The sequence below is a fragment of the Clostridium intestinale DSM 6191 genome (assembly GCF_900130055.1).
GTDB lineage: Bacteria > Bacillota > Clostridia > Clostridiales > Clostridiaceae > Clostridium_T > Clostridium_T intestinale.
Window position 1 is genome coordinate 1 of the sequence record NZ_FQXU01000011.1, and the last position, 57,217, is coordinate 57,217.

The 57,217-nt window shown below is 31.3% G+C and carries 70 protein-coding genes (1 of these 70 cut by a window edge); 61 read left to right on the forward strand and 9 right to left on the reverse strand.

From position 1 onward, the window contains the following. The 40 genes from BUA92_RS16270 to cwlD form a co-directional block, all read left to right on the forward strand. The coding region (locus BUA92_RS16270; RefSeq protein WP_242950185.1) for an EF-Tu C-terminal domain-related protein at positions 1-598 on the forward strand (598 nt) is incomplete at its 5' end. A 397-nt stretch (positions 599-995) separates the two neighbouring features. After that, complete coding sequence (gene rpsJ, locus BUA92_RS16275) at positions 996-1,304, forward strand: 30S ribosomal protein S10 (protein WP_021800153.1); 309 nt, start codon at positions 996-998, stop codon at positions 1,302-1,304. Positions 1,305-1,391: 87 nt separating this feature from the next. Continuing rightward, a complete protein-coding gene (gene rplC / locus BUA92_RS16280; protein WP_021800154.1) occupies positions 1,392-2,021 on the forward strand; it encodes a 50S ribosomal protein L3 in 630 nt (209 codons plus the stop codon). A gap of 23 nt (positions 2,022-2,044) precedes the next feature. Then, positions 2,045-2,665, forward strand: coding sequence for a 50S ribosomal protein L4 (rplD, locus tag BUA92_RS16285; protein WP_021800155.1), 621 nt, complete (start codon positions 2,045-2,047; stop codon positions 2,663-2,665). Next, on the forward strand, positions 2,665-2,964 hold the full coding sequence (rplW, locus tag BUA92_RS16290) for a 50S ribosomal protein L23 (RefSeq protein ID WP_073021322.1): 300 nt from the start codon (positions 2,665-2,667) through the stop codon (positions 2,962-2,964). Before rplD ends, rplW begins: the two co-directional genes overlap by 1 nt. A 56-nt stretch (positions 2,965-3,020) precedes the next feature. Continuing rightward, the gene (rplB, locus tag BUA92_RS16295; RefSeq protein ID WP_021800157.1) at positions 3,021-3,854 is read left to right on the forward strand and encodes a 50S ribosomal protein L2; all 834 of its coding nucleotides are present in this window, start codon (positions 3,021-3,023) and stop codon (positions 3,852-3,854) included. A gap of 67 nt (positions 3,855-3,921) precedes the next feature. Further along, the gene (gene rpsS, locus BUA92_RS16300; protein ID WP_021800158.1) at positions 3,922-4,203 is read left to right on the forward strand and encodes a 30S ribosomal protein S19; all 282 of its coding nucleotides are present in this window, start codon (positions 3,922-3,924) and stop codon (positions 4,201-4,203) included. A 23-nt stretch (positions 4,204-4,226) separates the two neighbouring features. Then, entirely contained in the window at positions 4,227-4,562 is a 336-nt protein-coding gene (gene rplV / locus BUA92_RS16305; protein ID WP_021800159.1) for a 50S ribosomal protein L22, read from the forward strand. A gap of 18 nt (positions 4,563-4,580) precedes the next feature. Continuing rightward, entirely contained in the window at positions 4,581-5,246 is a 666-nt protein-coding gene (gene rpsC / locus BUA92_RS16310; protein WP_073021324.1) for a 30S ribosomal protein S3, read from the forward strand. Positions 5,247-5,267: 21 nt separating this feature from the next. Continuing rightward, positions 5,268-5,702 carry a 50S ribosomal protein L16 gene (rplP, locus tag BUA92_RS16315; protein ID WP_021800161.1) on the forward strand — a complete coding sequence of 145 codons (435 nt, stop codon included), beginning with the start codon at positions 5,268-5,270 and terminating at the stop codon, positions 5,700-5,702. After that, a complete protein-coding gene (gene rpmC / locus BUA92_RS16320; protein WP_021800162.1) occupies positions 5,702-5,914 on the forward strand; it encodes a 50S ribosomal protein L29 in 213 nt (70 codons plus the stop codon). Before rplP ends, rpmC begins: the two co-directional genes overlap by 1 nt. A gap of 30 nt (positions 5,915-5,944) precedes the next feature. Continuing rightward, positions 5,945-6,199: a 30S ribosomal protein S17 gene (gene rpsQ, locus BUA92_RS16325; protein ID WP_021800163.1), complete on the forward strand. Its 255-nt coding sequence runs from the start codon at positions 5,945-5,947 to the stop codon at positions 6,197-6,199. 31 nt (positions 6,200-6,230) lie between these two features. Beyond that, entirely contained in the window at positions 6,231-6,599 is a 369-nt protein-coding gene (gene rplN / locus BUA92_RS16330) for a 50S ribosomal protein L14 (protein ID WP_021800164.1), read from the forward strand. Positions 6,600-6,619: 20 nt separating this feature from the next. Then, positions 6,620-6,934, forward strand: coding sequence for a 50S ribosomal protein L24 (rplX, locus tag BUA92_RS16335; RefSeq protein WP_021800165.1), 315 nt, complete (start codon positions 6,620-6,622; stop codon positions 6,932-6,934). 22 nt (positions 6,935-6,956) lie between these two features. After that, positions 6,957-7,499, forward strand: a complete 543-nt coding sequence (gene rplE / locus BUA92_RS16340) for a 50S ribosomal protein L5 (protein ID WP_073021327.1) — start codon at positions 6,957-6,959, stop codon at positions 7,497-7,499. 15 nt (positions 7,500-7,514) lie between these two features. Further along, positions 7,515-7,700: a type Z 30S ribosomal protein S14 gene (locus BUA92_RS16345; protein WP_021800167.1), complete on the forward strand. Its 186-nt coding sequence runs from the start codon at positions 7,515-7,517 to the stop codon at positions 7,698-7,700. A gap of 31 nt (positions 7,701-7,731) precedes the next feature. Further along, positions 7,732-8,130 (forward strand): 30S ribosomal protein S8, encoded by a 399-nt coding sequence (gene rpsH / locus BUA92_RS16350; protein WP_073021328.1) that lies wholly within the window; start codon positions 7,732-7,734, stop codon positions 8,128-8,130. Positions 8,131-8,202: 72 nt separating this feature from the next. Further along, positions 8,203-8,745, forward strand: a complete 543-nt coding sequence (gene rplF, locus BUA92_RS16355; RefSeq protein WP_021800169.1) for a 50S ribosomal protein L6 — start codon at positions 8,203-8,205, stop codon at positions 8,743-8,745. Between the two features lie 18 nt (positions 8,746-8,763). Continuing rightward, complete coding sequence (gene rplR, locus BUA92_RS16360) at positions 8,764-9,126, forward strand: 50S ribosomal protein L18 (RefSeq protein ID WP_021800170.1); 363 nt, start codon at positions 8,764-8,766, stop codon at positions 9,124-9,126. A gap of 19 nt (positions 9,127-9,145) precedes the next feature. Then, positions 9,146-9,643 (forward strand): 30S ribosomal protein S5, encoded by a 498-nt coding sequence (gene rpsE, locus BUA92_RS16365; RefSeq protein WP_021800171.1) that lies wholly within the window; start codon positions 9,146-9,148, stop codon positions 9,641-9,643. Between the two features lie 13 nt (positions 9,644-9,656). Next, complete coding sequence (rpmD, locus tag BUA92_RS16370; protein ID WP_021800172.1) at positions 9,657-9,836, forward strand: 50S ribosomal protein L30; 180 nt, start codon at positions 9,657-9,659, stop codon at positions 9,834-9,836. 20 nt (positions 9,837-9,856) lie between these two features. Continuing rightward, positions 9,857-10,297: a 50S ribosomal protein L15 gene (gene rplO / locus BUA92_RS16375; RefSeq protein ID WP_021800173.1), complete on the forward strand. Its 441-nt coding sequence runs from the start codon at positions 9,857-9,859 to the stop codon at positions 10,295-10,297. Position 10,298: 1 nt separating this feature from the next. Beyond that, complete coding sequence (gene secY, locus BUA92_RS16380) at positions 10,299-11,579, forward strand: preprotein translocase subunit SecY (protein ID WP_073021331.1); 1,281 nt, start codon at positions 10,299-10,301, stop codon at positions 11,577-11,579. A gap of 23 nt (positions 11,580-11,602) precedes the next feature. Then, positions 11,603-12,250: an adenylate kinase gene (locus BUA92_RS16385; protein WP_073021333.1), complete on the forward strand. Its 648-nt coding sequence runs from the start codon at positions 11,603-11,605 to the stop codon at positions 12,248-12,250. A gap of 2 nt (positions 12,251-12,252) precedes the next feature. Continuing rightward, a complete protein-coding gene (map, locus tag BUA92_RS16390) occupies positions 12,253-13,002 on the forward strand; it encodes a type I methionyl aminopeptidase (protein WP_073021336.1) in 750 nt (249 codons plus the stop codon). A gap of 85 nt (positions 13,003-13,087) precedes the next feature. Further along, positions 13,088-13,369: an RNA-binding protein gene (locus BUA92_RS16395; RefSeq protein WP_073021338.1), complete on the forward strand. Its 282-nt coding sequence runs from the start codon at positions 13,088-13,090 to the stop codon at positions 13,367-13,369. A 7-nt stretch (positions 13,370-13,376) separates the two neighbouring features. Continuing rightward, positions 13,377-13,595 (forward strand): translation initiation factor IF-1, encoded by a 219-nt coding sequence (infA, locus tag BUA92_RS16400; protein WP_021800178.1) that lies wholly within the window; start codon positions 13,377-13,379, stop codon positions 13,593-13,595. Positions 13,596-13,666: 71 nt separating this feature from the next. Beyond that, on the forward strand, positions 13,667-13,780 hold the full coding sequence (gene rpmJ / locus BUA92_RS16405; protein WP_003448032.1) for a 50S ribosomal protein L36: 114 nt from the start codon (positions 13,667-13,669) through the stop codon (positions 13,778-13,780). 209 nt (positions 13,781-13,989) lie between these two features. Beyond that, positions 13,990-14,358 (forward strand): 30S ribosomal protein S13, encoded by a 369-nt coding sequence (rpsM, locus tag BUA92_RS16410; protein WP_021800179.1) that lies wholly within the window; start codon positions 13,990-13,992, stop codon positions 14,356-14,358. Positions 14,359-14,373: 15 nt separating this feature from the next. Continuing rightward, the gene (gene rpsK, locus BUA92_RS16415) at positions 14,374-14,769 is read left to right on the forward strand and encodes a 30S ribosomal protein S11 (protein WP_021800180.1); all 396 of its coding nucleotides are present in this window, start codon (positions 14,374-14,376) and stop codon (positions 14,767-14,769) included. Positions 14,770-14,795: 26 nt separating this feature from the next. Then, complete coding sequence (gene rpsD / locus BUA92_RS16420; protein ID WP_073021340.1) at positions 14,796-15,416, forward strand: 30S ribosomal protein S4; 621 nt, start codon at positions 14,796-14,798, stop codon at positions 15,414-15,416. 100 nt (positions 15,417-15,516) lie between these two features. Next, positions 15,517-16,464 (forward strand): DNA-directed RNA polymerase subunit alpha, encoded by a 948-nt coding sequence (locus tag BUA92_RS16425; protein ID WP_021800182.1) that lies wholly within the window; start codon positions 15,517-15,519, stop codon positions 16,462-16,464. Positions 16,465-16,476: 12 nt separating this feature from the next. Next, on the forward strand, positions 16,477-16,818 hold the full coding sequence (gene rplQ, locus BUA92_RS16430) for a 50S ribosomal protein L17 (RefSeq protein ID WP_021800183.1): 342 nt from the start codon (positions 16,477-16,479) through the stop codon (positions 16,816-16,818). Between the two features lie 119 nt (positions 16,819-16,937). Continuing rightward, a complete protein-coding gene (locus BUA92_RS16435) occupies positions 16,938-17,783 on the forward strand; it encodes an energy-coupling factor transporter ATPase (protein ID WP_073021344.1) in 846 nt (281 codons plus the stop codon). Further along, on the forward strand, positions 17,768-18,622 hold the full coding sequence (locus BUA92_RS16440) for an energy-coupling factor transporter ATPase (protein ID WP_073021346.1): 855 nt from the start codon (positions 17,768-17,770) through the stop codon (positions 18,620-18,622). Before BUA92_RS16435 ends, BUA92_RS16440 begins: the two co-directional genes overlap by 16 nt. Before the next feature lie 15 nt (positions 18,623-18,637). Next, positions 18,638-19,447 (forward strand): energy-coupling factor transporter transmembrane component T family protein, encoded by an 810-nt coding sequence (locus tag BUA92_RS16445; protein ID WP_073021349.1) that lies wholly within the window; start codon positions 18,638-18,640, stop codon positions 19,445-19,447. 11 nt (positions 19,448-19,458) lie between these two features. After that, positions 19,459-20,193, forward strand: a complete 735-nt coding sequence (gene truA / locus BUA92_RS16450) for a tRNA pseudouridine(38-40) synthase TruA (RefSeq protein ID WP_073021352.1) — start codon at positions 19,459-19,461, stop codon at positions 20,191-20,193. Positions 20,194-20,354: 161 nt separating this feature from the next. Further along, positions 20,355-20,789: a 50S ribosomal protein L13 gene (gene rplM / locus BUA92_RS16455; RefSeq protein ID WP_021800188.1), complete on the forward strand. Its 435-nt coding sequence runs from the start codon at positions 20,355-20,357 to the stop codon at positions 20,787-20,789. A 25-nt stretch (positions 20,790-20,814) separates the two neighbouring features. After that, the gene (gene rpsI, locus BUA92_RS16460; protein WP_073021355.1) at positions 20,815-21,207 is read left to right on the forward strand and encodes a 30S ribosomal protein S9; all 393 of its coding nucleotides are present in this window, start codon (positions 20,815-20,817) and stop codon (positions 21,205-21,207) included. 179 nt (positions 21,208-21,386) lie between these two features. Then, entirely contained in the window at positions 21,387-22,055 is a 669-nt protein-coding gene (gene cwlD / locus BUA92_RS16465; RefSeq protein WP_073021357.1) for an N-acetylmuramoyl-L-alanine amidase CwlD, read from the forward strand. Between the two features lie 51 nt (positions 22,056-22,106). Here the strand turns inward: cwlD and BUA92_RS16470 are convergent, their stop codons facing one another. Then, complete coding sequence (locus BUA92_RS16470; protein WP_073021359.1) at positions 22,107-22,904, reverse strand: hypothetical protein; 798 nt, start codon at positions 22,902-22,904, stop codon at positions 22,107-22,109. 105 nt (positions 22,905-23,009) lie between these two features. Here BUA92_RS16470 and BUA92_RS16475 point away from each other — a divergent pair, with 105 nt between their 5' ends. Together BUA92_RS16475 and BUA92_RS16480 are read left to right on the forward strand one after the other, a co-directional pair. Continuing rightward, entirely contained in the window at positions 23,010-23,852 is an 843-nt protein-coding gene (locus BUA92_RS16475) for a fumarate hydratase (protein WP_073021362.1), read from the forward strand. 13 nt (positions 23,853-23,865) lie between these two features. After that, positions 23,866-24,423: a Fe-S-containing hydro-lyase gene (locus BUA92_RS16480; protein WP_073021364.1), complete on the forward strand. Its 558-nt coding sequence runs from the start codon at positions 23,866-23,868 to the stop codon at positions 24,421-24,423. Between the two features lie 48 nt (positions 24,424-24,471). On the opposite strand, the gene BUA92_RS16485 is transcribed toward BUA92_RS16480, so the two are convergent. Further along, on the reverse strand, positions 24,472-25,329 hold the full coding sequence (locus BUA92_RS16485; protein ID WP_073021367.1) for a YitT family protein: 858 nt from the start codon (positions 25,327-25,329) through the stop codon (positions 24,472-24,474). A gap of 229 nt (positions 25,330-25,558) precedes the next feature. Between BUA92_RS16485 and BUA92_RS16490 the strand changes: the two genes are divergently transcribed. The 4 genes from BUA92_RS16490 (at position 25,559) to BUA92_RS16505 (ending at position 31,640) form a co-directional block, all read left to right on the forward strand. Beyond that, positions 25,559-26,266, forward strand: a complete 708-nt coding sequence (locus tag BUA92_RS16490; RefSeq protein ID WP_021800195.1) for a response regulator transcription factor — start codon at positions 25,559-25,561, stop codon at positions 26,264-26,266. Next, positions 26,244-28,100 carry a sensor histidine kinase gene (locus tag BUA92_RS16495; RefSeq protein ID WP_073021369.1) on the forward strand — a complete coding sequence of 619 codons (1,857 nt, stop codon included), beginning with the start codon at positions 26,244-26,246 and terminating at the stop codon, positions 28,098-28,100. Before BUA92_RS16490 ends, BUA92_RS16495 begins: the two co-directional genes overlap by 23 nt. 264 nt (positions 28,101-28,364) lie before the next feature. Then, on the forward strand, positions 28,365-30,590 hold the full coding sequence (locus BUA92_RS16500) for a ribonucleoside-diphosphate reductase subunit alpha (RefSeq protein WP_073021372.1): 2,226 nt from the start codon (positions 28,365-28,367) through the stop codon (positions 30,588-30,590). A 9-nt stretch (positions 30,591-30,599) separates the two neighbouring features. Further along, positions 30,600-31,640: a ribonucleotide-diphosphate reductase subunit beta gene (locus tag BUA92_RS16505; RefSeq protein WP_021800198.1), complete on the forward strand. Its 1,041-nt coding sequence runs from the start codon at positions 30,600-30,602 to the stop codon at positions 31,638-31,640. A 19-nt stretch (positions 31,641-31,659) separates the two neighbouring features. Here BUA92_RS16505 and BUA92_RS16510 read toward each other — a convergent pair whose 3' ends face one another. The 3 genes from BUA92_RS16510 to trhA all read right to left on the reverse strand — a co-directional run bounded on the left by BUA92_RS16510 (position 31,660) and on the right by trhA (position 34,970). After that, on the reverse strand, positions 31,660-32,871 hold the full coding sequence (locus tag BUA92_RS16510) for an alanyl-tRNA editing protein (protein ID WP_073021374.1): 1,212 nt from the start codon (positions 32,869-32,871) through the stop codon (positions 31,660-31,662). A 29-nt stretch (positions 32,872-32,900) separates the two neighbouring features. Beyond that, positions 32,901-34,160 carry a hypothetical protein gene (locus BUA92_RS16515; protein ID WP_073021376.1) on the reverse strand — a complete coding sequence of 420 codons (1,260 nt, stop codon included), beginning with the start codon at positions 34,158-34,160 and terminating at the stop codon, positions 32,901-32,903. A gap of 162 nt (positions 34,161-34,322) precedes the next feature. After that, positions 34,323-34,970, reverse strand: a complete 648-nt coding sequence (gene trhA / locus BUA92_RS16520) for a PAQR family membrane homeostasis protein TrhA (RefSeq protein ID WP_073021378.1) — start codon at positions 34,968-34,970, stop codon at positions 34,323-34,325. 219 nt (positions 34,971-35,189) lie between these two features. On the opposite strand from trhA, the gene BUA92_RS16525 reads away from it, so the two are divergent. Next, positions 35,190-35,774 carry a DUF1836 domain-containing protein gene (locus tag BUA92_RS16525; protein ID WP_073021380.1) on the forward strand — a complete coding sequence of 195 codons (585 nt, stop codon included), beginning with the start codon at positions 35,190-35,192 and terminating at the stop codon, positions 35,772-35,774. A gap of 49 nt (positions 35,775-35,823) precedes the next feature. On the opposite strand, the gene BUA92_RS16530 is transcribed toward BUA92_RS16525, so the two are convergent. Further along, entirely contained in the window at positions 35,824-37,827 is a 2,004-nt protein-coding gene (locus tag BUA92_RS16530; protein WP_073021382.1) for a sigma 54-interacting transcriptional regulator, read from the reverse strand. Positions 37,828-38,195: 368 nt separating this feature from the next. Here BUA92_RS16530 and ptsP point away from each other — a divergent pair, with 368 nt between their 5' ends. The 6 genes from ptsP to BUA92_RS16560 all read left to right on the forward strand — a co-directional run bounded on the left by ptsP (position 38,196) and on the right by BUA92_RS16560 (position 45,229). Beyond that, the gene (gene ptsP / locus BUA92_RS16535) at positions 38,196-39,812 is read left to right on the forward strand and encodes a phosphoenolpyruvate--protein phosphotransferase (RefSeq protein WP_073021384.1); all 1,617 of its coding nucleotides are present in this window, start codon (positions 38,196-38,198) and stop codon (positions 39,810-39,812) included. Positions 39,813-40,077: 265 nt separating this feature from the next. Continuing rightward, positions 40,078-41,373: a homoserine dehydrogenase gene (locus BUA92_RS16540; protein ID WP_073021387.1), complete on the forward strand. Its 1,296-nt coding sequence runs from the start codon at positions 40,078-40,080 to the stop codon at positions 41,371-41,373. A 165-nt stretch (positions 41,374-41,538) separates the two neighbouring features. Further along, on the forward strand, positions 41,539-42,762 hold the full coding sequence (locus tag BUA92_RS16545) for a tetratricopeptide repeat protein (protein ID WP_073021389.1): 1,224 nt from the start codon (positions 41,539-41,541) through the stop codon (positions 42,760-42,762). Between the two features lie 17 nt (positions 42,763-42,779). Then, positions 42,780-43,958, forward strand: coding sequence for a beta-aspartyl-peptidase (iadA, locus tag BUA92_RS16550; protein ID WP_073021391.1), 1,179 nt, complete (start codon positions 42,780-42,782; stop codon positions 43,956-43,958). Positions 43,959-44,041: 83 nt separating this feature from the next. After that, positions 44,042-44,353 carry a thioredoxin gene (gene trxA, locus BUA92_RS16555; protein WP_073021393.1) on the forward strand — a complete coding sequence of 104 codons (312 nt, stop codon included), beginning with the start codon at positions 44,042-44,044 and terminating at the stop codon, positions 44,351-44,353. A gap of 18 nt (positions 44,354-44,371) precedes the next feature. Then, positions 44,372-45,229 carry an NAD(P)/FAD-dependent oxidoreductase gene (locus BUA92_RS16560; protein ID WP_073021395.1) on the forward strand — a complete coding sequence of 286 codons (858 nt, stop codon included), beginning with the start codon at positions 44,372-44,374 and terminating at the stop codon, positions 45,227-45,229. A 23-nt stretch (positions 45,230-45,252) separates the two neighbouring features. Here BUA92_RS16560 and BUA92_RS16565 read toward each other — a convergent pair whose 3' ends face one another. Together BUA92_RS16565 and BUA92_RS16570 are read right to left on the reverse strand one after the other, a co-directional pair. Beyond that, positions 45,253-45,864 (reverse strand): cell wall hydrolase, encoded by a 612-nt coding sequence (locus BUA92_RS16565; protein ID WP_021800209.1) that lies wholly within the window; start codon positions 45,862-45,864, stop codon positions 45,253-45,255. Between the two features lie 71 nt (positions 45,865-45,935). After that, positions 45,936-46,847 (reverse strand): hypothetical protein, encoded by a 912-nt coding sequence (locus tag BUA92_RS16570; RefSeq protein WP_073021398.1) that lies wholly within the window; start codon positions 46,845-46,847, stop codon positions 45,936-45,938. A gap of 158 nt (positions 46,848-47,005) precedes the next feature. Here BUA92_RS16570 and cdaA point away from each other — a divergent pair, with 158 nt between their 5' ends. From cdaA to buk, 5 genes are all read left to right on the forward strand, one after another. Continuing rightward, positions 47,006-47,863: a diadenylate cyclase CdaA gene (gene cdaA / locus BUA92_RS16575; RefSeq protein WP_073021400.1), complete on the forward strand. Its 858-nt coding sequence runs from the start codon at positions 47,006-47,008 to the stop codon at positions 47,861-47,863. Further along, a complete protein-coding gene (locus BUA92_RS16580) occupies positions 47,830-49,047 on the forward strand; it encodes a CdaR family protein (RefSeq protein WP_073021402.1) in 1,218 nt (405 codons plus the stop codon). Before cdaA ends, BUA92_RS16580 begins: the two co-directional genes overlap by 34 nt. A 16-nt stretch (positions 49,048-49,063) precedes the next feature. Continuing rightward, a complete protein-coding gene (locus BUA92_RS16585; protein WP_073021404.1) occupies positions 49,064-50,662 on the forward strand; it encodes an NAD(P)/FAD-dependent oxidoreductase in 1,599 nt (532 codons plus the stop codon). A gap of 228 nt (positions 50,663-50,890) precedes the next feature. Then, positions 50,891-51,796, forward strand: coding sequence for a phosphate butyryltransferase (gene ptb, locus BUA92_RS16590; RefSeq protein WP_073021406.1), 906 nt, complete (start codon positions 50,891-50,893; stop codon positions 51,794-51,796). Positions 51,797-51,815: 19 nt separating this feature from the next. Then, positions 51,816-52,886: a butyrate kinase gene (buk, locus tag BUA92_RS16595; protein WP_073021409.1), complete on the forward strand. Its 1,071-nt coding sequence runs from the start codon at positions 51,816-51,818 to the stop codon at positions 52,884-52,886. A 51-nt stretch (positions 52,887-52,937) separates the two neighbouring features. On the opposite strand, the gene BUA92_RS16600 is transcribed toward buk, so the two are convergent. Next, on the reverse strand, positions 52,938-53,291 hold the full coding sequence (locus BUA92_RS16600; RefSeq protein ID WP_073021595.1) for a YmaF family protein: 354 nt from the start codon (positions 53,289-53,291) through the stop codon (positions 52,938-52,940). 312 nt (positions 53,292-53,603) lie between these two features. Between BUA92_RS16600 and BUA92_RS16605 the strand changes: the two genes are divergently transcribed. The 3 genes from BUA92_RS16605 to BUA92_RS16615 all read left to right on the forward strand — a co-directional run. Then, entirely contained in the window at positions 53,604-54,515 is a 912-nt protein-coding gene (locus BUA92_RS16605; RefSeq protein ID WP_073021411.1) for an ABC transporter ATP-binding protein, read from the forward strand. Continuing rightward, positions 54,515-55,741: an ABC transporter permease subunit gene (locus tag BUA92_RS16610; protein ID WP_073021413.1), complete on the forward strand. Its 1,227-nt coding sequence runs from the start codon at positions 54,515-54,517 to the stop codon at positions 55,739-55,741. Before BUA92_RS16605 ends, BUA92_RS16610 begins: the two co-directional genes overlap by 1 nt. Before the next feature lie 84 nt (positions 55,742-55,825). Beyond that, positions 55,826-57,217, forward strand: partial view of a M3 family oligoendopeptidase gene (locus BUA92_RS16615; protein WP_073021415.1) — the 5' portion only. It continues 378 nt past the right edge of the window; only the first 1,392 of its 1,770 coding nucleotides appear in the window; the start codon lies at positions 55,826-55,828; the stop codon falls past the right edge of the window.

Sequence of the window (57,217 nt, forward strand, 5' to 3'; positions counted from 1 at the left end):
TAGCTATATCCCAACACCAGAAAGAGCAACAGATAAACCATTCTTAATGCCAGTAGAAGATGTATTCACAATTACTGGTAGAGGAACAGTTGCGACTGGAAGAGTAGAAAGAGGAATACTACACGTAGGAGACGAAGCAGAAATCGTTGGACTAAGTGAAGATAGAAGAAAAGTAGTAGTAACAGGAATAGAAATGTTCAGAAAGTTACTAGATGAAGCACAAGCAGGAGATAATATAGGAGCATTATTAAGAGGGGTACAAAGAACAGATATCGAAAGAGGTCAAGTGCTTTCAAAAACTGGATCAGTAAACCCACATAGTGCATTCGTAGGTCAAGTTTACGTATTAAAGAAAGAAGAAGGCGGAAGACATACACCATTCTTTGATGGATATAGACCACAATTCTATTTCAGAACAACAGACGTAACAGGATCAATCAAATTACCAGATGGAATGGAAATGGTAATGCCAGGAGACCACATAGATATGAATGTTGAATTAATAACAACAGTAGCTATGGATGAAGGATTAAGATTTGCTATAAGAGAAGGCGGAAGAACTGTAGGTTCTGGAGTTGTTACTACTATAGTTAAATAGTTTTAAAAAAAAGATATAAATAGCGCTAAAAAACAGTGATATCACAAAAAAAGGTAATAGGGGACGCCCTATTACTTTTTTTATAAAAAAGATTATTAACACTTATAAAATAATAGAATATGGGTTAGAATTTAAAAAGATAAATAGATAAAAATTAAGTTAAAAAAAACTTGCTAAGGAAATAGTTATATAGTATAATAAAGAAGTTGCAAAGCATACAGCGATGATTCAAGAGGTTGCCGGACTTCCGGGTAATTCTTGTTGAGCACGTTAGAATCTAGAATTCGACGACAGTTGTGTTTGTTTGTGTTTAAAGGTTGGATACACCTGGGACAGTTTACATTAATACGGCTGGTGTGCGTTAGAAGTAAAGCGTACATGAAAAGGAGGGAATAAGATGTCAAAACAAAAAATCAGAATAAGATTAAAAGCGTTTGATCACACAATATTAGATCAATCAGCTGAAAAAATTGTTGAAACTGCAAAAGCTACAGGAGCTAAGGTAGCAGGTCCAATACCACTACCAACTGAAAAAGATGTGATTACAGTATTAAGAGCCGTTCATAAGTACAAAGATTCTAGAGAACAGTTCGAAATAAGAACTCACAAGAGACTAATTGATATAGTTAATCCATCACCAAAAACTGTTGATGCATTAATGAGATTGAATCTTCCAGCTGGTGTTGATATAGAAATAAAACTATAGAAGATTTAATAAAAAATTAACAATTTAAATTAATAGACTATTATGATTGCAGATGCAATCCGCTAATATGTTTAGGAGGTGTAGTAAATGAAAAAAGCTATAATCGGAAAGAAAATAGGTATGACACAAATTTTCGATGCTAATGGCAAAGTAGTTCCAGTAACAGTTGTAGAAGCTGGTCCATGTGTAGTGGTACAAAAGAAAACAACTGAAAAAGATGGATATGAAGCTATTCAAGTTGGATTTGGTGATATAAGAGAAAAGTTAGTTAATAAACCTAGAAAAGGACATTTCGCAAAAGCCAATGTAGCTTTAAAGAGAACTTTAAAAGAGTTCAGATTAGAAGACATTAGCAGCTACGAAATAGGTCAAGAAATAAAGGTTGACATATTTGAAGCTGGAGATAAAGTGGATGTTTCTGGGGTTTCTAAAGGTAAGGGATTCCAAGGAACAATAAAAAGATGGAATGCAAGCAGAGGACCTATGTCACATGGATCTAAATTCCATAGAGCAGTAGGTTCAATGGGAGCGTCATCTGATCCATCAAGAACTTTCAAAAACAAAAGAATGCCAGGACATATGGGAGCAGAAAAAACTACTGTGTTAAATTTAGAAGTAGTTAAAATAATGCCTGAAAAGAACCTAATATTAATAAAGGGTGGTATCCCAGGTCCAAACAAAGCAACAGTAGTTATAAGAAACGCTGTTAAAGCTTAATTCACTAGAAAGGAGGAAGCAGGATGCCTACAGTAGGATTGTTCAATAAAGAAGGTCAAAAAGTTGGAGATTTTCAACTAAATGAAAATGTGTTCGGAGTTGAAATTAATGAAGCAGCACTTCATCAAGTAGTTGTTGCACTATTAGCTAACAAAAGACAAGGAACACAATCAGCTAAAACAAGAGCTGAAGTAAGAGGAGGCGGAATTAAGCCTTGGAGACAAAAAGGAACTGGTAGAGCAAGACAAGGTTCTATAAGAGCACCACAATGGATACATGGTGGAGTTGTATTTGCACCAAAACCAAGAGACTATAAAGTTTCAGTTCCAAAAACTATGAGAAGAGTTGCTATGAAATCAGCATTATCAAGTAAGGTAGCTGAAAATGAATTAATAGTTTTAGAAAGCTTAGAATTAGCAGCTCCAAAGACTAAAGATGTTGTTAATATTTTAAAAGCATTCGAAGCTAAGAAAACTTTAATAGTAACTGCTGAATCAAACGAAAATGTTTATAAATCAGCAAGAAACATTCAAGGTGTAGCTGTTTTACCAGTTAACAATATAAATGTTTATGACTTGTTAAAGTATGAAAAAGTATTAATTACTAAGGATGCTGTAACTAAGATTGAGGAGGTGTACGCATAATGAAATTAACTAGCCATGATATTATAAGAAAACCTGTTATAACTGAAAAAAGTATGGCAGAAATGGCAGATAGAAAATACACCTTCATAGTTCATACATCAGCAAATAAAGTTCAAATAAAAAGAGCTATTGAAGAAGTTTTTGGCGTAAAAGTTGAAGATGTCAATACTATGAATATTGAAGGAAAAACTAAAAGAGTTGGCGTTCACGTAGGAAAGAGAGCTAGCTATAAGAAGGCAACTATTAAGTTGGCAGAAGATAGCAAAGGAATAGAATTCTTCGAAGGAATGCTACAATAACAAAGCGTATTATTGGCTAAGAAGCCAGAGAAGCTACAGTAAGGAGGGAATTTTAAATGGCAGTTAAGAAGTTTAACCCTACTACCCCATCAAGAAGAGAGATGACTATGTCAACATTTGATGAAATAACAACAAATGTACCTGAGAAATCACTTCTTGTATCTTTAACTAAGACTGGTGGTAGAAATGCTCAAGGTAAAATAACTGTAAGACACCATGGTGGTGGCGCTAAGAGAAAATATAGAATAATAGATTTTAAAAGAAATAAGGATGGTATTCCTGCAAAAGTTGCAACTATAGAATACGATCCAAACAGAACAGCTTATATAGCATTAGTTGTATACGCTGATGGGGAGAAGAGATACATATTAGCTCCAGTTGGATTAAAAGTTGGAGATGTAGTAGTATCAGGACCTAACTCTGATATCAAGCCAGGTAACACACTTGCTCTAAAGGATATGCCAGTTGGTACAATTGTACACAATATAGAATTACAAGCAGGTAAAGGTGGTCAATTAGTTAGATCAGCAGGAGCTTCAGCTCAGTTAATGGCTAAAGAAGGAAACTATGCAACACTTAGATTACCTTCAGGTGAAATGAGATACGTTAGAATAGAGTGTAGAGCTACTATCGGTACAGTATCAAATACAACTAATAATATAGTTAATTTAGGAAAAGCTGGTAGAAAGAGACACATGGGATGGAGACCTACAGTAAGAGGATCTGTCATGAACCCTAATGACCATCCACACGGTGGTGGTGAAGGTAAATCACCAGTTGGTAGACCAAGTCCAGTTACTCCATGGGGTAAACCAGCACTTGGATACAAAACAAGAAAACACAAGAAGTACTCAGATAGATTCATCATCAAGAGAAGAAATAGCAAATAGTATGAAGAGAATATATATTTCTCTTCATAGTCTGCAAGCATAAAGGTTAATGAAGGGAGGATTTCAAGTGAGTAGATCAATTAAAAAGGGACCTTTTATAAAAGATAGTCTTTTAAAGAAAATAGAAGAAATGAATGCAAGTGGAGATAAGAAAGTAGTAAAGACATGGTCAAGAACTTCAACAATATTTCCACAAATGATTGGTCACACTATAGCTGTACATGATGGAAGAAAACATGTTCCAGTTTATGTATCAGAAGATATGGTTGGACACAAACTAGGAGAATTCGCTTTAACTAGAACTTATAAAGGTCACGTGAACACAGAAAAGTCATCAAAGAGAAAGTAGTAGCCTAGAAAGGAGGATCATCAATGGAAGCTAGAGCTATAGCTAAGTATATAAGAATGTCTCCTTTGAAAGTAGGAGTAGTTCTTAACTTAATAAGAGGAAAGAATGTTAATGAAGCTTTCGCAATATTACAATATACTCCAAAAGACGCTGCAGTTGTTATAAACAAAGTGTTGAAATCAGCTGTTGCTAATGCAGAGAATAATTTAAACTTAGATTTAAGTAAATTATATGTTGCAGAAGCTCACGTAGGTCAAGGTCCTACATTAAAGAGATTTAGACCACATGCTCAAGGTAGAGCGTTCAGAATTAATAAAAGAACTAGCCACATAACTGTAGTAGTTAAAGAAAGAGCATAGTAGAAGGAGGGAAATAGATTGGGTCAAAAAGTACATCCTCATGGACTTAGAGTTGGTGTAATCAAAGGTTGGGACGCAAAATGGTATGCTAATAAAAAGAATTTTGCAGATAACCTTGTTGAAGATAACCAAATAAGAGAATTTGTAAAGAAGAAACTATACTCAGCTGGTATATCAAAGATTGAAATTGAAAGATATACTAATAGAGTTAAGCTAAATATATCTACTGCTAAACCAGGTGTTGTTATTGGTAGAGGCGGATCAGGAATAGAAGCATTAAAAAGAGATTTAGAAAAATTCGTTACTGAAAAAAATATATTAATAAACATAGTAGAAATCAAAAACTCTGAAGTTGAAGCACAATTAATGGCTGAGAATGTAGCAGCTCAATTAGAAAAGAGAATATCTTTTAGAAGAGCTATGAAACAAACAATTCAAAGAGCTATGAGATCAAGTGTTAAGGGAGTTAAGATTGCATGTTCAGGTAGATTAGGCGGAGCTGAAATCGCAAGAACAGAGCACTATCATGAAGGAACTATACCACTACAAACTTTAAGAGCTGATATTGATTATGGATTTGCTGAAGCAGATACAACATATGGAAAAATTGGAGTTAAAGTGTGGGTATACAACGGAGAAATTCTTCCAACTAAGAAAGTGGAAAAGGAAGAAATTAACGCGTAATAAGGAAAGGAGGAATACGTCATGTTAATGCCTAAAAGAGTAAAACATCGTAAGGTACAACGTGGTAGAATGAAAGGGAAAGCTACTAGAGGTAATTTCCTTGCATATGGAGATTTCGGTATTCAAGCTACATCTTGCGGATGGATAACAAGCAATCAAATAGAGTCTGCCAGAATCGCAATTAATAGATACATTAGAAGAGGAGGAAAACTTTGGATAAAGATTTTCCCAGATAAGCCAGTTACTGAAAAACCAGCTGAAACAAGAATGGGTTCCGGTAAAGGATCACCAGAGTATTGGGTAGCGGTTGTTAAGCCAGGCAGAGTATTGTTCGAACTATCAGGAGTTCAAGAAGAAGTTGCTAGAGAAGCAATGAGACTTGCTCAGCATAAACTTCCTGTAAAGAGTAAGTTCGTTACAAGAAGAGATTTTGAGGAAATGGGTGGTGAAGAATAATGAAGGCTAATGATTTAAAAGAGTTAAGATCAAGCAATCCTCAAGATTTAAAGGTTAAGTTAGGTGACCTTAAGGCTGAATTATTCAACTTAAGATTCCAATTAGCTACAGGACAGTTAGAAAACCCAATGAGAATTAGAGAAGTTAAGAAATCAATTGCCCAAATTAAGACTATCATCAGAGAAGAAGAATTAAAGGCGATTGAGCAGTAATTTCGATAGGCTGAAAGGAGGTAAGTCCCAGTGGAAAGAGGATTAAGAAAAAAGAGAATTGGTAGAGTCGTTTCAGATAAAATGGATAAGACAATTGTAGTTGCTGTTGAGACTAAGGTTAGACACCCATTATACGGAAAAACTGTTAACAGAACTACTAAATTTAAAGCTCATGATGAAAATAATGAAGCTAAATTAAATGATAGAGTATTAATAATGGAAACTAGACCATTATCAAAAGATAAGAGATGGAGACTAGTTGAGATCATCGAGAGAGCGAAGTAGTCTTTCGTAAGATTGAAAGGAGGTTAATTATATGATACAACAACAAACCTTACTAAAAGTTGGAGACAATTCTGGTGCGAAAGAAATTATGTGTATCAGAGTTTTAGGTGGATCCAAGAGAAAGTACGGAAATATTGGAGATATAATCGTTGCTTCAGTTAAAAGTGCAACACCAGGTGGAGTTGTTAAAAAGGGTGACGTTGTAAAAGCAGTTATAGTAAGATCAGTAAGAGGATTAAGAAGAGCTGATGGGTCATATATAAAATTTGACGAGAATGCAGCTGTTATTATAAAAGATGATAAGCAACCAAGAGGAACTCGTATCTTCGGACCAGTTGCTAGGGAGCTAAGAGATAAAGAATTTAATAAAATATTATCATTAGCACCAGAAGTTCTATAATAGAGTAGGAGGTGGCTAAGGTGAAGGTACACGTAAGAAAGAACGACACAGTTATAGTTATATCAGGACAAGATTCAGGAAAAACTGGCGAAGTTTTAAAAGTAATACCTAAGAGCGGTAAAGTTATCGTTAAAGGCGTTAATATAGTAAGTAAGCACCAAAAACCAAACAAAGAAAATATGCAAGGTGGTATAATCAAAAAGGAAGCTGCAATATACAGCTCAAAAGTAATGTTATACTGTACTAAATGCAAAAATGCTACAAGAATAGCAAACAAAATCTTAGAAGATGGTTCTAAGGTAAGAGTATGTAAGAAGTGTGGAGAAACATTCTAGATCTGAAAGGAGGGTTCTTTAAATGGTACCTAGACTACATGAAAAATATGAAAAAGAAGTAGTTCAAGCGATGATCGAGAAGTTCGGATATAAGAACGTCATGGAAGTACCAAAGCTTGAAAAAATCGTAATAAATATGGGAGTTGGAGAGGCTAAAGAAAACCAAAAGGTTTTAGAATCAGCAGTTAATGATTTAACATTGATTTCAGGACAAAAGCCAATCTTAACTAGATCAAAGAAATCAGTTGCGAACTTTAAAATAAGAGAAAATATGCCTTTAGGTTGCAAAGTAACATTAAGAAGAGCAAAAATGTTTGAATTTGCAGATAGATTAATGTCTACAGCACTTCCTAGAGTTAGAGACTTTAGAGGAGTTTCTGCTAATTCTTTTGATGGCAGAGGAAACTACGCTTTAGGAATTAAAGAACAATTAATATTCCCAGAAATCGAGTATGACAAAATTGATAAAGTTAGAGGGATGGATATTATCTTCGTTACAAGTGCAAATACTGACGAAGAAGCAAGAGAATTGTTAAGATTTCTTGGTATGCCATTCGCTCAATAATAAGGAGGGGATATCGTGGCACGTAAAGCAATGATCGAAAAGTGGAAAAAAGAACCTAAATATTCAACAAGAGCGTACACTAGATGCAGAATATGTGGAAGACCACATGCGGTGCTAAAGAAATTTGGTATCTGCAGAATTTGCTTCAGAGAACTTGCTTATAAGGGTCAAATTCCTGGATGCAAAAAGGCAAGCTGGTAATATCTAATGTAGTGAAAGGAGGCACAATTCAATGGTTATGACAGATCCAATTGCAGATTTGCTAACACGTATAAGAAATGCAAATGCTGTAAGACACGAAACAGTAGAGATTCCTTCTTCAAATGTAAAGAAGGCTTTAGCTAATATATTACTACAAGAAGGTTATGTTAAAGAAATAGAAGAATATAACGACGGTGTAGTACCTATGTTAAGAATAGCGCTTAAATACGGTGCTAATAAGGAAAGAGTAATAACTGGTCTTAAGAGAATATCTAAACCAGGATTAAGAGTTTACTGTAAAAAAGATGAAGTACCTAAAGTACTTAATGGTTTAGGCGTTGCTGTTATATCAACTTCTAAAGGAGTTATAGTAGATAGAGAAGCTAGAAACCAAGGTTTAGGCGGAGAAGTTATCTGCTACGTATGGTAATTTTCAGATTGAAAAATATCTATAAAGTTTTAATATAGAAATGTTCTAAAATGGAATACAGGAGGTGCAATTATGTCAAGAGTAGGTAGATTACCAATAGCTATTCCTGCTGGAACTACTGTTACAGTAACACCAGAGAACGTTGTTACTGTAAAAGGAGCTAAAGGTGAGTTAGTAAAAACTATGCACAAAGACATAAAAATAGCAGTTGAAGACAATCAAGTTGTTGTAACAAGACCAAGCGACAACAAAGATCATAGAGCTCTTCACGGATTAACAAGAGCACTTATAAATAATATGGTTACTGGAGTTTCTCAAGGGTATGCAAAGACTCTTGAACTAGTAGGCGTAGGTTATAGAGCTCAAATTCAAGGAACAAAATTAGTTATGAATCTTGGATATTCTCATCCAGTAGAAATAGAACCAATTACAGGGGTTACTTTCAAAACTGATGGAACTACTAAGGTTATAGTTGAAGGTATAGACAAAGAAAAAGTTGGGGCTGCTGCTGCTGACATTAGATCATGGAGAGAGCCAGAGCCATATAAAGGCAAAGGTATTAAGTACTCTAATGAAGTTATTAGACGTAAAGAAGGTAAAACTGGTAAGAAATAATAGAAAGGAGTGAGACTTATGTTCAAAAAGGTAGACAGAAAACAATCAAGAGAGAAACGTCACCTAAGAGTTCGTAAGAAAATATTTGGGACTCCTGAAAGACCAAGATTATGTGTTTTCAGAAGTGATAAAAATATATATGCTCAAATCATAGATGATGTTAACGCTGTAACACTTGTTGCTGCTTCAAGTTTAGATAAAGACTTCGATGGAAAAGCAGGAAGCAACAAAGAAGCTGCTAGAATAGTTGGAACTGCAGTTGCAAAGAAAGCTATTGAAAAAGGAATTTCAGATGTGGTATTTGACAGAGGTGGATACATATACCATGGAAGAATTCAAGAGTTAGCTGAAGGTGCAAGAGAAGCAGGCCTTAAATTCTAAAAAACAAGGAGGGAAATAAATGAGAATCGATCCTAGCACACTAGACCTTAAAGAAAAGGTTGTTTTCATAAACAGAGTAACTAAGGTTGTTAAGGGTGGTAGAAACTTCAGATTCAGCGCTTTAGTCGTTGTAGGTGACGAAAACGGACACGTAGGCGTTGGAATGGGAAAATCAGTTGAAATACCTGAAGCAATCAGAAAAGGAATTGAAGACGCAAAGAAAAATTTAGTAGAAGTTGCTATGGTTGGAACAACTGTTCCACATCAAATATATGGAAAATTCGGTACTGGTAATGTTCTAATAATGCCAGCTACAGAAGGTACAGGAGTTATCGCTGGAGGTCCAGCTAGAGCTGTTCTTGAATTAGCAGGACTAAAAGATGTTAGAGCTAAGTCATTAGGTTCTAATAACCCAAGAAACATGGTTAACGCTACAATTAATGGATTAGCAAGCTTAAGAACTGCAGAAGATATTGCAAAATTAAGAGGCAAATCTGTTGAAGAAATACTAGGTTAGGAGGGGAATTGCTATGGCTAAACTAAAAGTAACATTAGTTAAGAGCTTAATCGGTAGAAAAAAAGATCATATCGCTACTGCAAATGCCCTTGGACTAAAGAAAATAGGTAAATCAGTAGAACATGAGGTTAATCCTCAAATCAACGGTATGATAAACAAAGTAAGCTACTTATTAAAAGTTGAAGAAGTTTAAAACGAGGAGGTGTAAGTAGCATGAAACTTCATGAGTTAAAACCAGCAGCAGGAAGCAAAAAAGCTCCTAAAAGAGTCGGTAGAGGTACTGGATCAGGATTAGGAAGAAATGCTGGTAAAGGTGAAAAGGGACAAAATTCTAGAACTGGTGGTGGAGTAAGACCTGGATTTGAAGGAGGTCAAATGCCACTATATAGAAGACTTCCCAAAAGAGGTTTTACTAATATATTTGCTAAAGAATACATTTCTATAAATGTTGATAGATTAAATATATTTGAAAATGGAACTGAAATCACTCCAGAAGTTTTACTTGAAACTAGAGTAATAAGTAAAATCAGAGACGGAGTTAAGATATTAGGAAATGGAAACTTAGAAAAGAGCCTAACTGTAAAAGGATGTAAATTCTCTAAGTCTGCAATAGAAAAGATAGAAGCAGCTGGAGGAAAAGTTGAGGTGATCTAATATGCTATCAACCCTACGTAATGCCTGGAAGGTTCCAGATTTAAGAAAAAAGTTATTATGGACAGTTTTATTTGTTGCAATTTACAGGATGGGAAGTCATATTCCTGTTCCTGGAATTGATACTGAGTATCTTAAAACTCTTACTGAATCTGGAAATAATTTATGGAGCTTCTATGATTTAATGTCTGGTGGTGCTTTAAGTAGATTTAGCATACTAGCATTAGGAGTTGTTCCATATATTAACTCATCAATAATAATGCAATTACTTACTATAGCTATTCCACCTTTAGAGCAATTATCTAAAGAAGGGGAAGAAGGACGTAAGAAGATTCAAAATATAACAAGATATGCATCGATTTTATTTGGTGTAATTACAGCCTACGGTACTTATGTATTAATGTATAATCAAGGTGGTATACGTGAATCAGGTTTTGCATTCATATATCTTATTATACTAACTTTAACTGTAGGATCAGCTTTCTGTATGTGGTTAGGTGATCAAATAACTGTAAAAGGAATAGGAAATGGTATATCATTGATAATATTTATTAACATAGTATCAAGAATACCAAATACTATAGCATCAATAGCAGCATTAAAGAATATGGATCAGGTAGATATAATTCAAATAGCTTTATTTGCAGTTTTTGTTGTTTTACTTTTAGCAGTAGTAATATATTTATCACTAGCAGAAAGAAGAGTAACTGTTCAGTATGCTAGTAAAGCTGTTGGTAATAGAGTAGCTAAAGGTCAATCAACCCATATTCCATTAAGTTTAATTGGTTCAGCGGTTATTGCAATAATATTTGCTATGTCAGTTATGCAATTTCCTAAGACTATTGCACAACTTTTCCCAGATAAAGACTGGGCAAAATGGATAACGGGAAGTACATACAGTGTATTTAATGAAAAAACTTGGATGTATCCAGTAATTTATGCTGTATTGACAATATTCTTTACTTGGTTTTATACTCAAATAACATTTAAGCCAGATGAAATGGCTGAAAATATGAATAAATCAGCAGGTTTTATACCTGGAATTAGACCAGGTAAACCAACTGAAAAGTATTTAGAAAATATTTTAACAAAAGTTTCAATCTTTGGTGGCATATTTGCTGCAATATTAGCGATCACTCCAATAATAATAGAAAATAACACTCAATTTAAGGGTATTTCATTTGGAGGAACTTCACTATTGATCTTAGTTGGTGTTGCATTAGATGTAATGCGAACTCTTGAGTCTCAATTAGTTGTGCGCCACTATCAAGGATTCCTTAAATAAAGTACAAAATGGAGATGGTGTCGGTGAAAGTTGTTTTATTTGGTCCGCCAGGGGCAGGAAAAGGAACACAAGCAAAATCAATTTGTAATAGATACTCCATACCTCATATATCAACTGGGGATATTTTTAGAAAGAACATTTCTGAAAATACACCATTGGGAATTGAGGCAAAGAAATATATTGACAATGGTCAATTAGTTCCGGATGAAGTAACTATTAATATGGTTAAAGATAGATTACAAGCAGAAGATTGTAGAATGGGTTATCTACTAGATGGATTTCCAAGAACAGTACATCAAGCTAATGCACTGGAGGAATTTTTAGATGATAGAAAAGAATCTTTGGATACTGCTCTATTAATTCAAGTTCCTAGTGAGTTCATACTAGAAAGAATGACTGGAAGAAGAGTATGCCCTTCATGTGGAGCAAGTTATCATGTTAAATTTAATCCAACAAAGATTGAATCAAAATGTGATGTTTGTGGATCCGACATCATTCAAAGAAAAGATGATTCGGAAGAAACAGTTAAAGAAAGATTAGCTGTATATGAAAGACAGACTCAACCACTTATAGAGTACTATAAGGAGAAAGATTTACTTTCAGTTGTTGATGGCACAAAAGCAATCAATGAGGTCTTTGAAAGTATCTGTAAGATATTAGGAAGTGAGTAAATGTGATTATATTAAAAAATGATAAAGAAATCGACCTAATGAGAAAAGCAGGTAGAACCTTGGCAGAGGCCCTACTTTTAGTAGAATCAAAAGTCAAACCTGGTATTACTACTGCAGAGTTAGATAGAATAGCAGAAGAATTTATAACTAAGCAGGGAGGAAAGCCCTCCTTTAAAGGATTATATGGTTTTCCAAGTGCACTTTGTATCTCTATAAATGAACAGGTTGTCCATGGATTTCCGAGTTCGTATAAATTACAAGATGGAGATATTGTAAGTATTGATTGTGGGGTCTTTCTAGATGGATTCCATAGTGATGCTGCAAGAACTTTTCCTGTAGGAGAGATATCAGAAATATCTAAAAAGCTTATAGATGTTACTGAAAAAAGTTTTTTTAAAGGTATAGAAAAAGCTGTTGAAGGTAATAGATTAACAGATATATCTTATGAAATCCAAAGTTATGTTGAACAAAATGGATTTTCAGTTGTAAGAGATTATGTGGGTCATGGAATAGGGAAAGCTGTTCATGAAGATCCGGAAGTACCTAATTTTGGTAGACCAGGTAGAGGTCCAAGATTATCATCAGGTATGGTACTCGCTATAGAACCAATGGTTAATATTGGAACGTGGAGAGTGAAAACATTAGATGATGATTGGACTGTTGTAACAGCGGATGGCATGAAGTCAGCTCATTATGAAAACACTGTTGCTATATTACAAAATGGTCCTGAGATTTTAACACTAATTAAGTAATTAAGTGTTGCTTAGTTATAAATTCACAATTACCATAGAGGGATTTGTAGATTTATTACTAGGGTAATCATTGAGGTGAAATAAGTTGAATAAAAGCAACTTAATTGGAAAGTTAGTATTTTCAAAAGCTGGTAGAGATAAAAACAATCCCTATTTAATAGTGAACGTAATAGCTGAAGACTATGTTTACTTAGCAAATGGAAGTACAAAAAAGATAGAAATGCCTAAAAAGAAGAAAATAAAGCACTTGAATTTTACGGAAATCATAGATGAAGAACTAAAGAACTCTATTTTAAATAATGAGTATAATCTAGATTTAAAAATTAAGAATTTTATAAAATTTGAAGGCATTGATAAGGAGGTTTGATTACCTTATGTCAAAAGATGATGTAATAGAAATGCAAGGAACAGTTTTAGAGTCACTACCTAATGCTATGTTCCAAGTTGAACTAGAAAGTGGTCATAAAATATTAGCTCATATTTCAGGTAAACTAAGAATGAATTTCATAAGAATTCTGCCAGGAGATAAGGTTACTGTTGAATTATCTCAATATGATCTTACTAGAGGAAGAATTACTTGGAGAGCAAAATAGTAATATAGAATACTAATTAATATCTTGCGAATATTTTTTCAAGATTATAAGTAATACAAGGAGGGTTAGCGATGAAAGTAAGACCATCAGTTAAGCCTATTTGCGAAAAGTGCAAAATCATTAGAAGAAAAGGTAGAGTAATGGTTATTTGCGAAAACCCAAAGCACAAGCAAAAACAAGGCTAAAATAAATAAAATCCATAAAAATTTGATAGAATGGAATACAAATTTTATTGACTTTTTTTCCATTCTAAAATATCATTAGATAGGCATTTAATTAAGCATAAATAAATTTTAGGGCGGCTGACAGTGGTATTTCCATTGACCTGAGATTTTATTTATATATATTTACCACATTGAAAAGGGAATTTAATTACCAGGAGGTGTAAGTTTTAATGGCTAGAATAGCTGGTATAGATCTACCAAAAGAAAAAAGAGTTGAGATAGGTCTAACTTATATATACGGAATCGGTTTATCAACCGTACACAAAATATTAGCAGAAACTGGAGTAAATCCAGACACAAGAGTTAGAGATTTAAACGAAGACGAAGTTAACGCTATAAGAAATTTCATCAACAAGAATTTAGTTGTTGAAGGTGATTTAAGAAGAGAAATAGCACTTAACATAAAAAGATTAGTAGAAATTGGTTGCTATAGAGGAATGAGACATAGAAGAGGTCTTCCAGTAAGAGGACAAAGAACAAAAACAAATGCAAGAACTAGAAAAGGTCCAAAGAAAACTATTGCTAATAAGAAAAAATAGTAAGGAGGGAAGACAATGGTAGCAGCAAAAGTTAAGAAAACTAGAAGAAGAAAAGAAAGAAAAAATGTTGAACATGGAGCAGCTCACATTAAGTCAACTTTCAATAACTCTATCGTAACTTTAACTGATGCAGTTGGTAATGCATTATCATGGTCATCAGCGGGTGCGTTAGGATTTAGAGGGTCAAGAAAGAGTACTCCTTTTGCGGCTCAAATGGCAGCTGAAACAGCGGCTAAAACAGCTATGGAACACGGATTAAAAAGTGTTGAAGTATATGTAAAAGGTCCAGGATCAGGTAGAGAAGCTGCTATAAGAAGTTTACAAGCAGCAGGATTAGAAGTAACTTTAATTAAAGATGTTACTCCAATTCCACATAACGGATGTAGACCACCAAAAAGAAGAAGAGTGTAGTAGAAACATCATAGGAGGTGTAATTAATGGCAAGATATACTGGAGCATCATGTAGATTGTGCAGAAGAGAAGGCGCTAAGCTATTTCTTAAAGGAGATAGATGCTATACAGATAAATGTGCTTTCGTGAGAAGAAGCTACGCACCAGGACAACATGGAGCTAGTAAAAAGAAGCTTTCTAACTACGGAATGCAGTTAAGAGAAAAGCAAAAAGCTAAAAGAATTTATGGAGTACTTGAAAAACAATTTTCTAAGTACTATGAAAAAGCAGATAAGATGAGAGGCATAACAGGTGAAAACCTACTTATGTTACTAGAAATGAGACTAGATAACGCAGTATTCAGATTAGGATACGGTGCATCTAGAACTGAGGCTAGACAATTAGTTAATCACGGACATTTCTTAGTTAACGGTAAAAAAGTTGATATTGCTTCATATAAAGTAAGTGTTAACGACGTTATCTCTGTATCTGAAAAAAGCAGAGGAACTGAAAAGTTCAAAGTATTTGCTGAAAATCCAAAAACATTACCAAAATGGATAATGTCAACACCTGAAAACTTTGAAGGTAAAATAATTGCTATGCCAGCAAGAGAAGACATTGATACTGCAATCAATGAAACTCTTATCGTTGAGTTATACAGCAAGTAATAATATGTTATTTGCGAGGGGGTTATACTCTCCTTTGCAAATATTGAATCAGTTGCCCTCATAATAAGGTTGCCACATTATAAAAAGGAGGGTTTTGCGCATGTTAGAAATAGAAAAACCAATAATTGAATGTATAGAACAAAGTGAAGATGGTACTTATGGGAAATTCGTAGTTGAACCATTAGAAAGAGGTTATGGAATTACTCTGGGAAATGCGTTAAGAAGAATACTTCTTTCATCATTACCTGGTGTAGCTACTACTTCTGTTAAAATTGATGGAGTACTACATGAGTTTTCTACTGTTACTGGTGTTAAGGAGGATGTTACTGAACTTATCCTTAATATAAAAGGGTTAGCTCTTAGAATGAATGGAGAAGGACCAAAGGTTATTTACATTGATTCTAAAGGACCTGGAGTAGTAACAGGTGCAGATATTAAAACAGATGGAGACGTTGAAGTAGTTAATAAAGATATGCATATAGCTACTTTAGACGAAAATGGAAGATTATATATGGAGCTTACTGTTAACAGAGGTAGAGGATATGTGACTCAAAATAAAAATAAGTCAGATTCATTACCATTAAGCGCTATAGCAGTAGATTCAATCTATACTCCTGTAAAAAGAGTAAACTTTACAGTTGAAAATACAAGAGTAGGTCAAATTACTGACTATGATAAGTTAGCATTAGAAATATGGACTAATGGAACAATCAAGATAGATGAAGCTATAAGTCTTTCAGCCAAAATTTTAATTGAACACTTCAAACTTTTCATGTCACTTACAGATAATACAAATGACATGGAGATAATGATTGAAAAAGAAGAAGATAAAAAAGAAAAAGTCCTTGAGATGACTATTGAAGAGCTTGATCTTTCAGTTAGATCATATAACTGTTTAAAGAGAGCAGGTATAAATACTGTTCAAGAGCTTGCATTGAGATCAATGGATGATATGATGAAAGTAAGAAACTTAGGTAAAAAATCTCTCGAAGAAGTTGAGAGAAAACTTAAGGAATTAGGCTTAGGTTTAAGACTAAGTGACGAGTAAGGAGGTAGAATCATGGCAGGATATCGTAAGTTAGGTCGTCCAACAGACCAAAGAAGAGCTATGCTAAGAAACCTTGTTACAAGCTTCTTAAAGCATGGTAAAATAGAAACTACAGATACAAGAGCAAAAGAAGCAAGAAGTCTTGCTGAAAAGATGATTACTTTAGCTAAAAGAGGAGATCTTCACGCTAGAAGACAAGTATTATCTTTTGTTACTGAAGAAGCTGTAGTTAAAAGATTATTTGAAGAAATTGCTCCTAAATATACTGAGAGAAATGGTGGATACACTAGAATGTTCAAAGTTGGTCCTAGAAGAGGAGACGGAGCAGAAGTAGTTATACTTGAGTTAGTATAATATAGAGGGGATTAAGTATATACTTAGTCCCCATTTTATCATACTTAGATATAATTATTATAAAGTATATATTCAATTATAGATTTTATAATAATTATATAACTAAGGGGGCGAATAGCATGGAAGACAAAATCATTAAATGTGAAGATATTAGTTTTAAATATTTTTCGCACGAAAATGGAGAAGAACATTACGCATTAAATGGTGTGAACCTAGAAGTTACAAGAGGAGAATTTTTAGTAGTACTTGGTCATAATGGATCAGGAAAATCTACTATTGCAAAACATATAAATGCTTTATTATTACCCACTGAGGGGGCAATATATGTTAAAGGTTTGAATACTAAAGATAAAGATAATTTATGGGAAGTTAGAAAAACCGCAGGAATGGTTTTTCAAAATCCAGATAATCAATTAGTTGCAACTATAGTTGAGGAAGATGTAGCATTTGGTCCTGAAAATTTAGGGGTCGAGTCTAAGGAAATAAGAGCTAGAGTAGATGAAGCGCTTAAAAAAGTTGGAATGTATGAATATAGAAGGCATGCACCTCACCTATTGTCAGGGGGACAAAAACAAAGAATCGCTATAGCTGGGATATTAGCTATGCAACCAGAGTGCATAATATTTGATGAGCCTACTGCTATGTTAGACCCATCAGGTAGAAAAGAAGTTATGAATACCATAAGAGAAATAAATAAAAACTTAGGAATTACCATAGTGCTTATAACACATTATATGGATGAGGCTGCTCAAGGAGATAGAGTTATAGTTATGGAACAAGGTAAAATTGTTCTAGAAGGAAATCCAAGAGAAGTGTTTTCAAAAGTTAAGACAATGAAGGAAATAGGACTTGATGTTCCTCAGGTTACGGAATTAGCTTATGAACTTCAAAAAGAAGGTATAAATATTAGTACCGAAATATTAAATGTAGATGAGATGGTGAATGCATTATGTCAATTAAAGTAAACAAATTAACTCATATATATATGCCTAAGACACCTTTTGAGAAAAAGGCACTAAATAATGTATCTGTTGATATAGAACAAGGTGAATTTGTGGCATTAATTGGTCATACAGGCTCAGGTAAGTCAACATTAATCCAACATCTAAATGGATTATTGGAAGCCAGTTCTGGGGAAATAATAGTAGATGGAACTAATATCACTGCGAAGGGCGCTAAGCTAAGTGAAATAAGAAAAAAAGTAGGGTTAGTGTTCCAATATCCTGAATATCAATTATTTGAAGAAACTATAGAAAAAGATATTGCATTTGGGCCTAGGAACTTAGCATTAAGTGAAGAAGAAATACATAAAAGAGTAATCAAGGCCATGAATATGGTTGGACTCGATTATGAGATTTATAAAGATAAATCTCCATTTGAGTTAAGTGGTGGACAAAAACGTAGAGTTGCTATAGCAGGTGTAGTTGCAATGGAACCTAAGGTTTTGATATTAGATGAACCTACAGCAGGATTAGACCCTAAGGGAAGAGATGAGATATTAGTACAGATTCAAAAGTTACACAAAGAATATGGAATGACTATAGTATTAGTATCTCATAGTATGGAGGACGTAGCCAAAGTTGCTAATAGAGTTATAGTAATGAATTCGGGTGAAATTATATTAGATGGAGAGCCTAAAGAAGTATTTAAGGAAAGTGAAGTACTAGAGAGTGTTGGATTAGCAGTTCCTCAGGTAACTTACTTAATAAAGGCATTGATAGAAAAAGGTTTTAAAGTAGATAAAGATATATTTACAATTGACCAAGCTAAGGAAGATCTTATTAAGATTTTAAGGAAGAACTAGGGGAGGGATTTTAAAATGATAAAAGATATAACTATTGGGCAATACGTTCCTGGAGATTCCTTCATACATAAATTGGATCCTAGGACAAAAATAATATCTGCAATATTATTTATTGTGTCGTTATTTATAATAAATGAATTTATTGGTTATATTTTTGTAGTGGCATTTATAGCATCTGCAATAATTAGTTCTAAAGTATCTCCTAGGTTCTACTTTAAGGGAATTAAACCTGTCATGACTTTAATAATAATAACTGCTATACTGAATATTTTTATGATAAAAGGAACAAGCGATACACTTTTATTTAGTTGGAAGTTTATAAAAGTATATGAAGAGGGAATTAATATAGCTATATTTATGACATTAAGACTATTATTCTTAATAATAGGAACATCTATATTAACCTTAACTACATCACCTATAGAGCTTACAGATGCTTTAGAAAGGCTGCTAAAACCTTTAGGGGTAATAGGGATTAGTTCACATGAAGTAGCTATGATGATGACTATTGCTTTAAGATTTATACCAACCTTAATAGATGAAACTGATAAGATTATGAAAGCACAAAAAGCAAGAGGCGCTGATTTTGATGGTGGAAATATATTTCAGAAAGCTAAGAGTCTTATACCATTATTAGTTCCTTTATTTATAAGTTCATTTAAGAGAGCTGATGAGTTAGCGATGGCAATGGAAGCTAGATGCTATAGAGGTGGAGATGGTAGAACTAGGATGAAACAACTCAAATATACATCTATAGATACATTAGCTTACTTCATAGTAGCTATGTTAATTGTTATAAGTATTGGTGTAAGAGTTTTATTATAAGGTGAAACTGAATGAGAAATATTAAGCTTAAGCTTGAATACGATGGTACTCATTTTTGTGGGTGGCAGAAGCAAACAAATGGAAGAACAGTAGAAGCGGTATTACAGTTTGCTGTAGAAACTATAGTTAAGGAAGATATAAAGCTAATAGGATGTAGTAGAACGGATTCTGGGGTGCATGCAAAAGAATATGTGGTAGCATTTAAAACCAATAGTAAAATACCAGCTGAAAAATTTAAAGATGCTATTAATACAAAGCTTCCTAAGGATATAGTAGTACTTTGTTCAGAAGAGGTTTCAGAAGAATTTCATCCGAGATATCATACTAAAGGTAAAACTTATTGCTATACTATATTAAATTCTGAATTACCTAGAGCTATAGGTAAAGATTATGTATATCACTTTAAGTGGAAGCTAGATGTGGATAAGATATCTGACGCATCTAAATATTTTATAGGTACTCATGATTTTAATGCATTTAGATCTCTAGGTGGTTCTGTAAAGACAACGGTAAGAACAATATGGGATATTAAAGTAAAAAAAGATGAAGAAGTTATAAAAATTTATGTATCAGGTGATGGTTTTCTCTATAATATGGTAAGAATAATAGTAGGTACTTTAATACAAGTGGGAAGAAGTAAAATAGAACCATCAGAAATAGAAGATATAATTAATAAAAAGGATAGAAAAAATGCTGGGAAGTGTGCTCCAGCTACAGGTTTATGTTTAGAAAAAGTTTTTTATTAAAAAGTTAAAATAAAAGTGTTAAATTTATTGACACGCCCGTAAGCGTGTATTATAATGTTACTTGTTGTTATGATAGTTTGTGTATAAGATTCATAGTATTGGAATCTAAACATAAAGTTAGGACATAAATGTTTAAAATAGTAGTTCAGGGAGGGAAAATGATGAAATCATACATCGCTAAACCACAAGAAGTTGAAAGAAAATGGTATGTAGTTGATGCTGCTGGTAAACCACTTGGTAGAGTTGCTAGCCAAATAGCTTCAATATTAAGAGGAAAAAATAAACCAACATTTACACCAAATGTTGATTGTGGAGATTTCGTAATAGTTATAAATGCTGAGAAAGTTGTTTTAACTGGTAAGAAATTAGACCAAAAATTCTTAAGAAAACATAGTTTATATCCAGGTGGATTAAAAGAAACTCCATATAGAGAAGTTTTAGAAAAAAAACCTGAGTTTGCTTTTGAAGAAGCTGTAAGAAGAATGCTTCCAAAGGGAGTATTAGGAAGACAAATGTTAAAGAAACTTAAGGTTTACAGAGGAGAAGAACATAATCACGCTGCTCAACAACCAGAAGTACTAGAATTAAAGTACTAATACAGACTCGGGAGGAGGAAGAAAAATGGCAAAAGTTCAATACATGGGAACTGGAAGAAGAAAGAAATCAGTTGCAAGAGTAAGACTTGTACCAGGTGAAGGTAAAGTTATAGTAAATAAGAGAGAAATAGAAAACTATTTCGGATTAGAAACTCTAAGAGTTGTAGTTAACCAACCATTAGTTTTAACATCAACTAAAGAAAAATTTGATGTATTAGTTAATGTTCATGGTGGTGGTTTAACAGGTCAAGCAGGAGCAATCAGACATGGAATAACTAGAGCTTTATTAAAAGCTGATGAAGCTTTAAAGCCAGAGTTAAAGAAAGCTGGATTCCTAACTAGAGACCCAAGAATGAAGGAAAGAAAGAAATATGGTTTAAAGAAGGCAAGAAGAGCTCCTCAATTCTCAAAGAGATAGTATCTGCCTTTTTACAAGAGAGGTTTTACCTCTCTTTTTTTATTTGGGCAAAAAACTTAATTGAAAAATATTTTTATTAAAAATATAATTGGAGATTTTATATAATACTTAAAAATAGTATATATTATATAAAAATGAGAAAGCTACATAGTAGATTATTAAAGATGGAGGATTATAAAATGTTTAAAAGATATGTTGCATCCTTTTTGCTAGTAGCAAGTTTAATATTAAATCCTACAATAGCTAAAGCGGAGGAGACTAAGGAAAGAATAATACTTATAGATCCTGGTCATGGAGGTATAGATGGTGGAGGTCATTCAAAAGATGGTACTTTAGAAAAAGAGATTAATTTAGCTATAAGCCTTAAATTAAAAAAGGCTCTAGAGGATGAAGGATTTAAAGTGTTTAGTACTAGAGAGGAAGACAAAGGATTATATGATGAGAGCTTAAAGGTAAAACAAAAAAAAGTTCAAGATTTAAAAAAGAGATGTGAAATGAAAAAAGAAACCAATTGTGATATTTTTATAAGTATACATCAAAATATGTATGTACAGAGTGCAATAAATGGAGCACAAGTTTGGTACGCTTCAAATGAAAAGAGTAAAAGATTAGCGGAATTACTACAAGCTTCGCTAAAAGAAACATTAGAACAAAACAATAATAGAGTAGCTAAAGATTCTAAAGATGATTATAGAATCTTAAGAGATGGATTTGAGGGAGCAAGTGTAATAGTTGAATGTGGATTTTTATCAAATCCGACAGAATCAGAGTTATTAAAAGATGAAAAATATCAGGACAAAATAGTTAGTGCATTAGTTAAAGGAATAAAATCATATTATAAAGAGTAAATAATAATTTCCTGGGAAATTTAAAAGACCTATGTAGAACTAGGTCTTTTTTTAGCTTTCAATATTAGCATTAGCAGTGATTATTTTTATCTTATCAGAACATTTTATCCATATAGTATTACCTCTTAATAGAGAGAGATTAATTTCTTTAGAATTATTTATCATTTTTATATTATTTCCTTCTATATTAAGACGTTGTAGTTTTCCACCAGAAAAAAGTAATCCTTGATTAATACTGTCATTAGATGAGGAAGTAAATTCTATAAGTATATTGGTAAAAGCTAACGGTGTGTTAGAAGTTTTATGAACGTCTTTTACATTTTTAGAAAAATGATAATATTGACCTTGTTGAAAAATAAAACTTGTACTTATAGAATCACTAAAGGGTATAAAAATTGTATCAATATTTTCATTAAATTCATGTGAATCTAAATCAGGAGGATCAATAAAATCAATATAAGGTAAAGTTTCTAACGATATAGTAGAAATATTCTCAATAGATTCTTGAATAGGTATATGTTTATTGTAGAATATACCGTCATAACTTAAAGCATTAGATACAGCGTTATATGTTTCTATAACAATATCTGCTTTATTAATTCCATATAGTTCTGTTATATTTGAACTATTATAGCAAACTTTTAATAAATTATACGATGTATTAACATCTTGAATAACTTCACCTGTTATGGGAGAAACATTTATAGAATTAGGTGGTTGAGTAGTTTGATCTTTTACATCTTTTTTTAATAGATTTATATATGAATTATAGCTTACAAAAATTATAAGGAAACCTATTAATATATAAACAATAAAAGCAAAAAGTTTATCACTATCATTTTTTTTCATACTTAATCCTTTCGAAATATCTTTCTTTAAATTATAATTAACATTATTAAGTAATATTCCATAATATAAATTAAATTTAGATAGAATTTATTTGGGGAGGAAAATATGAAAGAAATAAGTACAAATGAAATAATTAATGGAGTAAAAAAAATATGTATAGAATCTAATTATTATTTAAGTAAAGACATATCAAAAAAACTAAAAAAAAGTAGGGAGGAAGAAACGTTTCCTATAGCAAAGCAAATGCTGGATAAAATTATAATTAATTCGGATATAGCAAGTAAAGAAAACATGCCAATGTGTCAGGACACAGGAATGGCAGTAATATTTGTTGAATTAGGTCAAGACATTCATATAGTTGGTGGGGGCTTAAAGGAGGCAATCAATGAAGGCGTCCGCCAAGGCTATAGTGAAGGATATTTGAGGAAATCAGTAGTAAAAGATCCATTAACAAGAGTAAATACTGGGGATAATACTCCAGCTGTCATACATATAGATGTAGTAGAGGGAGAAGAATTAAAGATAACAATAGCACCTAAGGGGTTTGGAGCAGAAAATATGAGTAGAATAAAAATGTTAAAACCATCAGATGGTGTTGAAGGAGTAAAGGAATTTGTGTTAGAAACAGTTAAAATTGCAGGTCCAAATCCATGTCCTCCTATAATTGTAGGTGTAGGAATAGGAGGGACTTTTGAAAAAGCAGCAGAATTGTCTAAAAAAGCTCTTTTAAGAAGCATTGAAGAGAGAAATAAGGATACCTATTATAGTGATTTAGAGTATGAATTAATTAGTAAAATAAATAAGCTAGGAATAGGTCCTCAAGGATTTGGGGGTAAAACAACTGCTTTGGGAGTGAATATAGAGACTTATCCTACTCATATAGCAGGACTTCCAGTGGCAGTTAATATAAGTTGCCATGCTACTAGGCATGCAGAGATAATTCTATAGGAGGATAACTGAGATGAATAAGAAAATAGAAACACCATTAACAATAGATAAAGTTAAAGAATTAAATGCAGGAGATGTTGTGTTACTATCAGGAGAAATATTTACGGCAAGAGATGCCGCACATAAAAGATTAGTTGAACTTGTTGATAAAAATGAAAAGCTTCCTTTAGAACTACAAGATGCAATAATATACTACGTTGGTCCAACTCCTCCTAAACCTGGAGAAGTGATTGGATCAGCAGGACCTACTACCAGTTATAGAATGGATTCTTATACACCGAAGCTTTTAGATCTAGGACTAAAGGGAATGATTGGCAAAGGATTAAGAGGAAAAGAAGTAATAGATTCAATGATTAAAAATAGATGTATATATTTTGGAGCTATTGGTGGTGCGGCTGCATTAATGGCTAAGTGTATCAAGAAGTCAGAGTTGATAGCCTATGAAGATTTAGGTGCAGAAGCTATTAGAAAACTTTGGGTAGAGGATATGCCTTTAGTAGTAGTGATAGATTCTCATGGAAATAATTTATACCAAATAGGACAAAAAGAATATTTAGAAACCATTAAGTAAAATATAAAATGAGGATGTTACTATAATTATAGTGACATCCTCATTAAACTATATATTATTAAATCCTTTTCCCCTAACTTCAGAGACATCTATTATAGTTATAAATGCTTTAGGGTCCATAAGCATTATACTATTCTTAAGGTAGATTAATTGTGAAAGTGTAACTATACAGTAAATCATTTTTTTCTTACTATGAGTATATTCACCTTCAGCTGGAAGGGAAGTTACACCTCTATGAACATCCTTAATAATAAATTTAATTATATCCTCTTCCTTTTCAGTTAAAATCATTAAAAGCTTTTTAGAACCAAAGCCTTTAAGGACCTTGTCTAATATTAAACTTTGTATGTAAATTGATATAACAGTATATAATGCTCTTGGGAGGCCAAAGAATATAGCTCCAATAACAACTATTATCATATTTAGAGAAAAACCAAGTTTACCTATATCAAAATTATTAAAGTTTTTTCTAACAAGCATAGTAATTATATCCATACCGCCTGTTGATCCATTTCTAGCAAATACAATACTATATCCAAGCCCACATAACACACCGCCATATATACAATAAACTAAAATATCATCAACATTAACGTATATAGGGAGTTTTTCAGTTAACAATAAAGCGATAGATAATGAAAGCATTCCTATTGCTGAGTAAAATGTAAATTGACGACTTAATTTAATATAGCTAACGATAAAAAGTGGAAAGTTAATTAGAAATACTGAGTAACCAGCTTTAAAGCCTGTTAGGTATTGAAGGATTAAAGCTAGACCTGTAGCTCCCCCACTTAGAAGCTTAGCTTGGGCTAAAAACATATTAATGCCTATGGATGCTATAATGCAACCTATAAAAATAAGTATAATGTCTAAGAAAAGAGTTTTTCTATCATTTAAAAAGTCCATAAGATTCTCCTGTAAGTGAAATATTCAGATTTATTATAGTAATAAAACATAAAATAAACAAATAAGATTTATGATGAAAAATACCGTTATATCCAAATAATTTGATATAATTAAATTATGCGCAGATTATCTATAAAACTTTACTTGCATATTTTAAGAAATTTTTAATAAAAACTTGCAAAATATTTATGAAATTTTTATTAATATATAAGATAGGGGGATGAGAGTAATGGAAAAATATAAAATATTAGTAGTTGATGACGAAAAAGAAATTAGAGATGCAGTTGAGATATATTTAAGAGGAGAAAATCATATCATATTAAAAGCAGAAGATGGGATAGAAGCATTAGAAGTATTTAATGTAGAAAAACCTCATTTAGTTATCCTAGACATAATGATGCCTAAGTTAGATGGAATGAGAACATGTTTAAAAATAAGAGAGAAAAGTAATGTACCTATAATAATGCTGTCTGCTAAAGGCGAAGATTCTGATAAGGTACTTGGTCTTAACTTGGGAGCAGATGATTATGTAACTAAACCATTTAATCATTTAGAGCTAGTAGCTAGAGTTAAGTCTCAATTAAGAAGATATGATAACCCGATTATAGCTAAACAAAGAGAAAAAGAAATAGAAGGTGAGATTTTAGTTATAAGGGATCTTGTTATTAATAAAGAGACAAAAAGTATTACGGTAAGAGGTAAAGAAATAAAAGTTACTGCTACGGAGTATAAAATTCTGTTATTATTAGCTTCTAACCCAGGTAGAATTTTTTCTATACAGGAGATATACGAAAGAGTTTGGGATGAGCCTTTTTATAATAGTGAAAATACAGTTACCGTGCACGTGAGAAGAATAAGAGAGAAGATTGAGATAAATCCAAAAGAGCCTGAGTATCTAAAGGTGGTGTGGGGTATTGGGTACAAAATTCAAAAATAGATATATAAGGTGGAAAGATAACGTCTATATAATAGATTTTGTTATATGTATATGTATAGTAATATTAACTTTTAATGCTTTGGGAATATTTGTAGAACAGGCATCTAAAGGTATTTTTGCTATGGATGCAATTATTAGTCCAGATAACTATAGAAAGAATAGACTGAAAAAAGAAAGTAAGGTTTTAATTCATAATATTCAAACTCAATCAAATATTATGAATATGGGAGAAAAATTTATAAAAGATAATAGAAATCTTAGTAATAGCAATATTATAGGTGATGGATTTTTTATAGGATATTTATACATAATAAAAGATAAAAAAGATGAGAATGGAAAGTACTATTATATAACAAATAGGAGTTGGTTAGCTGAGCAAATTGATGGAGGAGCAGATATCAATACACTTTTTGAAAATTTGCATCAGTCTCAAGGCGTAATATGGTATAGCGTAGATAATAAAAAGAACTTCAATGAAGTTAATAGCATGGATCAAAATATGTTAACTCCTGAGGTTAAAAAAAACATAGAGAATATAACTGAATATTATTTCATTAAAGCAGATTATTATGAAAATTTCATAATAAAAAGTCGAGTGTTATTTATAACCTATATTTTAAACCTATCTTTAGTAATATTAATAATAATAAAGTATGAAGAATTGATAAAACGCAAAGGGAATGGGTTTATAATTGAAGGGATTTATAAAAGTAAATTTGGAGAAACTATGTATTATTTAAAGGAAACTCCAAAAAGATTTTTAAGAAATATAAATAAAAGAATAGTTAAATTCACAATTTTTCTTATTATGTTTAATATAGCAATTGGGGTATTAGATGCGACTAAGTTTTTCACTTTTATAGATAGTGTTATAAACTTATTTACTAATAGATATATAAACAGTTTAATTATGACTAATAAACTTGTGGACATTATTAATTTCTCATCAATTCTTTTCTACATAGGGTATTTTATATTCTGCATTCTTAGAAACTATATATTCGTGTATGAGTTGCTTGATATAGTTAGAGAATTTAAAAATGGGAACATGAATATAAAATTAACGTATACAGATAAAAGAGAGATGAATGAAATTGTAGAGGGAATTAAATATATTCAGGAAGAGTATAAAATAATTGCCGAAGAAAGAATAAAGAATGAACAATTAAAAACAGAACTTATATCTAATGTTTCTCATGATTTAAAAACCCCGCTCACTTCGATAATAAATTACGTAAATATACTAGATAGAGATGACATAACATATGAGGAAAGAAAACAATATTTAAAGATACTTGGAACTAAGTCTCAAAGATTACAGGGATTAATAGAAGATTTATTTGAAATGTCTAAATTTAATTCAGGAAAGATTAATTTAGATAAATATGAAGTAGATATAGTTCAATTAGTTCATATGGTAATAGGTGAACAGGAAGATAAACTTAAAGAAAAAGGATTAACAACTAGAGTAATATCTTATAGCGAAAGTGTTTTTATACAGATTGATCCGGATAAAATGGTCAGAGTTTTTGATAACCTAATTGTAAATGCAATAAAATATTCTTTAGCAAACACAAGAATTTACATAGATATTTTTGATGATGGTAATTGGGTAACTATTAGCACTAAAAATATTTCTTCTTATGAGATGAATTTTAAGCCTGAAGATATGATGGAGAGGTTTGTAAGAGGAGATAGGTCTAGAAACTCAAATGTTGAGGGTTCTGGACTAGGGCTAGCTATAGCTAAGAGTATAGTGGAAATGCATGATGGTGACTTAAAATTAGAAGTTGAAGGAGATATGTTTAAAACTTATGTTATGTTAAAGAAATAAACCTAAAGCAGGGATTAGATATTTTCCTGCTTTTTTGTCGATAAATCATATTATCTAAGTTTTTGTTTTAAAAGATAAAAAATATCAATTACAAGGAAATAATAAGAAAATAAGAGATAACTATAGAATTTTAAATACAAACTAGAATTATTGAAATTTACAAATCTACAAATTACCATTATAATTAACAAGTCAATATATTGTGCATAAATAAAAAGTATGCAATGAATGACCACAATATATAGTGAAGAGGGGAAGAGTATTATGGATTTGAAAGCTTTATGTGAAATGGCATTAGAAGCAATAGGGAGTGAAAAAGAAGTATATAATGAGGAGAAATTAAAAAACTCTTTAAATAGAATAATAATTCCAGATATGAAGGAGACTGAATTAACAAAAAGTGTAATGCAGATACTGCTTGAATTAACTTCAGGGGAAGAGCCACAGTGGCAAGTGGGTGCTGCTAGATTATATATACATTTATTATATAATAAAGTAAAGGAAAACAGAGGATTAGAAGAAGAAAACCCTTATGAAAATTTATATGGTTTTATCGAAACATTAACTGATAAAGGTCTTTATGGAAAATACATATTAGATAACTATACAAAGGATGAAGTACAAGAATTAGAAAAAGAGATAAAACCTGAGAGAGATTTTCTATTTACTTATAGTGGAATAAACCTTTTAGATAAAAGATATCTAATTCAAGACTTCAATAGAAAAACTCTAGAGTTACCACAACAGATGTTTATGGGAATAGCAATGCATTTAGCTATACCAGAAAAAAAGGGAAATAGATTATATTGGGCTAAAAGAATATACGATGTTTTAAGTTCATTAAAAGCTACTATGGCAACACCTACAATGTCTAATGCTAGAAAGCCTTTCTATCAATTAAGCTCATGTTTTATAGATACAGTAGATGATTCATTGAATGGAATTTATAAGTCAATAGATAACTTTGCTAAAGTTTCAAAGTTTGGCGGTGGAATGGGTATATATATAGGGAAGATAAGAGCATTAGGATCACCTATAAGAGGCTTTAAAGGAGCTTCAGGAGGAGTTATTCCATGGGTAAAGCTGTTTAACGATACAGCTGTGGCTGTTGACCAACTAGGTGTAAGAAATGGTAGTGTAGCTATTTGGTTAGATGCGTGGCATAAAGATATGCCGGAATTTCTTCAAATAAGAACAAACAATGGAGATGATCGAAAAAAAGCTCATGACGTATTTCCAGGAATTTGTTATCCAGATTTATTTTGGAAACTTGCAGAAACTAATATAGATGCAAATTGGTATATGATGTGTCCTCATGAAATTAGAAGTATTAAGGGATACTCTCTTGAAGATTTCTATGGTGAAGAGTGGGAAAAGAGGTATTATGAGTGTGTAGAAGATGAAAAAATAGAAAAAAGAGCGATGATTGTTAAAGATATAGTAAGACTCATAATAAAGTCAGCAGCAGAGACGGGAACACCGTTTGCTTTTTATAGAGATACTGTAAATAAAATGAACCCTAATAAACATAAGGGAATGATTTATTCATCTAATTTATGTACGGAAATAATGCAAAATATGAGTCCCATGGAAATATATAAAGAAGAAATAGTAGATGAGAATGGTGATAAAATAATAATAGAGAAAACAAAGTCAGGAGATTTTGTTGTATGTAATCTATCATCTCTTGTATTAGGTAATATAGAAGTACTAAATGAAGAGGAACTTGAGTATGTAGTAGAAACTCAGATAAGAGCTATGGATAATGTTATAGATTTAAACTACTATTCCGTGCCTTTTGCAGAAGTAACTAATAAAAGATATAGAGCTATAGGGCTTGGAACATCTGGTTACCACCACATGTTAGCAAACAATAAAATAGGATGGACATCAGATGAACATGAAACTTTTGCAGATAAAGTTTATGAAAATATCAACTATTTCTCTATAAAAGCAAGTATGAACATAGCCAAAGAAAAAGGATACTACGAGTATTTTAAAGGTTCAGATTGGGATAATGGAGATTATTTTGAATTAAGGGAGTATAACTCACCAAGATGGGAAGAGTTGAAACAGGAAGTAAAACTCCAAGGTATGAGAAATGGGTATTTAATTGCAGTAGCACCAAACGGATCTACAGCTACTATAGCTGGAACCTCAGAGGGTGTTGATCCAGTTATGGCTAGATTCTGGTTAGAAGAGAAAAAAGGGAGTATAACACCTAAGACAGCTCCTAACCTTTCTATGGATAACTATTGGTACTATATATCTGCTTATAACATAGATCAGGCTTGGAGTGTAAAAATGAATGGTGTAAGACAAAGACATATAGATCAAGGTCAATCATTTAATTTATATATAACTACAAACTACACTATGAGACAAATAATGAATTTATATATAGATGCATGTAAGTATGGAGTAAAAAGTATCTACTATGTAAGATCAAAATCATTAACAGTTGAAGATTGTGAAAGTTGTTCAGCTTAGGAGGGTAAAATGAGTAATTTAATTAATAAAAAGCCATTATTTAATGAAAATGGTGATATAGACACATCTAAAAAACAAATGATAAATGGAAATACTACAAATTTAAATGATTTTAATAATATGAAATATAATTGGGCCTCAGACTGGTATAGGCAGGCTATGAATAACTTCTGGATACCAGAAGAGATAAATTTATCTCAAGATTTAAAGGACTATAAAGCTCTTACTGAGAAAGAAAGAGTGGCTTATGATAAGATATTATCTTTCTTAATATTCTTAGATTCAATACAAACAGCTAATTTAGGGAATATAAACAACTTTATAACTGCTTCAGAAGTAAATTTATGCTTAACTATTCAAGCATTCCAAGAAGCTGTCCATTCTCAAAGTTATTCGTATATGTTAGATTCCATATGCTCTCCAGAGAAAAGGAATGAAATATTATACCAATGGAAAGATGACAAGATACTTTTAGAAAGAAATAAATTCATAGGAGATTTATATAACGACTTTGTAGAATCTCCTACTGAAAGAAACTTTATAAGAGCAATAATGGCTAACTATATATTAGAGGGTGTATACTTCTATTCAGGATTTATGTTCTTCTATAATCTAGAGAGAAATGGTAAGATGCCAGGTTCAGCTCAAGAGATAAGATATATAAATAGAGATGAAAATACACATTTATGGCTCTTTAGAAGCATAATAAAAGAACTTCAGCAGGAGCAACCTCAAATGTTCACTCCTGAAATAGTGGAAGAGCTTAGAGGAATGATTAAAACAGGGGTTGAAAATGAAATAGCTTGGGGGCACTATGTTATAGGAGATAATATAGCAGGTATAAACAAGCAAATGATAGAAGACTATATAAAGTATCTAGGAAACTTAAGAGCATGGTCATTAGGGTTTGAGCCACTATATGAGGGATATGAAGATAATCCAGCTCAATGGGTTGATTTTTACGCAGATGCTAATCAAGTTAAAACAGATTTCTTTGAAGCGAAATCAACAGCTTATGCAAAAGCTGGAGCATTAATAGATGATTTATAAAAAATAAGTAGGAGAAATCCTACTTATTTTCATTAAGAGTATTTTTAATTTTCATGAAAGCATAATCTAAGGTAGAATCGAGATTGTTTGTATTTTTACCCCCACCTTGAGCGGAAAAAGTGCTTCCGCCACCTTTTCCATCAATAAGGCTAATAGCATCTTTAAGAAGCAAATTCATACTTATAAAGTTAATATTTTTAGAGCAAGAGAATATAAGATTAGCCTTGTCTTGATCCTTTACAGCAAAAAGAGCAATTACATCATTAAAAGTAGTTAATTTGGTAGCTAGGGTGTTAATATATTTCAAACTTTCGCTGGCATAAGTTTTCTTAACCACAGTGATACCAGATATTTTTTCACTTTCTTCTAAAATGTCTTTAATCTCATAGTTAGATATCTTATCTTTAAGAAGTCTATTTTCTGCTAGTATTTTGTTTAACTCGTCTCTTTGTTTTTGAATTTGATCTATGGCTTCGGCTTCACTACATTTTAGCAAAGAGCATATTTCAGTAGAAAATATGTATTTTTGAAGATTTTCTTTTATTGCTCTCTCTCCACATAAAAAGTGTATTCTAGTGGAATTCTTATATTTTTCCCATTTGAGGATTTTAATCAATTGTACTTCTATAGTGGATTTAGGATGTAATCCACAGCAAGGATTAAAATCAATGTCTCCAATTTTAACTACACGTATCTGTTCGTTTATCTTAGGTGAAATTTTCTTTATAGGCATTTTTTTAAGCTCTGATTTAGTAGGATAGAGAAATTCTACAGTTATATTATCTAATATCAGGCTATTAGATAAATTTTCAGCTTCATCAATTTGATCTTTAGTAAAAAACTTATCAATATCAATAGTGCAGATAGATTCTCCTAAATGAAAACCAATAGTAGAAGTATTAAAAAGCTTAGAAAAAGAAGCAGAAAGAATATGTTGTCCTAGATGCTGCTGCATAATATCAAATCGTCTTTTCCAATCTATAGAGCACTTAACTCTGTGGATTTTAATAGGTTTAACTGAACTCACATGATAAACATCGCCGTTTTCCTCATATACATAATTTATGGGTGAGACCTCTATAGTACCAGTATCAGAAGGTGCGCCTCCTCCTTCAGGATAAAAGTAGGTCTTATCAAGTTTTATATGAAATTCATTATTTTTTTCTATTACTTCAAGTACTTCAGCAGTAAAAGTTTTTTCATATTGATTAGTGTAATAAAGTTTTTCCATTTAATAGCTCCTTTTAATTTGAATAAGAATTAATCCTCCAGTAGAAATAAAAACACTTCTTCTAAAGACAGACCATAGTAAGAGGAACTAAGGGTTTTAAATTTTTTACTTAGTTTACTCTTTATATTTTTAATATAAGAAAGTCTAAAAGGTAAGTATTTTTCGATAGTACTTATATATTCTTTGGAATAATATTCTCTGTTATCTACAATAGCAAACAATATCATTTGAATGCAATTATCCTTAATGAGTTTTTTTAACTCATTAGATTTAGAATACTTAAAACAATCAGCTGTATTAACTACATAGTATACTAAATTAATCAGCTTATTAGTAATTGAGTCTAAAGGGTATTTACCGGCTAGTTGAGACATTATCGTCATATGATTATTCTCTAAATCTTTTTTTATATCTTGAAGATCATCACAGAGTTGAAGGAAAAAGCCATAGCCATAGGAGAAGATTTCCTCTTCTTTAGTAAGTGAACCATCTATTAGATAAGCATCTGCTAAAACAGAAGTGCCTCCTTTTTCAATGGATATACCAAGTATATCACTTTCATATGGAAGGGTAATTGCATCTTGTTGAAGCAGACTTCTTTCTTGTGCATTGTGAATTAGTAGAAGACTCTCATATACAAGTGGATAAGACGCGCGATTAAATACCGATTCTATATGCGAAACTAAGTCAAAAATAATATCTTCATTGGGATTTTTTGAAATTACAGGTTCTCCTTTTAACCTTTTAGAAAAATTCAAGTTGAAAGTTTTTTTTGTGGTTAAATCAACAGTAGTATCATCTAAAAAATTATCGGTGTAGGGATAAAGAAGGCTGTAACCTGAAATAGCATCAGTTAATTTCATTGGGAGATTTAAAATTTTTTGAAAAATGTTAACTATCCATACGTTTCGTAAAGCTTGCCCTATATCCTCAAAAGATAAGGAAGAATCTAAATTTTTGCACTTTTTGATAAATAATTTAGTGCTGATTATAAACTCTTCTTTCATTGTTTTATCTAGAGTACCTAGACTGAACATTTCGTTTTTATAAATTGTAGAATCAATAAGGTTATAAAAATCTTCTTTCCACTCCAATCGTCTATTTATATCTTCTGGAAATTGATTGATATGTTTTAAAAAGATATCAATTTGTGAGTTGAAAAGTTTTTCGTTTTGTATCTTATTCCAGTAATCAGTAGAAGTTAAATTAAAGTTTAACTCAGTACTAGAATTCCACCAAAGTTCTCTATAAAGAGAATTTAAAAAATCTATATTAATAAAATAAGTCATAAAGTTCAAATATCCTCCAAAGTAATTAATACTATTTTATCATAATGGAAGGCATATTAAGACCGTTAGTATATAAAACTTTTCATAAGGATATCTTAAATTTTTCTGAAATAAAAAAATCTGGAGTAGGAATGAATCTCTACCTCCAGATATAAAAGCTTACTATAAAACATATTTAAATATACAAAAATAATGAGATAATGTACCTAATAATATGAAGATGTGGAATATCTCATGAAAACCTAAGTGTTTAAAAGTTAGGAATTTTGGTTTAACTGCATAAATCACACCACCAACTGTGTATAAAATTCCACCTAATACTAAAAGCAAAACCCCATTAAGAGATATGGCAGAATATAAAGGAACTATAGCAAATACAGCTATCCATCCCATAAGTATATATATTAAGGTTGAAAGCCATCTAGGACAATTGAACCAAATCATTTTAAAGGATATTCCAAGAACAGCTATTGTCATTATGATTGAAAATAATACCCATCCTGTAACTCCATTTAGAGCTATTAAGCAGATAGGGGTATATGAACCAGCAATAAGTACAAAAATCATTGAATGATCAAGTTTTCTTAAAAAGCTTATTACCTTGTCAGAAGCAATAACCATGTGATAAGTAGCAGAAGCAGAGTAAAGAAGTATCATGCTAATACCAAATATTATTACTGCAGTAATATTTAAAGGTGTGGCTGAGGAAAACGCTATTTTAACGATCATAGCAATTAATCCAACAAGTGAAGCAATAGCACCAAATAAATGAGTTAATCCATTTATAGGTTCTCTAATATATTTATTCATGATTAAAACCTCCTAGTGACAACATGTAGTTACTATAACTATGTTGTATCTTGATTATATTATGATGGTATTATATCCATATGTCAATAATATATTACCATATTTATTAAAAAATTTTCTTACAGTAATATTAAATTACAATTAATGTCGATAATTTATAAAGTATATGATATAAATATAATAGAATGTAGTAAATAAAACTACACCTTGGAGGTTTACATGGATAAAAATGAATTAGATAAATTGATAGATAATTTGTATTTAGATGAAATTATTGAATTAGATGAAATACCAGAGCTAGATTTATATATGGATCAAGTAATTCAGTTATTCGAAAATAAATACAATAAAACTTTAAGGACTGAAGAAGATAAAGTTTTAACCAAAACTATGATTAACAACTATGCAAAAGATAAAATATTTATGCCCATAAAAAACAAAAAATATTCTAAAGAACATCTGATACTTATATCTCTTATATATGAATTAAAGGGTTCTTTATCTATAAGTGATATAAAAAAAGTTTTAACTCCAATAGTTTCAACTTTAAATAATAATGAAGAGTATGACATAAGAAGTTTATATAGAGATTATACTGAAGTATATGGGGAAGATGTAAATCTTTTTAAAGAGAGTGCCGCAGATAGGTTAAAATACATAGAAGATAAACTTAAAATTGAAAAGGGTATATTAGATGGATTTAATAGGAAATTAATTTTATTAAGCTCACTAGTTAATATGAGTAACTTTTATAGAAGGCTTGCAGAGAAGGTAGTTGATGATATAAATAGTTCAGATAAATAAAAGGAGGTTACATTTGCGCTTAAAACTCGCTTATGTAGCCTCCTGTATCCTATTTATTAACTTCAATTCCGTATTTTTTACACTTCAAAGATATGGTTCTATGAGTTAAACCTAAGGCTTTACCAGCCTTATTATAGCTACCATATACTTTCATGGCCTTTTCTATAATTATCTTTTCGTACTCTTCAAAAGTTAGAAGTTCATCTTGATCAAGCGGTAAGAGGCTTTCTTTATGTTTTCCATCTTCTCTAAAATAGTAGGGGAGATCTCTTGGAGTTATTATGTCTCTTGAAGATAGGTTAATAGCTCTTTCAATTATATTCTCTAACTCACGTATATTACCGGGCCAAGAGTAATTTATAAGATGATTTAAAGCTTCTTTAGTTATTCCTTTTATATTTTTATTTAATCGAGAGTTCATTTTGTGTATAAAAAACTCTACTAAATCAGGAATATCTTCTTTTCTATCTCTTAGAGGAGGAAGTTGAATGCATAGGACATTAAGCCTATAATATAAATCCTCTCTAAACTCTCCGTTTTTAATCATTTCTTCTAAATCTCTGTGGGTTGCAGCAATTACTCTAACATCTATCTTTTGTGGTGCAATTCCACCTATGCTTTCAACTTCTCTTTCTTGAAGAACTCTAAGTAACTTCACCTGCATAGATAGTGGCATATCGCCTATTTCATCTAAGAAAATAGTTCCGCCATCAGCTATAGTAAACTTACCAGGTTTTGATTTAATTGCACCTGTAAAGGAACCTTTCTCGAAACCAAACAATTCACTTTCTAACAAGTTATCAGGTATAGCAACACAATTCACTTTTATAAAAGGTTTATTGTTTCTATTTGAATTTTGATGGATAGCACTAGCTATAAGCTCTTTTCCTGTTCCACTATCACCTCGTATTAAAACTGTAGAAGTACTTTCAGAAGCTTTCTGAGAAATATATAAAATATCTTTTAAAGAGGAACTTATTCCAATTATTCCGCTGAAAGCTTTTGAGTTAAGAGTGTGTTTTAAAAGCTCTTCTTTATAATACTTAAGTTGTTCTTCAGATAACTCTAGTTTATTAACTAAGTCCTTCATCTCAGAAATTACCTTAGAGGTAGATAAAACTCCTTTGAATTCTCCATCTATAAATAAAGGAGTAACTGTAGAAATAATATCTATATTATTTTTTGTATGGACAACATTTTCAACTCTTTCTTTAGTATTAAATACTTTAACTCTCAATCCATCTTGGGATATATCAAAAATGCTTTTGCCTAAATAGTTGGAACTATCCCCTAAATAATTCACATAAGCAGGATTAGTATAATTAATAAAACCATTCTCATCAACAAAGCAAATTAGGTCATGGGAACTTTCAAGGATTTTTTTGAATTTTTCATTTAATTCTTTCATGCCGACTATGTCAGATACATCTTGAAAAACTCCACAGGCACCAATGAGTTTGGAGTTGTTAAAAATAGGACTACGGTTTACAGTAATAATCTTTCCGTTTATATGCTGAATCTGCCCAAATTGCTTTTGAGGATTAGCTATTATATTAGGCAGTTTAGTATTATGTACTATCTTTTCAATAGATTTACCTATGGATTTAACATGTTCCTTTTCAAATACCTTAAGAGCATAATCATTTATGTAAGTTATATTTGAGTTTAAGTCAATTACAACGATTCCTATTGGAATAGAGTCTAAAATTTGTTCGTTAGCTATTTTACTCTCTTCTATGAATACATCAATTTGTTCCATCATAGAGGAATTAAGATTAACCTTAGTTAGTATATATGAATAAAGCTCATCTAGCGCAGCTGTAGCAGCTTCGGTATGTTCTTTTACCCCTATATTTATAGATTCTTTATAATGAACCTTTAAAGAAAGTAGAGCAAGCATAGAAACTCCAAGCCAGTCAGTTTTAGGTGGCTTTTGAATATAAAGATTAACATTATATTTAGATTTTAGCTTATCTACTTTATTAACTATCATGGCTGCAATTCTAGTATGAAGTCCGTTGGGGTCTAAAATTGATATAGATTTTGTATACATAAGACCACTCCTTGATAAAATTTATCAAAAATGATAGGGTTGATAAAAAATATCAACAATATAATTTTAACATAAACCCTTAATATAGCAAGGGTTTTGTATTTTCTTGATAAAAAGTATCAGGAAAATTTAAATTTAGGATAAATTTTTCAACAAAATATTAAGTAATTGTAAAATAAAGTTAAAAGTGTGAATATACATTTACTATAAAAACATTTACATTTCATATAAATTTAAAAAAGTGTGTTATAATATTATTGTTTGCATTGAAAACAATATATTTGGCATTATAATTGCTTGTTATTTATATGGTGATTTATTGAGAAATATATAAGCTAATAGCTATTTTTATAAGGAGGAATTCTAGTATGAAAAAAGGAATTGCAGCTTCTAAAGGTTATTCTATAGGAAAAGCATATATACAAGAACATGAAGAAATAATTATAACTGATGAAAAAGTAAGTGATATAGCAGGTGAAAAAGAAAAATTACATATAGCATTAGACGCATCAAAAGCTCAATTAGAGAAAATAAAAGAAAAAGCTGCTAAAGAAATGGGTGAAGAAAAAGCAGCTGTATTTGAAGCTCATATAACACTTCTTGACGATCCAGAATTCAGTGGACAAATGGAAGCGGAAATAGAAAACAATAGCTTAAATGCTATGAAGGCTGTAGAAGGTGTTACTAACACATTTGTAATGATATTCGAATCTATGGATGATGAATACATGAGAGAAAGAGCAGCTGATATAAAAGACGTATCTAGCAGGATAATAGCTAACCTTGCAGGAAAAGGCGGGGATGCATTCTCTATAACTGAAGAAGATACAATAGTTGTTGCACACGACTTAACACCTTCAGATACTGCTCAATTAGATAGAAGTAAGGTAATAGCTTTCTTAACTAATATAGGAGGAAGAACATCTCACTCTGCGATAATGGCTAGAACTTTAGAAATTCCTGCTGTTGTTGGATTAGGTGATATAACTACTTCTGTTAAAGCTGGAGATACAATCATAGTTGATGGTATAAATGGAGATGTTATCATAAATCCAGATAATGCTACAATAGAAGAATATAAAGCTAAAAGAGAAAACTTCTTAAAAGAACAAGAAGAATTAAGAAAATTAGTAGATGTTAAAACAGTTACTAAAACTGGTAAAAGAGTGGAAGTATGTGGAAATATAGGTAAGCCAGAAGATGTTCTTCAAGTATTAGCAAACGGTGGAGATGGAGTAGGTCTATTCAGAACTGAGTTCTTATATATGGATAGAGATAGTGCTCCAACTGAAGATGAACAATATGAATCATATAAATATGTTCTTGAAAAAATGGAAGGAAAGCAAGTTGTAATAAGAACTTTAGATATTGGTGGAGATAAAACTCTTCCGTACCTGCCATTACCACAAGAAATGAATCCATTCTTAGGATATAGAGCAATAAGACTTTGTTTAGATAGAAAAGAAATATTTAAAGTTCAATTAAGAGCTTTATTAAGAGCTTCTATCTATGGAAATCTTGCAGTAATGTTCCCAATGATTTCTGGCTTAGAAGAATTCGAAGCTGCAAGAGAAGTTGTAGAAGAATGTAAAGTTGAGTTAAAAGCTGAAGGAAAAGAATACTCAGATAAAATTCAATGGGGTATCATGGTTGAAATTCCAGCTGCAGCTGTTTATGCTGATGAACTAGCAAAACATGTTGACTTCTTCTCAATAGGAACAAATGATTTAATTCAGTACACACTTGCTGCTGATAGAATGAGTGAAAAAGTATCATACTTATATAACCCAATGCACCCAGCAGTGTTAAGATTAATAAAGATGACAATAGATGGTGCACACAAACATGGTAAGTGGGTAGGAATGTGTGGAGAAATGGCTGGCGATGAAACAGCTATACCTACACTAGTAGAATATGGCTTAGATGAGTTCTCAATGAGTGCTTCATCAATGCTAAATGCTAAAAAATTAATAATGGAGCAATAGATATATATAGATAGCTCTTTAATCAAAATGCGTATTGGAGAAGTGAGAAATCACTTCTTCTTTTTTTTCATCTTTAAATGTCCGAACATTCGAATGTTCGAATGTTCGGACATTTAAAGATGAAAATTGCTACAGAAGGTAACGTATATTTTTTTATAGGAATATTTATGTGGAATTTTATTTAAAATATAGATATAATATAATTTATATTTGACTTTTTATTTATTTCATTGGGGTGTTTTATTAAATAAAAAGGGGGAGCGTAATGAAAAAGATAAAGATTGCCTTATTAGGTTTAGGTAATGTAGGAAGAGGAGTTTGGAATATAATTAACGAGAACGGAGAAGAGATAAGAAAGCGTTCTGGTTATGATGTAGAAATTTCTAAGATTCTAGTTAGAGATAAAGATAAAGCTAGAGGGGTAGAAGTTCCAGATGAAATATTAACAACAAATTATTTAGACATAGTAGAAGATAAAGAAATAAAGATAGTTGTAGAACTTATGGGAGGAGTAAACCCTGCCAAAGAATATATGTTAGAGGCAATGAGTAAGAAAAAACATGTAGTTACAGCTAACAAAATGGTTTTAGCAACTGAAGGAGAGGAGTTATTTGAAGCGGCAGATAGAGAAGGTGTAATGTTCTATTACGAAGCTTCTGTAGCAGGAGGAATTCCTATAATTCAAGGTGTTAATGAAAGTTTAGCTGCAAATAAAATTGAACAGATCTATGGAATAGTTAACGGAACAACTAATTATATATTATCTAAAATGGAACTAGAAGACATGGATTTTGATGATGCTTTAAAAGAAGCTCAAGAAAAGGGCTACGCAGAAGCAGATCCGACATCGGACATAGAAGCATATGATGCTACTTATAAGTTGGCTATAATATCATCTTTAGCCTTTGGAACAAAGATAAGATATGAAGATATCTATAGAGAAGGAATTACAAAGATAAACTCTATGGATATAAAGTATGCCAAGGAATTAGGTTTTGTAATAAAACTTCTAGCTATTGCAAAAGATGTAAATGGAGAATTAGAACTAAGAGTGCATCCAACACTTATACCTAAAACTCATCCATTAGCAAATGTTTATGATTCTTTTAACGCTATATTCATTAAAGGAAATGCAGTAGGGGATTTAATGCTTTATGGAAGAGGAGCAGGAGATTTACCAACTGGTTCAGCTGTGGTTGGAGATATACTTTCTGTATTAAGAAACGAAAGTAATCTAGAAAATTATTCTGCTATAAAGAATAATTTATGGGAAAGAAATCTTAAACCTATGTCAGAGGTTAATAGAAGATATTATTTAAGAATAACAGTAAAAGATAAACCAGGAGTATTAGGAGATATAACTACTATCTTTGGTAAAAATAATGTAAGTATGAGATCAATCATTCAAAGAGAGAGAGAAGCAGATAGTGCTTCATTAGTTATAATAACTCACCATACTAAAGAGGGAGATTTAATGAATTCCGTAGATAGAATAAAGGAATTAGACTCTTTGGAAAGTGTGGATAATATACTTAGAATAGAAAGTTTTAATAGTAAATAATATATTTAAAGAGCTTTGTATCAATAATATAGATATAAAGCTCTTTTTTGTGATGTTTTATTATATAATCCTTAAATTTCCTACAATGTTTTTCATTTTGTTAACCATCTAGTTTTTTATATATGATATAATTTTATGTAGAAATATGTTGAGGTGATGTTAATAATGAAAAATGAAGGAAGTAAACTTTATAATAGAGCGATGAAACATTATTCAAATGGTAACTTAGAAAAGGCTTTAGATGTATGTGAAATAGGTATGTCATTAGGGCTATCGAATGCTGCATTAATTAATTTAAAAGGATTATTGTTATATATAGAAGGTGATTATGAAGGTGCTAAAGCTACCTGGAAAATATGTAAGGATTTTAATGACGATGAAACTGCTAAAAAATATTTAATTTCTTTAGAGGAAGATTCTAATAAATTAGAGATGTATGTTCAAGCAAATTCCTTATTTAATAAAACAAAAATCAAAGAAGCTTTAGAGATTTTAGAAGAATGTAGAGAAAGTGACTTTAATTTTATAAATGTAAACATATTAATAGCTAAATGTTACCTTAAACTAGGTGAACAAGATAAAGCTAAATTTCATTTAATAAAAGTAGCAGAAAAAGATAGAAATAATGAAGAGTTAAAGGAATTAAAAAAGGAAATAGCTGATTTCCCAGAAGAAAAACCAAAGGTTACTCAAAAGCAAAAAATAGTTATAGGCGCTTCGTTAGTAGTTGTATTAGCAATAGTCGTATTAATAAAGCCTATAAGCTCAATGATTAAAGGAAAAGATAATACAAGCAGTGATATAACTATCAATGAAAGTGCTGAACAAAAAGAAAATGATGCAAAAATTGATGAATTAGTTAAAAAGGAATTGACTGTTAAGAATTGGGATGATTTAAAAAGTTATATATCTAGCAAGGATTACGAAAAAATTGGTGAATTTATCAAAGATGTGGATAAAAGCACCTTAGATACTAATCAAAAGAAGCTATATAGTCAATCTAAAGAATTGTTAGATTTAGAGGGAGTAAAACATTTTTATGATAAGGGAAATACATTATTTAAATCTAAAGATTTTGGGAATGCTATAAAAGAATATGAGAAAGCGTACAGTATAAGTGAGGGAAACTATTTAAGACCCCATGTTGCTTATATGATAGCTTCTTGTTATGAAAAGATGGAGGAGTATGATAAAGCAATAGATCAATATAAGTATTACTTAAATGAATTTGCAGATGGTGATTATAGAGCAGAGGTAACTTATAAATTAGCTATGATAAATAAAGATATAAATAAGGAAGAAAGTAAAAAATATGCTCAAATTATCAAAGATACATACAGTAACTCCATGTATAATAACTCTAATATTAAGGAAATATTAGGACAATAGTTTTAGGAGGTACATCAATGATAAAAATCATAAAGAATGTAGAGCTATATGCACCAAAATATGAAGGTAGGAAAGTTATAGTACTTGCCAATGACAAAATTGAAGGGATTTATGATAGCATTAAAATTCCAAAGGATTTTTTAGAAATTGATGTTATAGATGGAGAGGGCTTTATAGCTGTTCCAGGATTTATTGACTCTCATGTACATATAATGGGAGCTGGTGGGGAAGATGGATTTAAAAGCAGGACGCCAGAAATATCTTTAAGTGAATTTATAAAAGCTGGAACCACTACTGTAGTTGGATGTATAGGAACGGATGGAATCACTAGAAACTTAAAAGCACTTTTAGCTAAAGCTTATGCTTTAGAGGAAGAAGGTATAACAACATATTGTTATACAGGATCTTATGATATACCTGTTATTACAGCTACTGAGAACATTAAAAATGATATAATTCTTCTGCAAAAGGTTATAGGAGTTGGAGAAGTTGCTATAAGTGACAGTAGAAGTTCTCAAGCTACTTATAGTGAGTTTATAAAAGTAGTTGCAGATACTAGAGTAGGCGGACTTTTATCTGGTAAAGCAGGAATTGTAAATATACATTTAGGTAATGGAAATAATAAGATGAACTATCTTTTCAGAGTAAAAGAAGAGGGGGAAATACCTTTAGAGCAATTACTTCCAACTCATGTTAATAGAAATGAGAAACTTTTTATAGATGCTATAAAATATGCTAAGGATGGTGGATATGTAGATTTAACTACAGCCTCTGATCCTGAACACCTAGAACAAGATGAGGTAAAGGCAAGTAATGGACTTAAAAGAATGTTAAGTGAGGGAGTTCCTTTAAAACAAATAAGTTTCTCTTCTGATGGTAATGGTAGTTTACCAGTATTTGATGAAAAAAATCAAATAATAGGTGTAGGTATATGTTTACCAGAATCATTATATAGGGAATTTAAGGATGCTGTATTAATAGAAAAACTACCGCTAGAGGATGTGCTTCAAGTAGTTACTTCTAATGTAGCACATATTTTAAAGTTGGAGAATAAAGGGCTTATAGAAAAAGGTAAAGATGCAGATATTCTTCTTTTAGATAAAGATAATTTAGACATAGATACTGTTATAGCCAAAGGGAAGATATTAATGAAAAATAAAGAGGTATTAATCAAAGGAACCTTTGAAAAGAGCTGACATATATTTTGTTGACAAATAGAAAAACTAAATCTATAATTAATACCATATAATACCCTAAGGGGGTATAAGGAGGTATAAATATGTTACAAGTAGATGTAAATAATTTTAATGAAGAGGTTAAAGAACACAATGGAGTTGTGGTAGTTGATTTTTGGGCGACTTGGTGTGGTCCATGTAAGATGCTAGCTCCTGTATTAGACTCTCTTTCTCAAGATATGGATGCTGTAAAGTTCGTGAAACTAGATGTTGATAAGAATCCGGCTTTAGCTAACGAGTATGGAGTATCAACAATACCAACTCTAAAGGTATTTAAAAGTGGAGAATTAGTTAACTCTATAACTGGTTTTAAACCTAAAGAGGTTCTTGCAGCCGAACTTAAAAAACACATTTAATATGTTGGGAGATATATTATGAGTGAGAGATATGATATAGCTATTGTTGGAACTGGTCCTGCAGGGCTTTCAGCTGCTATAAATGCCAAAATTAGAAATAAAAATTTTATAATATTTGGAAATAAGGAGTTTAGTACAAAGCTTACTAAAGCTCCTAAAATAAATAACTATTTAGGACTTCCAGGCATAAAAGGTACAGAACTTAAGGATTATTTTGAAAAGCATATTAAAGAAATGCACATAAGTATTAATTATGAAAGAGTCAATAACATATATGCTATGGGAGATTATTATGCACTAATGGTTAATGATAAGATTTATGAAGCTAGTTCTGTAATCTTAGCTACAGGTGTGGAATATACGAAACCTATTGATGGAGAAGAAAATCTATTAGGCAAGGGTGTTGGATATTGTGCGACCTGTGATGCTCCTTTGTATAAAGGAAAAGTTGTTACCATAGTGGGGTATAATACTGAAAGTGAAGAAGAAGCTAATTATGTAAGTGAGCTGGCTTCAAAAGTTTATTATATACCTATGTATAAAGGAGTTTATGCATTAAGTGAAAAAGTTGAAGTTGTATTTGATACTCCTGAGCAGGTTGTAGGTGAAGGTAAAGTAGAGAAACTTAAACTTAAAAATAGAGAAATTATAACTGATGGAATATTCTTTTTAAGAGATGCTATATCTCCAGATCAATTAGTTCCTGGATTAGAAGTTGAAGAAGGACATATTAAAGTTGATAGGAATATGGCTACAAACTTAAAGGGATGTTTTGCAGCAGGTGACTGTGTAGGAAGACCACACCAGTATATAAAAGCAGCTGGAGAAGGTTTGATAGCTGCACTTAATGCAGTTTCATATGTAAGTAAATTGTAAAAGGTCGCTATAAGCGACCTTTTTTAAGTACAGAAGAAAACATGATGTCCGATATTAGTTACTTTTTTCTTTTCTACATTCTTCATCCAACTACAAGTAGCTATGGATGGATTGTAGAAGAACAAGGCTTCGTTTGTTGGATCCACTCCTTTAATAGCATCGTAAACAGCAGCGTATGATGCCTCATTAGGAGTTACATTAATCTCTCCATTTACAACACAAGAGAATGCATTTTTTTGCATTATGACTTCTCTTATAGTGTCCGGAAATTTAGGGTCAGTTACCCTGTTTAAAATTACAGATGCAACTGCAATTTTACCCTGCTGAGGTTCCCCTTTTGATTCCGCGTGAACAATTTTAGCCATTAAATTTAAGTCGTCTTCTGTAATATACAGAGTTTTGTTGTTGTAAGAAAAAACTTCAACAACTTCTTCTTTTTCCTTGTATAAATCTTTAGTCTCATTTTTATTAATGGTTAATAATCTTCTCTCCCCATTTATGCTGTCAATATCCATAAGACTTATATTGTTGGTCAAATCCTTAGGGACTATTTTCTCTACAGAATATGCCCTGTAACCACCTAAAAAAAAGAAAAAGGTTAAAAAGAAGAATAAAAATAAATAGAATTTCTTCATATTTCTCCTCCTTTTGGATAAACCCTGTTCTAAGGTAGTTTAACCCAAAAAAAGATATTAATACATAAATTTTATTTGATTATAGGAGAATTACTTTCTCTGTATTCGGAAAGTCTTATAGTCAAGTCATCATATTTTGAAAATGGATTTTCATATATGTCTTTAAGCTCTTTATCATAAGAAGGAGAAGAAGATTCTGCAACCAATACCTCTCTCATGGATTCTAAATATATGTCACATAATTTTACTAACTCTTGTAGCCCTTCAAAACTTGAATAATGTTCGGGCGGTATAGATACTTTTGTTATTTCTTCCTTTAATGTTTTGATATCAGCCTGTTTTATATAAACATCATTAAGTATATTATCTACAGTTGATTTGTTATCATAACATCTTTGGAGAGCTGGTGTTAAGTTCTGACATATTGCTGATAAGGTTGAATAAAATTTATTCATGGAATTAGAGTAATCGGTTGTTATAGAATTAGTAATCTCAGCATTAAGAGATTTTTTAGCAGCATCAAGCTCTTTAAGTAAAAAAGTTCTATTGTATTTATAAAAATATTGAAAATTTTTTATAGTAGAAGAAGTATCATCGTTTGAATAATAACTTTTAATGTCTTCAAGGGTTTCTAATAATGAATTTAGTACGATAATATAATTAGAAGTAGGATTTTTGTTATCTTTTAGTGACATAAAACTAGTAAAGTAAGAATTATAATTGTTAAGTAGTTCTGAATAGTCGCTATCCTTAGTTTTTAAAGAACTAATCGCATTTAAGTTTTCTTTACATATTTCAACGATATTATCAAAGTCATAATTAACTCCATCTAAATCATTATAGGAGTTGTTAATTGATGAAATAGTAGATGGTATCAATGTAGTGTTTTTAGATTTAGAAAAATAATCAAATCCTATATAAGTTACAAGCATAAACAAAACAATTATAAGAATAATATAATGAAGATTATTTTTAATTTTCATTTAAATCCCCCATTTCTATAATAAGTATATTTAATATTATGTTAATCCTATTGATTTAATGATTACTTTATACAAATTTGTGACAGGAATGATACTAAGAATGTAAAAATTGGTGTATAATTTAAGATATACATAAGGGTTAGCTGGAGGTGAAGAGTTTGAACGAGTTCATAAATTTAACTATTAATACAATTAAAAATATATCAGTTTGGTCCGTTTTAGATATTCTAGTAGTAGCGTATATATTCTATAAATCTTATATGCTTATTAAAGATACTAGAGCAGAACAGCTTTTAAAAGGAATACTATTTATAGTTGTGCTTATTCCTATTAGCTATGTACTTAGATTGAATATGTTATATGTTATTTTGAATAAAACTATTACTATTGGAGTATTAACAATAGTAATAATATTTCAACCTGAAATAAGGAGAGCTTTAGAGCATTTGGGAAGAAGTGCTTTTGATGATATTCATACAGTACAAGATAAAGAAGAAATAAATAAAACTATAAATGAAGTAGTTATTGCAGTAGATGCATTAGCAAAAACTAAAACAGGAGCTTTGATTGTAATTGAACAAAGTACAGGCTTAGGAGATTTTATGGCCAGTGGAACTAGAATAGATGGATTGGTTTCATCAGCTATGCTTGAGAATATCTTTGTAGTTAACACGCCTCTACATGATGGTGCTACAATTATTAAAAATAGTAGGATAGTTGCATCAGGATGTGTTTTACCGCTAACCTCAAATAATGATATCAATAAGAAATTAGGAACAAGACATAGAGCAGCAATAGGATTATCTGAAATTTGTGATGCAATAATAATAATAGTATCGGAAGAGACTGGTACCATATCCTTAGCTATTAATGGAAGATTAACTAGAAATTATGATAAAGAAAAATTAAGAACTATTTTAGGTAAGGTCATAGAAAATAAACAGAGTAAGCGAGTTAAAACAGCAGGAGAAAGGGTGAAAGTATGGATCAGAAAAGTAGTAAAAAACGACAAATAATAATACAACTAATTTGTTTAGTACTTTCCTTCGGATTATGGCTTTACATATCGAATGTAGAAAATCCTGTTACCACCTATAGTTTGGATAAGGTGCCTGTTGAACTAATAAATGAAACGTCACTAAATAATTCAGGTTTAACTTTATCGCCAAATCAAAATGTTTATGTAGACTTGAAGTTAGAGGGACCTAGATCCGAGCTTTATTCTGTAAAGAGAGATCAGTTTAAAATAACCGTAGATTTAGGAGATTATGTACTTAAAAAGGGTGAAAACAGTGTGCCTGTAGAGATAGTAGATTATCCAGATAATATAAATATTAAAAAAAGTAGTAATTTGAAAGTAAATATAGTGATTGATGAGCTTCAGACTAGAAGTGTATCAATAAAACAGGAGTTAACATTAACAGCTAAAAATGGATATTATTTAGGGGAGACCAGCTTGTCTTATAATAAGGTGAATGTATCTGGACCAGCGGAATATGTTAATTCAGTTCAAAATGTTGTAGCTAAAGGGGAGTTTAAAAGTTTAGATTCTGATTTACTCTCTACGGTACAGCTAAAAGCTGTAGATGATGAAAATAAAGTAGTCGAAAATGTAACTATTCAACCATCCACAGTTGATATAACTGTTCCAGTAAGACAGTTAAAGCCAGCTAAAGTAAGCGTTAGAACTTCTGGGCAACTAAGAAGTGACTTGGCAATAAAAGCTATAACTCCTTCTAAAACCTATATAGAGTTAAAGGGAGATAAAGACATAACTGATAAAATATCTGAAGTATATACTGAAGCCATAGATTTATCTAAAATAACTACCACAACAGATATTAGCGTAAAGTTAAGTCTACCAGAAGGCGTACAGAGTGTAGATAATACTATATCTGTAAATGTGGAAGTAGAGAAGATAATTTCTAAGGATTTCTCGGTTTCTCTAATTACTAAAGGATTAGGAGAGAATTTTAATTCTGCTTTAAGTAAAACAGAGGTTAAGGTAACTGTAAAAGGTAATGAGAGCAGCGTAAATAAGGTAAATGTTAATATGTTTAAAGGAGAGGTTGATTTAACTTCTTTAACAGAAGGAAGTTATGATATCTCGCCTAAGATAACTTTTGATAATTCAATAGAAAATATAACTATAACATCTAATGATAAAGTTAAAGCTACTATAACAAAAAAAGAACAGTAGTTTTAGAGGAGGAAATATGTCAATTAGGATAAATAATTTAAGCTTAAATATAGAAGAGGATACTTCATTATTAAAAAAAAAGGTGGCTAAAAAATTAAATATACCTTTAAGCGATGTACCAGAAATAAAAATAGTAAAAGAATCAATTGATGCGAGAAAAAAAGATTTAATAAAATTTAATTATTGTATAGATGTAGAAATAGAAAATGAGATGTCAATTGTAAACAAGCTTAAAGATAAAGATGTAAAGATAGAGGATATGGACTATAGCGATAATTTGAGTATTGGGGATAAAAAGCTAAAAAATAGACCTGTAGTTATAGGAATGGGACCAGCTGGTTTGTTTGGAGCACTTTTATTAGCTAGAAATGGATATAAGCCTATCATATTTGAACGTGGAGAAGAAGTTGATAAAAGAAGCAAAACTGTAGAACTATTTTGGGAAAAGGGAATATTAAACAAAGAATCTAATGTTCAATTTGGAGAGGGTGGAGCTGGAACATTCTCAGATGGAAAATTAACTACAAGAATAAAAGACTACAGATGTGATTATGTATTGCAAGCTTTGGTTAAAGGTGGAGCTTCAGAGGAGATTTTATATAAGGCTAAACCTCATGTAGGGACAGATGTATTAAAGAAGGTTGTTGAGAAAATAAGAAATGAAATTATAGAGTTAGGTGGAGAAGTTCATTTCAACTCATTACTTAAAGATATAACAATAGAAAATGGAAAAGTTAAAGCTATAAAAGTAAATGAGGATATTATACCTTGTGAAAGATTGATACTTGCAATAGGACATAGCTCAAGAGATACTTACGAAATGCTTCATAAAATAGGTGTTGACATGGAACAAAAACCTTTTGCAATAGGGGTAAGAGTTGAGCATCCTCAAGAGCTTATAGATAGGAATCAATATGGTAAATATGCTGGACATCCAAGATTAAAGGCAGCTGAATATAGATTAACACATGAAGGTGAAAAAACAGGGAGAGGAATATATTCTTTCTGCATGTGCCCAGGAGGGTTAGTTGTTGCAACAGCTTCTGAGGAAAATAGATTAGTTACTAATGGTATGAGTTATAATTCTAGAAGTGAAGAAAATGCAAATTCGGCTATTGTTGTGACAGTAGGACCTGAAGACTTTGAGACAAAATCGCCTTTATCAGGAATAGAATTTCAAAGAAAATATGAACAACTAGCTTACGAAGCTGGTGGTGGGGATTACATAGCGCCAGTACAATTAGTGGGAGATTTCTTAAGAGGAGAAAGATCAAAACTTATTGGAAATGTTAAACCGAGTTATATGCCTGGTTATGAGTTAACTGATATGAGTAAATGTCTACCAAGGTATGTTATTGATGGATTGAAAGAAGGATTAACGGCTTTTGATAGAAAGATAAAAGGTTTTGGGGATAAAGATGCTGTAATGACAGGCATTGAAACTAGAACATCAGCACCTGTTAGGATGAAAAGAAATGAAAAACTTGAAAGTGTATCTGTAGAAGGACTATATCCAACAGGAGAAGGTGCGGGTTTTGCTGGTGGAATAGTATCAGCAGCTGTAGATGGAATAAAAGCCGCTGAGAATATAATTAAAGAGTTTAAGCCAATTTAATATTAACTAGGCAATTAGTAAAAATTAATTGCCTAGTTAAAAAAGATTAATTTAAATATTCTGAAAAAAGGAGCTTTAGTATTTTTTTCTGATAGAATAGAGATAGGAAAAAATTTTACTCTTTATTGTTATAAAATTAACAATAAATATGGATTATAATTAATAATATTCTAAAAAATGCTAATTAAACATTGAAATATTAATAAATTTATAAAAGAGGTGTAATACATGAGCAAAAACTTTGATGAATTATTATCAAAATTACAAAGTGTAAGCAGAAAAAAAGTAGCTGTAGCTGTAGCTCAAGATGAACCAGTACTTGAAGCTATAAAAGTTGCTAAAGAGCAAGGAATTGCAGATGCTATATTAGTTGGAGATAAGGGAAAGATTGAGAAAATAGCTAAAACGTTAGATATGGACTTAACTAAATTTGAAATTATCCACGAAGCAGATGCAAAAAAAGCAGCTTTATTTGCAGTTCAGTTAGTTTCTACAGGTAGAGCGGATATGCTTATGAAAGGATTAGTAGATACAGCAACTTTTTTAAGAAGTGTTTTAAATAAAGAGGTTGGATTAAGAACGGGTAAATTAATGTCTCATGTAGCTGTTTTTGATATAGATAAGTTTGATAGACTTTTATTTTTAACAGATGCAGCATTTAATACTTACCCAGATTTAAAAGCAAAAGTTGATATAATAAACAATTCAGTTAAGGTGGCTCATGCATGTGGCATAGAAGTACCTAAGGTTGCACCAATATGTGCAGTTGAAGTAGTTAATACCGATATGAAAGCAACAGTTGATGCGGCTATGTTATCAAAAATGAGTGAAAGAGGACAAATTAAGGGATGTATAGTTGATGGTCCTTTAGCACTTGATAATGCACTTTCAGAGGAAGCGGCTCAGCATAAGAATATAAATAGTCCAGTAGCAGGAAAAGCAGATGTATTCTTGCTTCCAGATATAGAAACAGCAAATGTTATGTATAAATGCTTAACATATCTATCTCACTCAAGAAATGGGGGCTGTTTAGTAGGAACTTCATCACCAGTTATATTAACTTCTAGAGCAGACTCTGTTGAAACTAAAGTTAATTCAATAGCTTTAGCTGCATTAGTAGCAGAAAGTAAATAATTATAAGGGAGATGCTATCATGGCTTATAAATTACTAATAATAAATCCTGGTTCTACTTCGACTAAAATAGGTGTTTATGAAAATGAAAAGGAAGTTTTTGAGAAAACACTAAGACATTCTGCAGAAGAAATAGGTAAATACGAATCTATATATGCTCAAAAAGATTTTAGAAAAGGAATAATACTTGAAGCATTAAAAGAAAATAATTTTGATATAGAAACTTTAAGTGCTATAGTAGGTAGAGGTGGAATGCTTAAACCTATTCCAGGTGGTGCTTATGAAGTAAATGAAACTTTACTTGAAGATTTAAAGCTAGCTAAATATGGACAACATGCTTCTAACTTAGGAGCTATATTAGCTAATGAAATAGCAAAAGAAGTTGGGGTAAGAGCATTTATAGTTGATCCGGTTGTAGTTGATGAATTAGAGGACGTAGCAAGATTTTCAGGAGTTCCAGAACTGCCAAGAAAATCAATATTCCATGCTTTAAATCAAAAAGCTGTAGCTAAAAGATATGCAAAAGAGCAAGGAAAAGCTTATGAAGATGTTAACTTAGTAGTAGTTCATATGGGCGGAGGAGTATCTGTAGGTGCTCATAAAGCTGGTAGAATTATAGATGTAAATAATGCATTAGATGGAGAAGGTCCATTCTCTCCAGAAAGAGCTGGGTCTACTCCTGCTGGAGACTTAATAAAACTATGCTTCAGTGGAAAGTATACACAAGCAGAACTTTATAAGAAAATAGTAGGTAATGGTGGGTATGTAGCATATCTAGACACTAATGATGCTAGAGTAGTAGAGGATGCTGTTAAAGCTGGTGACGAAAAATCTACAGCTATATATAATGCTTTTGCATATCAAGTTTGTAAAGCAATAGGTGAATATGCAGTTGTACTTGATGGAAAAGTGGATGCTATTATTCTAACTGGAGGAATAGCGTATAGTAAGGATATAGTTAGGGATGTAACTAAAAAAGCAGGTTGGATAGCTCCAATAATAGTTTATCCAGGAGAAGATGAACTTTTAGCCTTAGCTCAAGGGACTATAAGAGTATTAGATAACGAAGAAAAAGCAAAAGAATATAAATAATATAAAATGAGGAGGTTTTCTGCAAAAATGCAGAAAACCTCTTTTAAATTTTTATTGTATAGGGTTTTCTATTAGAGTAGTAAATATAAAACTATGCTTATGGCATTCTGATATAGTTGTAAATCCTTGAACTAGATGTACATGTTTTCCTCCACCTACATCTATAGCTGGACCGGTAACTACACAGATACCATGAAAGTGATCAGAAAAATAGTCTGTATTAACAGAAATCTTATGAACATGTGAATTTCCATAAGGAATAGCTTGACTAGTAACCCCTGCAAAGCGATGGTTATGAACACCACCAACATAGGTAGCTAGTCTAGTACTTCCCAAAAACTCATGAACATGTCTTTGTCTCTCACATTTATCTTCGCATTTATCTTCACAATCACATTCGCATATCTTAAAGCACTTAGGTTTACATTTCTTTCTTCTGCAATCACAATTACTATCTTGTAAATCAGAAAAATCGTCTAAAGAATTCATAAAATCTGAAATTGTATTATTAATCATGGCACACCTCCATTGTTCAGTAATATATTATATGAATCATGTCACAATATGTTGAAAGATATAGGCAATAAAGATGTTGTAAGTATTTATTAATAAGCAAATAAGAAAAAGTTAAGATATTAATAACTATATTGAAAGAAATTAAGGGTAACATTATTAATGAACTATTAATTTTATTATTTTATATACAGGGAGGAAAATATGAAAGTTTTAGAAGTAAAGAATCTTAAAAAAAGATTAGGAAAAAGAGAAATAATAAAAGATATTTCTTTTGAGGTAGAAGAAGGAGAGATATTTGGGTTTCTAGGACCAAATGGAGCAGGTAAAACAACTACTATAAGAATGCTTGTAGGTCTTATAGCGCCAAATGAAGGGCATATAATGATAACAGGACATGATATACAAAAAGAAAGAGAAAAGGCTTTAGCTAACCTAGGAGCTGTAGTTGAAAATCCAGAGCTATATGGATATTTATCAGGAAGAGAAAACTTAATGCAGATAGCTAGAATAAGAAAAATACCTAAAAAAGACGTTGAAGAAATAATAGACCTAATAGGTTTGGGAACTAGAATAGAGGATAAAGTTAAGAAATATTCTTTAGGAATGAAACAAAGATTAGGACTTGGAGCTGCTTTGCTTGGTAATCCTAAACTTATGATCTTAGATGAACCCACCAATGGATTAGACCCATCAGGAATATTAGATTTTAGAGAAATAGTTAAAAAAGCGGCTAAAGAAAGAGGTATGTCTGTTTTTGTTTCTTCACATATATTAAGTGAGGTACAACACTTATGTGATAGAGTAGCTTTTATAAATGGAGGAGAGATAAAGTCTGTAGAAAAAATAAATGAAGATGGATTAGCAACAGAAAAAGAAACATTGGTTGTAGTTACAACTGCAGATGATAAGGCTATGAATCTAATGAAAGATTTAAAATTTGTAAATAGTGTTAACGTATTTGATGATCAAGTTGTAGTTTCGATACCAAAAGGATATTCTCCTAAACTTGTACAACAATTAGTTAAGGAAGATATAGAGATAGTAGAAGTTTATAAGAGACATAAAGGGTTAGAACAAAGATATATGGAACTTGTTGAAGGAGGAGTAAGATAATGCTATTTACGTTAATAAGGAATGAATTAAAAAAAATATTCAGTAGAGGAAAGACATATGTAATATCAATACTATTTGTAGCCTTTGTAGCCATGCTTTTTGTTGGTAGCTATATTAATGAAAAAAGAATGAATCAAATAAATTCCCCAGAAGGTAGATTGAGTCAACTACAAGAAAACAATAAGTGGATGGAAGAAGATCTTAAGAATTTAGATTCAAATTCCAGTTCAGATGTTTCATCAGAAACAAGGAAATTGCAAATGAAAGAGCAAATAGAGAAAAATAAAACTACTATTGATACATTAAAGAAGCAAATAGATGATGGAACAATTAAAGATAACTGGAAAGATGAGTTAAATATTCAGATAGATGATTTAAAACATCAGCTAAAGGATGAAACCCTTCCAAATAGATATAAAGCAAGCATACAATCAGATTTAGATAAACTTAACTATTATAAGGACAACAATTTAAAACCAATAAACTCATGGGATGTAACAGGCTTTAATTTTATGGATACAGTTATGTCGGCTTTGGGGATGATATTTTTAGCTGTAGGGATAGCATTATTTATGAGTGATATGGTATCGGGAGAATTTACTCCAGCAACTATGAAGTTTTTACTTATTCAGCCAGTATCTAGAGGTAAAGTTTTATTATCAAAGTTTATAGCTGTAGTAATAAGTTGTGTAACTTTAATACTATCTATTGAGACTGTTGCCTTTTTACTAGTTGGATTGTTAAGAGGATTTGGATATTCAGGAGTGCCTACTATGTTTGGTGCTAGGTATCAATTTGATATGAGTCAGCTTCAGGATGGCGCGCATCCTTTAGTTCAGATAGCTGGAACGGGTGAACAAATACCACTTTGGAATTTTACGATAAGAACATTTCTTATGCAGGCACTATTTATAATAGCATGTTGTGCATTTGTGTTTTTAGTATCATCTTTAGTTAAAACTAGTATGATATCAATGGCAGTAACTACATCGATAACTGTACTTATTCAAATACTTACAGAAATATTATCCCCTATGAAGAAGATTTCCCATTACCTATTCACTACTTATGGTGATGCTGGTCAAATATTAAGTGGGCGTATTGCATTACAATATAATAATCCTAATATAACTATAGGTTTTAGTATAGGTTTACTTTTGATAAGTACGATTGTTTTCTACATCATTTCTCACGTAACATTTACAAAGAGAGATATATTAATATAATAAGTAAGGTTTTATTCCTCTATAATTGGATAAAATTATGATATAATAAAAATTATAATTATAGAAATTTAGGAGGAATAAAATATGAGTTTAAATTGGAGTTTAGAAGAGCTATATTTATCTTTTGAAAGTAATGAATTTAAAGGTGATCTTCAAAAAACAAATACATTAATAGAAGACTATAACTCATGGGTTAATAATACAACTACAAGTTATGATAATGTAATAGATAAACTGCATGAATATATAAACAAAACAAGTTCTTTGAAAAATTTCTTTTTTAAGTTAGGATCATTTATAGAGCTTTCTTTAAGTGTTAATACTAAAAACACTGACGCTCTAAAGGCTTCAGATATACTTAATCAAAATGTAAGTAATATGGCAGAGTCAGATGCAAAGATAGAGAAATGGATAGGAGGAATATCTAATATAGATGAGCTTCTAGAAAAATCTCCTTTCCTGAAAGAATATGAATTTTTCTTAAAAGAAAAAGTTGAGCTGAACAAGTACATTTTAAGTGAAAAAGAAGAGAAAGTTATAGCGAAAATGCAAAATACAGGTTCTAATGCTTGGTTAAAGCTTAAAGATTCTTTAATATCAAATCACAAAGTTGAGTTGAATATTAAAGGTAAAAAGAAGGAAGTGCCACTTACAGTTGTTTTAAACATGGCTCATGATAAAGATAAAGAAGTTAGAAAAGTAGCTTATGAAGCTGAGATTGAATCTTATAAAAAGATAGAAGATGGGGTAGCTGCGGCCTTAAATGCAATTAAGGGGGAAGTTCTAACTATAAGTGATTTAAGAGGATATAAATCCCCTTTAGAAATGTCTTTAATTAATTCAAGGATGGATGAAGAGTCTTTAAATGCTATGCTTGAAGCTATGAAGGAATCTCTACCTATTTTCAGAAAGTATTTAAGAAAAAAAGCAGAACTATTAGGATATAAAAACGGACTTCCTTTCTATGAACTTTATGCACCAATTTCAGATGCTGATATGGAGTTTTCTTATGAAAAGGGAAAGAAGTTTGTTGAAGATAATTTTAGAACATTTAGTGATAATTTAGCTGATTTTGCTAAAATGGCTTTTGATAAGAACTGGATAGATGTCATGCCTAAAGAAGGTAAGGTTGGAGGAGCTTTTTGCGAAAATCTTCATTTTCTAGGAGAAAGCAGATTCTTATTAAATTATGGAAACTCCTTTAATGACGTTGTTACAATGGCGCATGAATTAGGTCACGGTTTTCATGGAGAATGTCTTAAAAATGAAGCGGTACTTAATGCAGATTATCCTATGCCTATAGCGGAGACAGCTTCAACTTTTTGTGAAACAATAGTGATGAAAGCTGGTATAAAAGCTGGAAGCAAAGAAGAAGCTCTATCTATATTAGAAACAGAAATAAGTGGTTGCACACAAGTAATTGTTGATATATATTCAAGATTTTTATTTGAAAGTGAATTGTTTGAGAGAAGAAAA

Excerpts from the sequence above, each read along its gene's own strand:
- rpsJ (WP_021800153.1), top strand. The coding sequence starts at position 996 with ATGTCAAAACAAAAAATCAGAATAAGATTAAAAGCGTTTGATCACACA.
- rplC (WP_021800154.1), top strand. The coding sequence starts at position 1,392 with ATGAAAAAAGCTATAATCGGAAAGAAAATAGGTATGACACAAATTTTC.
- rplD (WP_021800155.1), top strand. The coding sequence starts at position 2,045 with ATGCCTACAGTAGGATTGTTCAATAAAGAAGGTCAAAAAGTTGGAGAT.
- rplW (WP_073021322.1), top strand. The coding sequence starts at position 2,665 with ATGAAATTAACTAGCCATGATATTATAAGAAAACCTGTTATAACTGAA.
- rplB (WP_021800157.1), top strand. The coding sequence starts at position 3,021 with ATGGCAGTTAAGAAGTTTAACCCTACTACCCCATCAAGAAGAGAGATG.
- rplV (WP_021800159.1), top strand. The coding sequence starts at position 4,227 with ATGGAAGCTAGAGCTATAGCTAAGTATATAAGAATGTCTCCTTTGAAA.
- rplP (WP_021800161.1), top strand. The coding sequence starts at position 5,268 with ATGTTAATGCCTAAAAGAGTAAAACATCGTAAGGTACAACGTGGTAGA.
- rpmC (WP_021800162.1), top strand. The coding sequence starts at position 5,702 with ATGAAGGCTAATGATTTAAAAGAGTTAAGATCAAGCAATCCTCAAGAT.
- rplN (WP_021800164.1), top strand. The coding sequence starts at position 6,231 with ATGATACAACAACAAACCTTACTAAAAGTTGGAGACAATTCTGGTGCG.
- rplE (WP_073021327.1), top strand. The coding sequence starts at position 6,957 with ATGGTACCTAGACTACATGAAAAATATGAAAAAGAAGTAGTTCAAGCG.
- rpsH (WP_073021328.1), top strand. The coding sequence starts at position 7,732 with ATGGTTATGACAGATCCAATTGCAGATTTGCTAACACGTATAAGAAAT.
- rplF (WP_021800169.1), top strand. The coding sequence starts at position 8,203 with ATGTCAAGAGTAGGTAGATTACCAATAGCTATTCCTGCTGGAACTACT.
- rplR (WP_021800170.1), top strand. The coding sequence starts at position 8,764 with ATGTTCAAAAAGGTAGACAGAAAACAATCAAGAGAGAAACGTCACCTA.
- rpsE (WP_021800171.1), top strand. The coding sequence starts at position 9,146 with ATGAGAATCGATCCTAGCACACTAGACCTTAAAGAAAAGGTTGTTTTC.
- rpmD (WP_021800172.1), top strand. The coding sequence starts at position 9,657 with ATGGCTAAACTAAAAGTAACATTAGTTAAGAGCTTAATCGGTAGAAAA.
- rplO (WP_021800173.1), top strand. The coding sequence starts at position 9,857 with ATGAAACTTCATGAGTTAAAACCAGCAGCAGGAAGCAAAAAAGCTCCT.
- secY (WP_073021331.1), top strand. The coding sequence starts at position 10,299 with ATGCTATCAACCCTACGTAATGCCTGGAAGGTTCCAGATTTAAGAAAA.
- infA (WP_021800178.1), top strand. The coding sequence starts at position 13,377 with ATGTCAAAAGATGATGTAATAGAAATGCAAGGAACAGTTTTAGAGTCA.
- rpmJ (WP_003448032.1), top strand. The coding sequence starts at position 13,667 with ATGAAAGTAAGACCATCAGTTAAGCCTATTTGCGAAAAGTGCAAAATC.
- rpsM (WP_021800179.1), top strand. The coding sequence starts at position 13,990 with ATGGCTAGAATAGCTGGTATAGATCTACCAAAAGAAAAAAGAGTTGAG.
- rpsK (WP_021800180.1), top strand. The coding sequence starts at position 14,374 with ATGGTAGCAGCAAAAGTTAAGAAAACTAGAAGAAGAAAAGAAAGAAAA.
- rpsD (WP_073021340.1), top strand. The coding sequence starts at position 14,796 with ATGGCAAGATATACTGGAGCATCATGTAGATTGTGCAGAAGAGAAGGC.
- BUA92_RS16425 (WP_021800182.1), top strand. The coding sequence starts at position 15,517 with ATGTTAGAAATAGAAAAACCAATAATTGAATGTATAGAACAAAGTGAA.
- rplQ (WP_021800183.1), top strand. The coding sequence starts at position 16,477 with ATGGCAGGATATCGTAAGTTAGGTCGTCCAACAGACCAAAGAAGAGCT.
- BUA92_RS16435 (WP_073021344.1), top strand. The coding sequence starts at position 16,938 with ATGGAAGACAAAATCATTAAATGTGAAGATATTAGTTTTAAATATTTT.
- BUA92_RS16440 (WP_073021346.1), top strand. The coding sequence starts at position 17,768 with ATGTCAATTAAAGTAAACAAATTAACTCATATATATATGCCTAAGACA.
- BUA92_RS16445 (WP_073021349.1), top strand. The coding sequence starts at position 18,638 with ATGATAAAAGATATAACTATTGGGCAATACGTTCCTGGAGATTCCTTC.
- truA (WP_073021352.1), top strand. The coding sequence starts at position 19,459 with ATGAGAAATATTAAGCTTAAGCTTGAATACGATGGTACTCATTTTTGT.
- rplM (WP_021800188.1), top strand. The coding sequence starts at position 20,355 with ATGAAATCATACATCGCTAAACCACAAGAAGTTGAAAGAAAATGGTAT.
- rpsI (WP_073021355.1), top strand. The coding sequence starts at position 20,815 with ATGGCAAAAGTTCAATACATGGGAACTGGAAGAAGAAAGAAATCAGTT.
- cwlD (WP_073021357.1), top strand. The coding sequence starts at position 21,387 with ATGTTTAAAAGATATGTTGCATCCTTTTTGCTAGTAGCAAGTTTAATA.
- BUA92_RS16470 (WP_073021359.1), bottom strand. The coding sequence starts at position 22,904 with ATGAAAAAAAATGATAGTGATAAACTTTTTGCTTTTATTGTTTATATA.
- BUA92_RS16475 (WP_073021362.1), top strand. The coding sequence starts at position 23,010 with ATGAAAGAAATAAGTACAAATGAAATAATTAATGGAGTAAAAAAAATA.
- BUA92_RS16480 (WP_073021364.1), top strand. The coding sequence starts at position 23,866 with ATGAATAAGAAAATAGAAACACCATTAACAATAGATAAAGTTAAAGAA.
- BUA92_RS16485 (WP_073021367.1), bottom strand. The coding sequence starts at position 25,329 with ATGGACTTTTTAAATGATAGAAAAACTCTTTTCTTAGACATTATACTT.
- BUA92_RS16490 (WP_021800195.1), top strand. The coding sequence starts at position 25,559 with ATGGAAAAATATAAAATATTAGTAGTTGATGACGAAAAAGAAATTAGA.
- BUA92_RS16500 (WP_073021372.1), top strand. The coding sequence starts at position 28,365 with ATGGATTTGAAAGCTTTATGTGAAATGGCATTAGAAGCAATAGGGAGT.
- BUA92_RS16505 (WP_021800198.1), top strand. The coding sequence starts at position 30,600 with ATGAGTAATTTAATTAATAAAAAGCCATTATTTAATGAAAATGGTGAT.
- BUA92_RS16510 (WP_073021374.1), bottom strand. The coding sequence starts at position 32,871 with ATGGAAAAACTTTATTACACTAATCAATATGAAAAAACTTTTACTGCT.
- BUA92_RS16515 (WP_073021376.1), bottom strand. The coding sequence starts at position 34,160 with ATGACTTATTTTATTAATATAGATTTTTTAAATTCTCTTTATAGAGAA.
- trhA (WP_073021378.1), bottom strand. The coding sequence starts at position 34,970 with ATGAATAAATATATTAGAGAACCTATAAATGGATTAACTCATTTATTT.
- BUA92_RS16525 (WP_073021380.1), top strand. The coding sequence starts at position 35,190 with ATGGATAAAAATGAATTAGATAAATTGATAGATAATTTGTATTTAGAT.
- BUA92_RS16530 (WP_073021382.1), bottom strand. The coding sequence starts at position 37,827 with ATGTATACAAAATCTATATCAATTTTAGACCCCAACGGACTTCATACT.
- ptsP (WP_073021384.1), top strand. The coding sequence starts at position 38,196 with ATGAAAAAAGGAATTGCAGCTTCTAAAGGTTATTCTATAGGAAAAGCA.
- BUA92_RS16540 (WP_073021387.1), top strand. The coding sequence starts at position 40,078 with ATGAAAAAGATAAAGATTGCCTTATTAGGTTTAGGTAATGTAGGAAGA.
- BUA92_RS16545 (WP_073021389.1), top strand. The coding sequence starts at position 41,539 with ATGAAAAATGAAGGAAGTAAACTTTATAATAGAGCGATGAAACATTAT.
- iadA (WP_073021391.1), top strand. The coding sequence starts at position 42,780 with ATGATAAAAATCATAAAGAATGTAGAGCTATATGCACCAAAATATGAA.
- trxA (WP_073021393.1), top strand. The coding sequence starts at position 44,042 with ATGTTACAAGTAGATGTAAATAATTTTAATGAAGAGGTTAAAGAACAC.
- BUA92_RS16560 (WP_073021395.1), top strand. The coding sequence starts at position 44,372 with ATGAGTGAGAGATATGATATAGCTATTGTTGGAACTGGTCCTGCAGGG.
- BUA92_RS16565 (WP_021800209.1), bottom strand. The coding sequence starts at position 45,864 with ATGAAGAAATTCTATTTATTTTTATTCTTCTTTTTAACCTTTTTCTTT.
- BUA92_RS16570 (WP_073021398.1), bottom strand. The coding sequence starts at position 46,847 with ATGAAAATTAAAAATAATCTTCATTATATTATTCTTATAATTGTTTTG.
- BUA92_RS16580 (WP_073021402.1), top strand. The coding sequence starts at position 47,830 with ATGGATCAGAAAAGTAGTAAAAAACGACAAATAATAATACAACTAATT.
- BUA92_RS16585 (WP_073021404.1), top strand. The coding sequence starts at position 49,064 with ATGTCAATTAGGATAAATAATTTAAGCTTAAATATAGAAGAGGATACT.
- ptb (WP_073021406.1), top strand. The coding sequence starts at position 50,891 with ATGAGCAAAAACTTTGATGAATTATTATCAAAATTACAAAGTGTAAGC.
- buk (WP_073021409.1), top strand. The coding sequence starts at position 51,816 with ATGGCTTATAAATTACTAATAATAAATCCTGGTTCTACTTCGACTAAA.
- BUA92_RS16605 (WP_073021411.1), top strand. The coding sequence starts at position 53,604 with ATGAAAGTTTTAGAAGTAAAGAATCTTAAAAAAAGATTAGGAAAAAGA.
- BUA92_RS16610 (WP_073021413.1), top strand. The coding sequence starts at position 54,515 with ATGCTATTTACGTTAATAAGGAATGAATTAAAAAAAATATTCAGTAGA.